Genomic DNA, 57,671 nt, shown 5'->3' with positions numbered 1-57,671 from the left:
CGCCTGCGCGGACTCAATTATAAAAGGGGTATAAGACGCGGATTTAGTATGAGTCCAGTCTTATAGACGGGTTTCCCACACTCTAGCGCCCTTTCGATCGCGGGGTTGTGGGGATCTTCAAGGATGAGATATTGTTAGCTGAACCGTATTGAACCTTACTCAGTCAGAAACTGAAGATGAAGCAAAGATAAGTAAAATTTGCTACTAAAAAGTACTTTTACCAAAGGATGGCGATCGCATATCCGTTGCATCTTTTTCAACCCGTTTCTGTGCAACCTAGAAAAATGGCACAAGTGAGTTACAGGCAAAATAATTTAACAATCGGGAAAAATCGATTTCAAAGTTTTTGAGGTATGCTCTAACTTGGGTATAATCATTACTGGCAGACGGTATCAGCAGCGTAGAATTTCTTTTGTTTAGATATGAATCATAAATATGTCCAATTATAACACCATAATAGATACCATCATTCAACGAACAAAAGCATTTGAAGATAACCTTCCAGTAAAAAATAATGCTTGCCGCTCAAAATTCTTTTTTCACCCACAGCCTACTTCTAAAGTTTGCCTTTTCTTTCATGGATTTACAGCTGGTCCTTACCAGTTTGAACCAATAGGAAAAATCTTATTTGAAGCTGGTTATAATGTTTTAGTTCCCTTACAGCCCGGTCATGGAGTTGCAGGAAATTGGGATGGTCATAATCCGCCTCCTCTTCCTACGGAAGCAGAAGTTTATCAAGAATTTGCTCTTTATTGGTTAGAGGTAGCACAAACTTTAGGGGAGAAAATTATAGTAGGAGGACTCTCTACTGGGGGGAATATATCTGCTTGGTTATCCCTAGAACGTCCCCAAGCAATTAACAAAGCAATACTGTTTGCTCCTTATATTAGTGGGACTAATTCACTAGTAGATTTATTTATAGAAGTTGTACCAATTTATGTGGAATGGTTAAATAAGGATAATCCTGGAAATTTTGGATATCAAGGATTTCGCGTTCCGGCTTTACGGCTTTTTTTAGATCTGGGTGAAGAAACCCTCGAAAAGGTAAAAAACCAACCAATAGCACCAATTTTTGTGATTGTTGCGGAAAGCGATCGCGCAATTGAGCGTCGTGAATTAGAAGATTTGTTCAGAAATTCACTTCAACATCAACCAAAGTCCTGGTATTTCTCCTTTGATAAAATTTTTGATATTCCTCACACCATGATGACTAAATCTGAGGGTAATCAATACCAAGATTTACTCATTACTATAGCTAAATCTTATATTGAAAGCGATATTACTTGGTTTGAATTCATGGAAATTGGTCATCAGATACTGCAAGGAAAAACATTTGAAACTGCTGCGAAAACCCTAAATTTAACTCAACGAGTGTCTTCAGATTTGTCTGTTATGTTCGCTGTCATCAATAAGAAAATAATTATTGATAACGAATAGAATTCGTCGCTATACAAACAAAACCCACCTACGTGGGTTTCTCAAAATATTTGCAATTTCGCTACAATGTTTAGTAATTGTACTTTTCAATTTTTTGGTGGATGCCAACCAGCTAATACCCAGTAACTGCGAACTTCTATTGCATCGGGATCGTCACTCAGATGTAATACTGCAACTGTTGCCCGACCAGTTGGTGTTTTCCCAACAATACGCAAACCATCTTCACTCCAGTTAAAATGCTCGGACCATACTTGAGTGCGTGGGTTAAAAAGTTTGATAGTGTCTCCCGTTTCCGGATCGACCCCTGTAGTTTTATCACTTTTATAGCCATTGCATAGAGGACAAGCTAACCACAAATTTGATTCATCATTACTGCCTCCTTTGGAAATTGGGGTAAGATGTTCAATTTCCAAACGAGCCATAACTAGATGCTGAGGACTTAAGCAATAACCACAACGGTTACGGGCATCTTTCCGAACACGACGTTCTATTTCAATAGGAATGTAACTTCGAGTCATCGCCGTTAGTTGAGAGGAGGTTTTAATCCCCGTTCAACAGCGACTTTCAAAGCTTTTGCTTTACGCACCAATCCTCGTCGGTAGATCTGCATTAGTTCATCTAATTGGCTCACATCTAACTCATTAAGTTGACCTTCCCGGTTACGTGCCAAGAGATCGCTCAAAGACTCTTGCTGTTGAGGAACCATCTGTAGATCGCACAAAGCCAAAAGCTGTTCATTCGGCAATGACTCTACAGGTAAGTCAGTAATGGCGCGGTCAATGAATTCTACTAATACATCTTCAAGTCGTCGATGGGTAAGGGCAGCAAATTCTTTGACCTGTTGTGCTAGCATCTCAGGAAGTTCTATAGTGACGATTTCAACCATCTCTTACCAGCTTTGTCTTTTAACTTCCATTATAAACAAGAGTTACACGAGTATATAAAAGGTTTAAACTCGCAGCTACTCGAGTTGTTAAATACTAGCAGTGCTTGGGAATACTGAATGAGACGCAAGGGTTAACGATTAGCCAATGCTAGCTAATAACCTAATTTAGCAACTAGGAGAACATTGTGATACCAGTAACAGCAACATTTTTACTTGCAGATTGGATTGTCAAGGGATTGGCAGATGGAACTTTGGAACGAGTTGGAGGTGTGATTCGGTATGTTGCAACAAAACAAGTTGCTGCTTGGTTAAGAGATGTTCAACTAAATTCTTCTTCCTCTTCAAATAATCTCCTGAACTTAATATTGTCTGGAACAAACGCAGTTGGTTCGGTAGCTAATGCAGCTATTACAGGCACAGGACTTTCAAATGTCAATCAAAAACTAATTGGAGTAGAACAAGCAAGTTTAAGTAATCTTGTTATTTCAGGAGGAAACTTATTAGCAACAGCTGTTGGTGCGGCTGTGACAGGAAAAGAACTAGCTGATGTCAATCAGCGATTGGGTGGCATTGAAAATCAGTTAGGTGCTGTAGAGCACAGTCTACAACTTACTCAAGGGATTTTGCAAGTAACTACTGCTGCCAGTATGCTTAATCTTGGTATCTCGGTAATGGGTTTTGCTGTCATAGCACAGCGTCTTAAAGAATTAGAACAACGTCTACACCAAGCAGAAGAACTTTTAAACAAAATTAATCGTAAAATCGACATTGGCTATTATGCTAATTTTCGTGCTGCCCTAGATTTAGCTGTTAACGCTTTTACAATGAGCAAACCTGAAAATCGCAGAAGCAGCGCTTTACAAGCTATCAACCGCTTTTTAGAAGCAGAACACATTTACACTGGCTATACAGATACAGAACTAGAGCAAAAGAGCCAAATTGCTGACGAATATCTGCTAACGTTGTCTTTAGCCTATCTCGCTGAAGCACGTTGCTATTTGGAATTAGAAGAACATGAAACGGCGCTTCACCGCTTTCAGGAAGGGGCAAATGTTTTGCGATCGCGGATTCAAAAATACGTGGAACTTTTGTTAACCTCCAATCCATCTGCATATCTACTTCCTAAGTTTAAAGGTCAAATTGATTTGCGGAGATTGACTCGAATTTATCAATGGCTGGATCCAAACTTGGATGAAAATGATGTATTTGATATGCAACGTGAAAACCTGATTAAGCTAGTGCAAGACCCCAATCAATGGATAGATTCTTTACCAGCCGCAATTTTAACTCAAGTTGAAGTTAAAGGAGGTTGGTTCGGTCCCAATAAAGATGATTTGAAGCAAGAGGCTTACAAACGACTTCCTCAAATTTTGGAAGTCATAGAATCAATGGTTGAAACAAATCGCCGTTTTGAGGCATATCAATTAGAAGTACAAGCGATCGCAAAATTAGGAATAAGTTTTCATGAATGGCTTAAGTTAACTCCCACTACAGAAGAAAAACCAGACAGAGCAAATTTAATGTTTATCATTCCAAACCAACCAATAGAAGTGAAATTAGCTCGCTAAAGGAAAAATCCGCAGTCATGGAAATTTCACTATTTGCTTCAGATGTCAAGCAGTAGCAGCAATACCTGCGATCGCTATTTAATACTTGATAATGATTTTGATGGACTGCAAGATTTTCAAGAATGGTGGACACTGCCCACCATTCACTTCTACTACAATGTAGCTCCACTTTTTATACTGACTTTCCCTAACCCCACCTAAAATGTAAATGTCTTTTTAGTATTTTTAGGTGGGGACTGCGAGAAAGCATTACTGTTCAAAAACTGGTGTCATTAATTAATCTTGAACACAGACTCAACAGTGGACTTAATAGAATCCCGTGCATCTTTCAAAGTCTGGGCTATGGGATGCTTTGTTTGCAAAAAGACTCGCGCACAATTGCGTCCCGGCATTCCTGAAATGGAACCACCTGGATGAGTCCCCGCACCTGTCAGGAACAGATTTTCAATTGGTGTTTTGTAGTTCGCTATTTCTGGCAAAGGACGGAAAAATACCATTTGATCTAAGGTCATATCAATGTGGTAGTAATTCCCCTTATACGCACCCAATCTTTCTCCCAACTCTGCCGGACTTTCTACACGACGGGCTATTATTGCATCTTTCACATTCGGTGCGTACTCTGCTAATTTATCAACGACTCTATCTGCAACTTTATTCTTAAGTTCATCTGTCCAACCAGTACCTTTTAATCCCGTACCATTTGCATTGGCAATTTGATATGGGGCAAAAAACTCAATCCATACAGTGTGTTTTCCTGGTGGTGCCATTGATGGATCTAGCATTGTTGGCACTACTACGTACATGGATGGGTCGGAATCTGGAATTTCTCCCAAAGTACATTTACTATGAGCCTGCTCTACATGGGCGATAGAATCAGCAATTAATACAGAGCCAATGAGATATTCATCTCTATGTTGGTAGCGTTCAAAACGTGGAGCTTCGTTTAAAGCTAAATCTATCTTGAGGATCGTTTCGTTGTTATTGACAATGCGGCGTTCTAATCTTTCTCTAAGATTGGGATCGGCTGCGTCTACATCGCTTGTATCCATTAATTGTAAAAAGAGTCGCTTGGCATCAATATTAGAGATAACTCCATATTTAGCACGATACTCCGTACCGTTTTCAACTTGTACGCCGACTGCACGACCATCATCTATCAAAATCTTCTTAACTTGTCGATCCGTTAAGATTGTACCGCCCTTACTTGTTACTAAATTAACGAGAGCTTGTACTAATGCCCCAGTACCACCACGAGGTCTTGCCATACCGGGGTCGTGACGCATTGCCATCATAATTGCACCAATAGCAATGGTTTTCTGTGAGGGTGGCGCACCTAATTCAGCAGCGAGTCTTGCAAGGGGTGCTTTCAAAAATTCTGAATCAAACCACTCATTGAGAAGATCTTCTGCGCTGGTCATCATGTTGCGAATAAAATCCAGCGTTTTGTTAGGAGAACCTATCACTGAAAATAAATCTTTTATCTTTGCAATATCGTAATTGCCTAGTATATCTAATACTGATTTTGGTGGTGCGTTAAACATGGGAATCATTGCACCAAGTGCTCGCTGCCAATAATTTGTAAATTCTGCGTATTTTTTGGCATCGCGATCGCTATAACGAGCGATTTCTGCACAAGTTTTTTCTAAAGATTTATGACCTAAGAAATACTTTCCATCAGGATGGGGACAGAAAACAACTGGATCGCACTCTAAATATTCTAAGCCGTACTTGTGAAGCTCTAATTCTTCTACAACTGGTCCTAAGTGAATAAATTCGTGGTCAATAGCACACAAGTTAAACTTAAATCCTGGTGCTTCCTTTGGCAAACATTCTTCTGTTGTTGCTGCACCACCGGGAACAGAACGCTTTTCCAATAGCAAGACGCTGTAACCCGCTTTTAACAAGTACGCAGCACAAACTAACCCGTTGTGTCCTGCTCCAATAATTACAACATCATACGTTTGCATAATTTATTTCAAGCCTCTCGATATACTTCAGATATTAGAAAATCCTCAGTCACCTTTCATCGCTCGTGAGTTAGAAAAATTAACCTTTAGGAAGATACCGCATTCAGATCCCCGACTTCTTAAAGAAGTCGGGGATCTGAATGCAGTCGAGATTAGTCAAGGTTAACCCTTAACATTACTAAACCTAAAAGCTACATTCAAAAATTCAATTTCCCAATTTTAAGCTTTCAGTTACTGCTTGCCGATCGCTCTACGAAGGTAGATGTTTTACATAAGCTTCTACCAAAAGTATTAAGCTTTCCTTTTGTACTTTCATCTCTTTCACTCTTATAGCCATATCCTCAAATACAAAATATGGTAGAGCAAGCAGTTCTTTTACCTTTTCCATTAAAGCAACAACTATATCTAGAGCTATCCCTTCTCCCTCCGTGCAGTTGAAATTTTCTAGCATCACGGGTTTATCCTGAGTCCGGGGACTAGCCATTGCTGCAAAACATACCGATTGAGTCTTACCTCGATCTTGTACCAGGATTTTTCCATTAAACGTCATCTTACCATTTCCTGGCAAGTAAATCTGTATTTCTTGTGGCTTAAGGGTGACAATTCTGTCATCTACATTCAAATAAAAATCTGGTATTTTGCTGCGAATGTAGTTTGACTTCAAAGCATTGTTTATATCTGCTTCTGCAAGCACAACACGAGCAGTTGCATTGACTGGTTTGTTAAGCTCAACTTGACCAAACAGAGCACTTAAAGGATTAACAGAAATACCATCTGTTTGCAGTACTAATTCCTGCAAGCGGATATCTTTTATAACTAGCCCTCGACCTGCAACCGAAACTCCATCAGCTTCTCCCTGAATTATCTTCAGCAGATCTGTTTGTACGTCTACTTCTATTTTGTCTGCACTATCCATCTGCTGAGATAGCGTCTTTTCTGCAACTTGTGACAGCATTTGTTCTTCAATTTTTTGCTGTTCCAACATAAATTCACTATCTCCTACCCTACATCTCTTATCGCCTAATTTAGACGTGGATAGTTAGGAAGTGTATCTGCATGAAGATATAGAAAATCTCATCCATCGCTAATACTTTTTATAACCATCTTAACGCCCCCTGAAGGAACAATGGTAATTCCCCTACGCACTGGATGTACTGGACGATTGTCAGCCAGTTCTAATTGAAAGCGCATCAAAATTGTTGCCAACACTAATTTTAGCTCGTACATGGAAAATGCTGTACCAATGCAACCGCGATAACCTCCACCAAAAGGCAAATATTCATAAGGCGAAAATTTCCGCTCTAAAAATCTCTCCGGGAGAAATTTTTTTGGTTCTGGATAAGTTTCAAGACGCTGATGTGCTAAGTAGATACAGGGAACTAAAACTGTTCCAAATTCATATTTCTGACCTGCAATCTCTACTTTATCTTTAACCATTCTTGGGGTGCAAATTAAGGCAATGGGATGCACTCTCAGAGTTTCTTGGCAAACAGCACTCAAATAGGGAAGTTGAGTTATGTCTTCAGGAGAGGCTTTACTGTCCAAACTATTTAGTTCTTTTAACAAATTATCTTTGACTTGTGGGTGAGAGTGAATTAAATAAAATACCCAAGTTAAAACAGCAGCTGTAGTTTCATATCCTAAAAGTAATAGTGAGACTAATTGGTCGCGTAACTCTATATCTGTCATTTTTTGCCCGTCTTCGTCACTCGCTGACATTAACAGGCTGAGAACATCTGTGCGAGAATTACTGTCTAAATTCTTATTTTCCACCCGGCGTTCGGAAATTTCTGCATAAATGAGTTTATCAATGTCCTCAATCCGTTTTTTGTAATTTCCCCAAGGACTCCACGTACCTAAATCTTTCTGGAGTGGTGGAAAGAAAAAGAAAGTAGAGTATAATGGTTTTGTAATATCTTCTAGTAATGAAGTTAATTTTTTTCTAAGTTGTTGATAGCGATCGCCTGGACGAAGACCAAAGACAACTTGCAGAATAATTTGCAAAGTGATATCTGGCATAATTTTTTGCATAGAAACTATTGTCCCTACTTGCCAGTTTTGTGTGGCTTCTTCTGTTATATTGCAAATAGCTTCACCGTAAGTTTTCATGCGATCGCCATGAAAAGGTGGCATTAATAACTGACGCTGTCGGTTGTGCGATCGTCCTTCTTGTAAAACTATAGAATTTGAGCCAAACAAAGGTTCAAACACATGAGTCGCTTTTTTAAAATCCAACTCTTTAGCTGGTACTGCGAAGCACTCTGCAATGGCTTGAGGATGACTAAAAAATACCACAGGTGGAGAATTCAGTCCTAATACTCGGACTGAGAAAGGGTCACCATATCGAGCAGCACTGTTTTCTAAGAACTTTATCGGGTTGATTATTAATTGGATTGTTTGTAATAACGGTAATTTCATAATAAATTTTTTGATTTTTACCCCGGCGAATAGAATTCGCGGCTATACAGGCGAAACCCACCTACGTGGGTTTCAAAATCTCCAACCGTTAGTCCGCGTATAGCCCTTACGGGCATAGCCTGCGGCATCGCGTAGCGTGCGCTTTGCGCTTAGGCGGACTTTGTTTGTATAATACCGGATTCTATTCGCCGAAAATTTTTCCTTTTGAACCGCACCAGGCGCAGAGTACGCAGAGGACAGAGGTGAGGGAGATAGAACACTTAACCGGAAATAGATTCCAAAAGTTGAGATTTAATGCTATGCGGACTTGCAACTGCCATTTCTATGGGACGATGAGGACCTGTGACTAATCCACGACGTTTTGGTTTAATATCATCTTTTGTAACTAACGCCAAGTCAAGTTGAGACAGAATTGTTGCTAACACCACTTTCATCTCAAATTGAGCAAATGCAGTACCAATGCAGCGCCTGACACCACCGCCAAAAGGTAAATATTCGTATGGCGAAAATTGCCTTTCTAAAAAACGTTCTGGTTTAAACTGCTTGGGTTCGGGATATAAGTCCTCGCGCTGATGTGTGAGGTAAATTGAGCCAAGTAGAATTGTACCGGGTTCGAGGTCGTAACCGCACATTGAGACAGGGGTTTTGACTACCCTTGGAAAGGTCAGCATTCCTACTGGATAAATCCGGAGAGTTTCACAGCACACAGCATTGAGGTAGGGTAGTTTCAACACGGTACTATAATCCAAGCGAGCGCTCAACGAATCGAGTTCTGCTTGCAGTTTTTCTTTGACTTCTGGTAGCTTGTGAATCCAGTATATTGCCCAAGTTAAGGCTGTTGCGGTTGTTTCGTGACCGGCTGTAAGTAAGGTCACTAACTCGTCGCGTAATTCTTCATCTGTCATCGGCTGACCATCTTCATCTGTAGCAGCCATAAGCAAGCTTAGGATATCAGTGCGGGATGCGTCTGGTTTTTCTCGTCGTTCTTGAATTTCCTCTTGTAGAAGTTGGTGAACTTTTGCTCGATTGCGAAGAAATCTTCCCCAAGGGCTTTGCGGTCCCAAATCTTTTTGTAAAGCAGGAAAATAGAGTTGAAGAACTCTTATAGGAGTATTTTCGCGTTCATCTAACAACAAACATAAAGTTTTTTCTATTTCTTCAGCGCGATCGCTATCATACAATCCAAATACGGCTTGCATGATAACGCGCAAAGCAATTGTTTGCATTGCATTTCTCAGAGAAAATGGCTTATCTATTTGCCATTGACTCATAACTTCTTCAGTAACTTTGCTCATCACTTGTCCGTAGACTTTCATTCTGTCACCGTGAAATGGAGGCATTAATAATTGCCGTTGTCTTCGGTGTGCTTCTCCGCTTAAAGTAATTACGGAATTCTTCCCAAGCATTGGTTCAAACACAGTATTCCAATCGCTAGGTGCTTCAAATTCTTTTGTATCACTAGTTAATATTTGTTGTAGCGCTTGAGGATTGCTAACAAAAACAACTGGTTGCATCAAGTTTAGTGTAAAAATGTCACCATAGCGTTTGGCACAGGCTTCCATTTGCGCCATAGGGCTGAGAATCCAATGTAGAATTTGGATAAGACCTGGAGTTCGGACAGTGTTTGGTAGTTTCATCATATCTTGTTATCTCACCGACTTTTTTACCAATGAAACTAACTTTAGATAAACATTTTTTTTGAAGTTGATAGATTGGCTACTTATCAGAATTCTATTTTATTTGTAAAATTTTTGAAGTTGGTGCAATTTCAACAGGTAATGAGTGTACCTTCGCTCCGGATTGAAAGGGAGAGAGGAATTAATGCTTGACTGAGTAAAATTATCAACTTAAGGTTGTTGTACTTCACAACTAGTTAATCCCTTAGCTCTTTTATATTAGTATCAACTGCCACCATGCCATGATTCCTCTATACCCTGACGAATAGCATCATCCATTTCTTCAACAGTTTTTGGTGTTCCTTGGTATTTTAAGCATCCAGCAACATCAGCCAGTGTTGTTTCTAAAAAAGGTTTTTTTGGTTTCAGAAGAATTCCGTCACCCATATCAATTGCTATCAGTTCCTGTTCTACTTCCCAGCCATGAGACTTTCGCAATGGTTCGGGAATTATTACTTGTCCTTCATTGGATATTTTTGTGATTTCCATAATTGAGATCGGGGAACATATAATTATCCTATTGAAATTATAGCAGTATAAGCGTCACCTAATAGCTTCCATTTATTACATGGCTCTATTTTATTTTTGAAATAAATGAACTGTAAATACGCAAAGGTTACAAAGAAAAATTACAGAGGTTTTTCTACCAATTCCAAGGAGGATGTGCTGGGGATTGGTTTAGTTTTATGTTGATTTTTAATTACTAATTCAATGGGACGATTGGGACCTGTTACTAAACCGCGACGTTTTGGTTTAACTTCATGATAATTGACTGAAGCTAAGTTATAAGTTGATAGAATTTTTGCCAGCACGAGTTTCATTTCAAATTGAGCAAAGGCTAAACCAATACAGCGCCTAATTCCACCACCAAATGGTAAAAATTCATAAGGTGAAAATTGCTTTTCTAGAAAACGTTCTGGCTTGAAATTTTCTGGTTCGGGGTATGTTTCTTGACGTCGGTGAGCAAGGTAAATCGATCCAATTACGTCTGTACCGGGTTCTATTGTGTGTCCCATGAGTGAAACTGATGTTTGAGCAACTCGTGCAAAGGTCAGCATTCCTACTGGGTAAATACGTAAGGTTTCACAGCAAACTGCATTGAGGTAGGGGAGTTTAAAAACAGTCATGGGATCTGGATTTTCGCCTAAGTTATCTAGTTCTTGCAGCAATTGTTCTCGAACTGCAGGCAATTTGTGAATCCAGTACAACGCCCAGGTTAAAGCTGTGGCTGTTGTCTCGTGTCCTGCTGTCAGTACAGTGATGAGCTCGTCGCGCAACTGTTCATCGGTCATTTGTTCTCCCATTTCATCTCTTGCAGCTACGAGCATACTGAGAATATCTGTACGCAAGCAGTTACCCTGCTTGCGACGCTCTTGAATTTCTGAGTAAATCAGTTCGTCTGCTTTTTGCTGACGGCGCATTCCTTTTTCCCAGAGCCACGAACCTGGATAACTCATTCTTAATGCTGGGAAAAACAGCAAAGTCATGGATAGCAGGGAACTCCCTCGATCTAAGATCGCAGCTAACAGTTGCTCTAATTGTTGGGCGCGGGAACTGTTGTACAGTCCAAACACGGCTTGTATGATTACGCGTAAGGTTATGGCTTGCATTGCAGAACGAGCACAAAAAGGTTTACCGATTTGCCATTGGCTCATTATCTGTTCTGTTACATCGTTAATGACTTGTCCGTAGCTTCGCATCCTATCACCATGAAAAGGAGGCATTAATAATTGCCTTTGACGCTGATGTGCTTCTCCACTTAAGGTGAAAACCGATTGTTTCCCAACTAGGGGTTCAAATTCTGTATTTAACTCTCCTGGAGATGTAAACTTTTCTGTATCGTTGGTTAAAATTTCTTGCAAGGCTTGGGGATGACTCGTGACTACCAAAGGTGGAGTGTTGCGACCTAACTGGAGAGTAAATATGTCGCCGTAGCGTTTGGCGCATTCTTCCATCTGTGACAAGGGAGTGAAAATCCACTCCAATAGCTGTACCGAAGGTGGCTTCTGCACCGGATTTGGTAGTATCATAAATTTTCTTATATAAAAATCTTTTTACTGAACCTACCATAAAGCCATTCAATTATGTGATGCACGACATTCAAGATTATTATCGTTGTATGACTAAATAGTAATTTATTCTGACAACATGAAAGTTGTAAAATTTTTGTTAAATTGAACAAGCATTTATTTTGCCTCTTCAGAACACTTCGATAAAGGTACTCAGCATGACAGCAACTACCCCAAAGGAAACTTCAACGGCTCCTAATTTTTGTGAAGGAATTCAATACTTTGGCGGAGCTATCCCAGGTTTTGAAACTTATGGCAAAATACCAGCAGTAGATTCGGGTGATTGTGCGATCGCCAATGCCTCAGATCCAGCAGCTGTCTTCCAAACCTTACTTGCTGCTGATGCTTTGCGCTATCTAACATTGCAAATTACTGGTAGTAAAGCCTCCGGACACCCTGGTGGGTTTGCCAGCCAAGCGGAAGCTTACGCATCGCTTGTCATGCTCGGTTACAAAAATATTATTACCGAAGTGGGACATCATGCCCCTGGCTTTTACAGTGCCATGTTCTTAGATCGTTCGTTAGAGGACATGGGAATTTACACGGTGCAGCAATTGCGCGATCGCTTCCGAGAAAAGCACGGGTTGTTAGGGCATCTCTCCGGCTACATTCCCGGTATTTTAGCACCTGCTGGTCCTTTAGGACAGGGGCAACATTTTGCAATGGCGGCTGCGCTGCTGCACAAAGACAAGCTTTTTCCCTTTACCATTGGCGATGGTGGGTTGGGCGAACCTTATGTCATGAGTTCAATGGCGCACTTCCACACCGCTTTTCCTGGCGTGACTAATTTCTTACCTGTGTTGGTATGGAACGGTTACAGTCAAGAACACCACAGCATGGTATCTCTCAAAACTAACCAACAGATGCTCGAATACTGGCGGGGTAACGGTTTTGAGGAAGTCGTGTTAGTTGATGCTAAAGATTTTGACGACACAAACCAATCGGGAGATTATGTTGACAGTACTGCTTTTTCCTTTGAGAAGAGGTTAGCGTTTACTCAAGCTGTACTCTCAGGGGTGGATAAAGCTGCGCGTTCGGCGTTGGGGGGTAAGCTGACTGTTTTTATTATCAAACAACTCAAAGGCGCGGGAGTTCACGCACGAGGTGCTAAGTCTCACAACCTCTATCCGAAAGATACTTTAGACGCACCCCACATTGTTAGTGCTTTGAAAGAACGAGCTTTACCTGTAGAAGCTTGGGAATTGGTAAGAACAAATTGCGAGCGTGCGGGTGGGGGTCCTGCAGCGAAGACTGTTGTGACAGAATTTGAATATCCTTTGCCAGATTTAGGCAAATTGCCTTTAGAAGAATACGCTGTTGGAGGGGAAGCAAAAGTTTCTACCACAGCCATGGGACAATTGGTAGCAAAAGTTGGACAGATAGACAGTCACTTCCTTGTCACCAATGCTGATGGTAACGAAGCATCTGGGATCGGTAATATTAACCAAGCACTGAAGATCATTCACCCCACCACTGACGATCTATACAACCAAACACCCAACGGACAAGTTTACGAACCTTTGAGTGAAGATGCTTGTGCGGGGTTAGCTGTTGGCTTGTCTTTAATGGGTGCGAGAACGTTATGGTGTTCTTATGAATCTTTTGCTATCAACGGGTTACCTATTTGGCAAACTGTGACCCAAGCAATGGCAGAATTGCGCCGTCTTACACCTTCGACTATTACGTTATTTACTGCTGGTGCGTTGGAGCAAGGGCGCAATGGTTGGACTCACCAACGTCCGGAAATTGAAGCTTATTTTGCTTCTATGATGCGGAACGGTAATGTGTTTCCTGTTTTTCCTCCGGATGCTAATAGCATTCAAGTTTGTTATGACTGGGCGCTAACAACTAAGAATAAGGGAATTGTCATTACTGCTAGTAAATCTCCTTTACCCATTCGCACGACTTTTGAACAAACTCGTCAGGGATTGCATGATGGTGCGATCGCATTGCATGAAACTTCTGGTAAGAAGAAAGTTGTTTTTGCTGTAATTGGCGATATGACTTTAATACCAGTGTTTGAAGCTGCTGCTTCCTTAGAACAAGAGGGTATTGGAGTTAAGATAGTTTCTGTTATTAACCCGCGTCGTTTGTATCGTCTTGGTGATACGGCTTGGGATACCTGTTCCGAACCTGATGGCGATTTTGTAAGCGATGAAAAATTTGCTGAATTGTTTGATGGTGATGCTTTGATTGGTGTAACTGGTGGTGCTAGTGCTATGCTTGAACCTATTATGTTGAGAAGTACTAGTAAGCGTGATACTTTCGCTTGGAAGCGTGGAGAAACAACTGCAAGTGCTGGCGAATTGATGGCGTTTAATGGTTTAACTGCTGCGGCTTTAAAGAAACGGGGGCTTGAGTTGGTAGGTTAAGTTTTGATTTTGAGCTACAGATGCACGCAGATGAACGCGGATAAATTAGCGTTTTATGCGTGTATCTGTAGTTTTATTAAGGACTTCCAAATTAAAAAATCTCTAAATTTTTCTTGTATCATAGGATTAGTGTCCGTCTTAAAAATAGGCAGGAAAAGACGCTCACTTCGCAATAGGGGATAATTTACTTCTTGGAAATTCCTTCGATTTAACTATATATTGCACCTGATGCTCAATTTGGTACAAATTATTTATGAAATTCAAGGTGATTTTTACATTTGATTCGGAATATGAAGGGTATGTTGCTGAAGTTCCTGAACTTCCTGGTTGTGTAAGTCAAGGTAAGACGTTGGATGAAGCGATTGAAAATATTAAGGATGCGATTAAAGGCTATCTTCACGTTGAAGCCAAGCACGGTAAGCCCTATGTTCCAAAAGAATCTCAAACCTTTATTGGGGAAGTCATAGTTTGAAGAAGGCAGAAGTACGAAGGCAGAGGGCAGAAGGTTCCATTTAGAAGGGGATTCAGACCCCTCCTAAATGGTAGCGACTGAACGGAGTTCAGTCGGGGTCTTAAACCCTTGTTCCCTTTGGTAACTCGCAGAGAGCGGAGCCAGTATTCCCTTCTGCCTCCAGCAAAGCTGCCCTCTGCCTTTCTTGATAAATGGGACGTTTATCAAATATTTCTGGTAAAGAAGCGGTAAAAATTTTTGAGAAGTTTGGTTACGTCTTAGATCATCAAACTGGGAGCCACATGATTCTTTCGCACATATTAAAACCAACTTTATCAGTTCCTAATCATCGGGAATTAGCGCCAGGTTTACTTAGAAGTTTGATTCGACAAGCAGGAATGACAGTAGATGAATTTTTAGAAAATCAATAAAAAACGCTACAAATATTTTATAGAAGGATAAAACTATCACTTCTATAAAAGAATAATTTACTTTAACCACTATGCATATTATAAACTTAATGAGAAGTTAGAAAAAGTTGCTCAAAAAATTGTGTAACGAATAGTGACATTTTATGTTAAGGAATTACTTTAGTAAAAATGATGGCAAAAGCTCGGAAAAAATGCAGAAATTAGGTAGGACTGAAGCAAATCGACTTACAGCTTCTGAAACAATTCTTCCCTTAGAAAATATACCCACAGAACATTCACTAGAAATATTTATGGAAAGTTTTGGTGCTTGAGAAGACGCTCGCACACTAGAGGAAATAACCAAAGATATGTACGATAGTCGCAATACCTCTAGCAAAGATTATAATTTGTGATGTGCTTAATTATATTAATACAAATTAGTTATCATTCTAGTTTAAAATGACTTTACGAGAGAAAAATCAACGCGTGCAAATCAGTTTAGATATCTCATTTGAACTTTATGAAACATTGAACCAATTAGCTCATAAGATTAATGGAGATAATGCTGAAGTTCTTCTAAAAGCTATTACCTTGATGGAGGTAGCAGTGGAAGCAAAGCAGAGGGGTAAATCTTTATGGATTGCAGACGAAAATAACAATATGGAAAGTAAAATTGTTGGCATTTAGCATTATGGAAAATTTCATAGATTTATCAGATATAATTGCTAACAAAAGCGAGCGGTCGCTAGTTGTGTTATCTGTAAATTTACCATCTCAAGAAGATGCAGTGCTTGAGCGAAAACTGCGAGAACTTAAAGCAAAACAGGAACTTAGGAAAGATTGGATTTTATTTATTGTGAGAGATGTTGTAATTTTTCCCACTACCATACTTTTTATCTTAGTTATCAGTGGCTATTCGCTATTCACTTTGATAAAAAAATAAAATTTTCTGGAAGCTCCTTATATACATCTCGTTAGAGGGTTCTCAATCATTAACATACTTTTCAATAGCTTTTGCCCATATCAAGTAACCTTGACCGTTTAAATGCAGTCCATCAGAAGTATATTTAATATCTAATTGATTCTTAGAATCTGCTAGATAAGAAAACAAATCTATATATTGATAGGAAAAATCTTTTGATAACTCTTGTAACTTTGAATTTAATTTTAAAATATTACTATTATCTTTATAGTAACGAGTTATTTGATTGTTTACAGGTAAAACACTTTGAATAAAAACTTTTGTTTTTGGTGTTTGTTTCTGGAGTTTTGTTAGAATAGCTTTATAATTTATTAGGACTTCTTCTAGAGATTTATTGTAATTAATAATATCGTTAATACCTATCATCAAAAAAATTTTCTTTGGTTGAGCTTCAACTATAGCGTCTAAACGATTGAGTACGAACTCGGTTGTATCAGAACTAATACCACGGTTTTGAACATCGCAATTTTTGAGTAACTCTACCCATTCACCTTCATCAGTTATGCTATCTCCTAGAAAAACAATTCCCAAGTTGGATTTAGGCAAAATTTCAAATTGGCTTTTTTTATGTAAGTGATACGTGCTGTAAACAGCAGTTGAGCTAGTTTTAGCTGAAACTTTTGTCCACAAATAGGGAAAACCACCTTTTTTGAGAACAAATATAATACCAATTACTATAAATAAAGTATTAAATAGTAAGGAAAGAAACAAAATTGAATTTCTACTGTTCATGATTTGATGAATTGCATTCTTCTATCAGTCTTGATTTTTTCATAAAAAGAAAAAGATCGACCTTTTGAAGCTCCTATTTTAATAAAAGGGATAACTGGTTACTACTTACCCAATCACCGCTCCCCGTTAAAAATAGGTTGACTTTCACTACTGAGGTTAACATATTTTATGTTAAAATATTTACAGAGTCATAAAGGCTTGCAAGCGTTGCCAAACATCTTCTAATAAATCAGGGCTCTCGGCATCGAACCATTCAATTTCAGGATATGCTCTAAACCAAGTCCGTTGACGTTTGGCAAATTGCCGTGTGTGCAAAACGGTGAGTTCTTTAGCTTTCTCTAAAGAAATTTCCCCCGCTAAATATTGCTTAATTTCTTGATATCCTAAAGTATTGAGTAAAGGTAAATCGGTACCGTACTTTTGACAAAGAAACTCTACCTCAGCTACCAAACCATCTGCAATCATTTTTTCAGTACGCCGTGCAATGCGATTTGTCAGATGTGCGGGATAGCAATCCAACCCAATTTGCAGAATGGGATAATCTGGAGGGTTTTCACCTTGCTGCTTGGAAATTGGACGACCAGTTACATAAAATACCTCTAACGCTCTTAAAGTCCGCACTGGATCGTTAGGATGAATTTTTTCTGTAGCAATTGGGTCAATTTGTTGCAACATGGCATACAATTGCCTTTGACCTAACGATTCGAGTTGCGATCGCAGTTCTTGGTGGGGTGCTACTCTAGGAATCTTCATTCCCCGCGTTATGGATTTAATGTATAGCCCTGTACCTCCAACTAATAGGAGGGGGGGATGGGGGGAGGGGGTAGACAAGGTAGAATTGTCCGCCTTGTCCTCTCGCTCTCCGTTGTCCCCTTGTCCCACAATTGGGGGAAAAGAGATCAGTGCTTGTGCTTGTGCTTGATAATCAGCAACTGTCAAAGTGTCTGTGGGGTTGCAGATATCGATTAAGTAATGAGGTAGCAACTTTTGTTCATCTGTTGTAGGCTTAGCTGTACCGATATCAAACTCCCTGTATACCTGACGGGAATCGGCACTGAGAATGATACTACCGAGTCGCAACGCCAAAGCCAATGCTAAACCTGACTTACCTGTTGCTGTTGCGCCACAAATCACAATTAATTTGGTCATCAGAAAAATTATGAATAATGGATTATAAATTATGAAACCAGAAGAAATGCCTAACTTTCATAATTCATCATTCATAATTCATAATTCCCAAAGGGTATATCCCCATATTAAATTTCTCTTCAGGTCGGCCCACAGTCGTCACTAAGGCTTTTGTGCTAGAATTCTGGAGTGTTTTTAACTTTTTCGCCTTTGGGCGACTTTTTCCCCCCCACTAATCAGGAGAATTTTCATGACGAGCAGTTACAGCGCCGCTCAGATTCAAGTTCTGGAAGGTCTGGAACCCGTCCGCAAACGACCGGGAATGTACATAGGGACTACCGGACCGCGAGGACTCCACCATCTAGTTTATGAAGTTGTGGACAACTCTATAGATGAAGCGTTGGCGGGTTACTGTACCCATGTGGAGGTGGATCTTAATGCCGATGGTTCAGTTACAGTTGTAGATAACGGAAGGGGTATTCCCACTGATATCCACCCGCAAACAGGAAAATCAGCCTTAGAAACAGTATTAACTGTACTACACGCTGGGGGTAAGTTTGGCAGTGGCGGTTACAAAGTTTCGGGAGGATTGCACGGGGTGGGTGTTTCCGTGGTCAACGCTTTGTCTGAATGGGTAGAAGTGACAGTTTGGCGAGATAAGAAGGTTCACAACCAACGCTACGAACGAGGTGTTCCCGTTACAGACCTGGTAGCAAAATCATATAAAGAAAGCCGAACTGGAACCGCTGTTAGTTTTAAACCGGATAGCCAAATTTTTACGACTACCACTGAGTTTGACTACACCACTTTAGCAAGCCGCTTGCGCGAACTCGCATATTTGAATGCAGGTGTCAAAATTACATTTACTGATAACCGTTTAGAACTCCTAAAAAGCGACCAACCTAAAGTAGAAACTTACGAATACAAGGGCGGGATTCGAGAGTACATCGCTTACATGAACAGCGACAAGCAGCCACTGCACGAGGAAATTGTTTACGTGCAGGGCGAACGCAATAACGTTCAAGTCGAAGTGGCTTTGCAGTGGTGTACAGATGCTTATACAGACAATGTTCTCGGTTTTGCCAATAATATTCGGACGGTGGACGGAGGGACTCACCTTGAAGGATTAAAGACAGTCCTGACTCGGACTCTCAATGCGATCGCCCGCAAGCGCAACAAAATAAAAGAAAACGAACCGAATTTGAGTGGGGAACATGTCCGAGAAGGTTTGACAGGTGTAATTTCTGTCAAAGTTCCAGACCCAGAATTTGAAGGACAAACTAAAACAAAATTAGGCAACACCGAAGTCAGGGGAATTGTCGATTCTTTGGTAGGAGAAGCTCTCAACGAGTACCTGGAATTTCGTCCCAGTATCGCTGATTCCATTTTAGATAAAGCCATCCAGGCTTTTAAAGCCGCAGAAGCCGCCCGCCACGCACGGGAACTCGTGCGGCGCAAATCGGTGCTCGAGTCTTCCCCTTTACCGGGAAAATTGGCAGATTGCAGTACCAGAGACCCTAAAGAGTCGGAAATCTTTATTGTGGAAGGAGATTCAGCCGGCGGGTGCTTTGATGGAGATACACTCGTAGCTCTGGCTGATGGGCGATCCCTCAGTTTCAAAGAAATTGTGGCTGAGCAAGCGATGGGGAAAGAGCATTTTTGCTATACCATCCGTAATGACGGTACTGTGGGTGTAGAGCGGATCGTTAACCCCCGAATGACCAAGGCAAATGCCAAGGTTATTAAGGTGACTTTGGATAATGGAGAAACCATTGTTTGCACGCCGGATCACCGTTTTATGTTACGCGACGGTAGCTATAAGCCAGCTGCATTGCTCACTCCACATGATTCCCTAATGCCTTTGTATCGTCAGTTATCAGATACGCGTCAACCAGGAATTACCATTAATGGTTATGAAATGGTTTGGAACCCTCGTTCTGATTCTTGGCTGTTTACTCACGTGTTGGCAGATTGGTATAATCGCTCGTTGGGAATTTATCGGTTGACAGATGGAGACCACTGCCATCACATTGATTTCAACAAGCGCAATAACAATCCTACTAACTTGCAACGTTTACCAGCCGCTCAACATCTAGCACTACATCGCGCTCATGTTGGACAGACATTGCACAGACAAGATGCGATCGCAAAAAGCCGGAAAACTCGTCAAAGCAAGGAATTCCGTGCCAAGATGAGCCAAAGAATGCAGCAAGGTCAAACGCGGCAAATGCTTTCACAGCAGGCGAGAGTACAGTGGCAAGACCAAGCCTACAAAGCTTACATGGTTAGTAAGTGGCGCGAGCACTACAATACCAACGACACGTACCGCCAACAAAATACCGAACGTCTTAACAAAGCGCAGCAGGACTATTGGAGCGACGAAGCAAACTGTATATCTCAGGCTGAAGGGGTTCGCAATTATTATGCCAATCATCCCCAAGCGCGTACCGTTAATTCTCAGCTGGCAAAGCAACAATGGCAGGATGAGAATCTGTTGAACTGGCGTCGGGAAAAGACTCAAGAACAATGGACACCAGAGTTTCGAGCGAAGCGCAAAGCAGCATTAGAACAAACATACTATTGCAAAACCCTTGCTGCTCTTAAGCAAATCGAAGTTGAGCAAGGCAAGTTAGATTTGGATGTATATCAAAGCTATCGCTTGCAAACAAAAGACAAATCTTTGCTGCGGTTTGATAGCTTTTGCAATCGCTACTTTCATGGAAATCAAGCTCTTGCCACTGAAGCAGTTACCAACTACAACCACCGTGTTGTTTCCATCGAAAGCTTAGAAGAAAGGGTGGACGTTTACGATATAGAAGTTCCCCATACGCATAACTTTGCTTTAGCCAGTGGTGTATTCGTCCATAACAGTGCCAAGCAAGGACGCGATCGCCGATTCCAAGCGATTCTTCCCCTACGCGGGAAAATCCTCAACATTGAGAAAACCGATGACGCCAAAATTTACAAAAACACGGAAATTCAATCCCTGATTACAGCGCTTGGTTTGGGAGTCAAGGGTGAAGAATTTGATGCGTCCCAACTCCGGTACCACCGAGTAGTGGTGATGACGGACGCTGACGTAGATGGCGCTCATATCCGTACTCTGTTGTTAACTTTCTTCTATCGGTATCAGAGGGCGCTGATCGAGCAGGGCTACGTCTACATTGCTTGTCCTCCACTTTATAAGGTGGAAAGGGGCAAAAATCATAGGTATCTTTACAGCGATCGCGAATTACAGGAGCACATAGCAAGCTTTCCCGAAAACGCTAACTACACCATCCAACGCTTCAAAGGTTTGGGTGAGATGATGCCCCAACAACTTTGGGATACGACTATGGACCCAGCGCAACGCACCCTCAAACAAGTGGAAATTGAAGACGCCGCTGAAGCCGATCGCATTTTCACAATTTTGATGGGCGATCGTGTAGCTCCCCGTCGCGAATTTATTGAAACTTACGGTTCTAAACTTAACCTCATGGACTTAGATATCTAAAACACGTGAGTTCAACAGACCTTACCCTCTCAAACCCCTCTCCTTGAAGGAGATAGCAACGTTCTCATTGAGGTTTGGGGTAAGGTCTGTTTTGAGTGGAGACTGTGGGATTTATACTTTAAGAAAAAATTTTGACAGTAAAGATTTTTAAAGATTTAGCTTATATTATTTAATATTTTTTAATAAAACATATAAAAAATATTTATAATTTTCTCCCATCAGACAGATTTATTTATTTTTTTGTAAAGGTATTAAAGATCACAGTATCTCAAGAAAATATATGTAAATTGTAATCATAAGCTTATCATCCCTTTATAGTTGGCAATCTGCACCTTCAACCAACAGCCCTATTGTCTGGCACACATGGAGAATAAAATACGTAGCATTACTCGTAGACTACCATGTTTCTGAGGTTGCACTACTATCTTGATGAGAGGGGAAATCATCCAAGCATAGAAAGTTACCTGTACTGACTTTCTAATCTAAGGGTCACTACGATTAGCATTAAGGTTAGCGTGTTAAATATATTTCTCCAAGCCGTGTTTTAAACTTGAGTATATTTTGCATTTAACCTATGCACTAATGTATTAAATCGGTTAATATCGATATTCTCAACTGTCAAATCCTTTTTAAATTGATTAGAATATCGTTGTATACAATAGGAACAGTTTGTCAAGTTTCAAAGGATGGAAATTTCAGCAGTACGCTAACCTGGGAGAAAGACCATTTGAGTTAAGTCTAGATCCCTTAAGTGTCAAGCTGATTCTGCCCAAGCCCTTAACTCCCTAGTTAAGACAGCAAGCGGAACACGGTTGAGTCAACTTCACAAAGCACTACGACTGTCATTTACCTATGAAATGCCTGTTAGAAGAAAATGTAAAACCTCCCTAAGTAACGTTAAGACGACAAACTTTTGCGCGAGTGAGCTTCTTTAAAGATTCTGCGATAACTTATGAAGGAAATGTAAAAATGGATGTAAGTGTCTTTCTAGTATGAGAAAGTGTGCGAGGGCACTATTTCTAAGTAATTGCTGTTTTGCTTAATACTTTGAACTAGAGATGAGCACCTGTACCTGTAAACTTTTACCTAAGAAAGTTTTGAAGAAAATTCAAAAATATGGGTACCGTTTTTAATTTCTTTTTGCTAGAACAGCCTTGAACCCATTTTAATAACTTCATGGTTACACTACAAAAAGAGTGCATTTTCTGTGAAACAGGCTACAATCGGTACAGTCTTTACAAAAGAATCCCCCAACAGTCATATTCATTTGTATGAACTAGTAAATTTTTTTAGCAAGACAGGTCTTTTTTAGACAAACCGACCGATTGTTGTGTTGCAAAACAACACATGCAATAGGGAATTGAAAAATATGTTGACCTTCAGGCAAACTGCCCCCTCTGGGCATACAGCTTGCTTGAAAGGCGCATAAAATTCTGAGAAATAGAGTGGCAAAATTGCCAAAAACCCTCTTTTATGTTGGCTAATTAGCTTACTGCAAAGAGCGGTAAACGTAATCTTGAGTAATTGATTCTGCAAGGAGCATGAGGAACGCGGCATGAACCAGGCTAATAACGTACTCGAACAAATAGCATATCAGCCTGACGAACTAGAAATCGAGATGAATCAGCCTGAACTCGAGTTGGAAGAACTCTTGATAGATGATGAAGAGGACTTGCTGATTGGCGATGACGGCGAACTTGATGAATTTTTAGAACCTCAGTCTGATGAGGACGACGCAAAGTCTGGGAAAGCCGCTAAATCGCGTCGTCGGTCTCAAACTAAGAAGAAGCATTATACCGAAGATTCTATTCGCCTTTATTTGCAAGAAATAGGAAGAATTCGCCTATTACGTGCAGACGAAGAAATTGAACTGGCGCGGAAAATTGCGGATTTGCTCGAATTGGAACGGATACGCGAAAAACTTTCACAACAGTTGGCTCGCGAACCTTACGATAGTGAATGGGCAGAAGCAGTACAATTACCACTGCCACAATTCCGCTACCGACTGCACGTTGGTCGTAGAGCGAAAGACAAAATGGTGCAATCCAACCTGCGTCTTGTCGTTTCAATTGCTAAGAAATACATGAATCGGGGTTTGTCTTTCCAGGATTTGATTCAGGAAGGCAGTCTCGGTTTGATTCGCGCTGCAGAAAAGTTTGACCACGAAAAAGGTTATAAGTTCTCTACTTACGCAACGTGGTGGATTCGTCAGGCAATCACAAGAGCGATCGCAGATCAATCCCGGACGATCCGTCTGCCAGTTCACCTCTATGAAACCATCTCTCGTATTAAGAAAACAACCAAGCTGCTTTCTCAAGAAATGGGACGCAAACCCACAGAGGAAGAAATTGCTACGAGAATGGAAATGACTATCGAAAAACTGCGGTTTATCGCTAAGTCTGCTCAGTTACCAATTTCACTAGAGACACCAATCGGTAAAGAAGAAGATTCTCGATTGGGCGATTTTATCGAGTCCGATGGCGAAACTCCAGAAGATCAAGTCTCCAAGAATCTGCTGAGAGAGGATTTGGAAAAAGTTCTTGATAGTCTCAGCCCTCGCGAACGAGATGTTCTTAGATTGCGCTACGGTTTAGATGATGGTCGCATGAAGACTCTAGAAGAAATCGGACAAATCTTTAATGTCACTCGCGAACGGATTCGCCAAATTGAGGCGAAGGCACTTCGCAAGTTACGTCACCCAAATCGCAACAGCGTTCTTAAAGAGTACATCCGCTAGAAGTCTTTTGCAAGATACTCTTGTCTCGTTCCCAGATTTTATCTGGGAATGTTGATTTCGAGGCTGTCTTTGTCTTAAAAAAGGCAGAGGGCAGAGAGTAAGAATACTTATTTCACGCTCGGGGTGAAAATTTTTTCATTGGAACTGCCTTGAAAATAGAAAGTAGGGTTAGTAATACCTGCCATTTCGATGTTGCTTGGCATTGCTAACCCCACTAGAACTGAGGAAAGGCGGTGAAATTTTTTCGTTAGAACTGCTTCAACTTCTCTTTTGAAGCAGAGCGTGAACAACAAAATAAGAAACCCGATTTCAAACAGAAATCGGGTTTCTTTTGCTTGGTCGGAAAATTAATCTAAGTTCATTTATTATAGAATGCCCCAGAAATGGAGGAAACCTTGACCGGAGAACAATTCAATTAAAGCGGCTGCAGCAAAACCAATCATTGCCAAACGACCGTTCCAAACTTCTGCTTGAGGAGTGAAACCCCAGCGCCACGCGTTGCGATCGTCGATGACTGGAGTAGTAGCTCTTGTTGTATCTTGCATAGTCAGTACCTTAACTTCCTTAACAGAATGTTACCTTATGTAAACAAGTATAATAAAATTTCTTAAGAAAAGTCAGTTCTTTTTACATTTTTTGTATTTATTTGGCTTATGAATCAATGAGTTAATAGTTAATGGTTGGTGGTTAGTCGGTACTAACTCCTTTAGGTAGGTTCCCTATCTCAGGAGCGGAGACACTACGCAAAAGCTACGCTCGCAAGGAATATACGCCAGTCCTCAGGGCTAGACGCACCACGAACCACTAACAATGACATAACAACAGCTAATGCAGTGGGACTACTGTAATAACTTTTTCATCTCGGTTAAGTTGGAGTACTTTGTCGCCCGTGCTATCTCTACCTAGAGTCGCTACCGTTTCTACGGCTAGGCGAACCACTCGTTGGTGATTGGTGATTAACGCGACCTCAGAAGACGCGATCGCTCTTACCATTGCTGCGAGTGTATCAGCTTTTTCGGCAAATTTAAAAACTTGAGTCCCGATATCTCCACGGTTAGCAGGTCGCAACCCGTTGATAGACAAACGTTTAGCATATCCTGTCTGAGTGACAAGTAATAAGTTTTCCTCGGTCTCACAAGTTACGCACCCCACCATGGTTTCCCGTTGACGCAAGCGCAAACTTTGCAAACCCATAGCGGTACGACCCATAATTGGGAGTTGTTCGTCATTCACCACAAACCTTAAAACTCGCCCTCCCGAACTTGCTACAAACAAGTGTTTCCCTGTCGTAGCAAACTGAGTGAACAACAATTCATCATCATCCTTTAGCTTCAAAACTGTAATTCCGCGACGAGAGAGGTTAGTCAATTCTGTCAGGGACAAACGCTTGATGCGTCCTTGCTTGGTCAGAAGAACGAGATCGGTATCTGGATTTTCAGGTACTACAAAGCGGTTAATAACAGTTTCTTGTGTACCTTGAGCGGTACTGGAGAGTAAGGTAATAAGCGGTGTTCCCCGTGCAGAACGTCCGTTGGTGGGAGGAATATCACCAACTTTAACCGGGTAAACTTTCCCACCACTCGAAAGTGCAAGCACTTCTTTTTCCGTGTCAGTAGAAACAGTTTGGATAATAAAGTCATTATCCGACGTACCATTTTCCGCTTTTGGCTTTTTAGCTGAAGGCTGAAGACGACGTACATATCCCCGGTGGCTAAACTCTAAAACCACATCTTCTGCTGGGACTGACAATTTTGGATTTGCTGCAAGACTCCCGTCTGAGAATGTGGCTGTTGATTTCTCCTGTGCTCCCTGACTCTTTTGCTCTGAAGCTTTTCTACCTCCCCGGTTTTCCTCTGTTGGTACTAAGATTCTTGTACGACGAGCATCACCGTACTTGCGTTTAAGAGTACGCAGGTCTTTTTTCAGTGACTTCAATAGCTCTTTGCGATCGCTCAGCAATTTCCCCAATAACTGAATTTGCTCGCTTAGTTGTTCGTACTCCTTTTGTAAATTTTGCTGTTCCATACCCGTTAAGCGTCGCATAGGCATCGACAAAAGCGCATCTGCTTGTACTTCACTTAAACTCAGTTGGGTTTGCAAGCTCATTTTTGCGGTAGTTCCATCAGCAGCACTTCTCAAAATCGCGATCGCTTCATCTAAATGAGAGAGCGCTGTGAGCAAACCTTCCACCAAATGTTGCCGACTTTCTGCCTTAACCAACTCATAGCTGTAGCGACGGTTGAGCGTTTGTTCGCGAAAGTTCAAAAACTCTTGCAACATCTGACGCAAACTCAACTGGCGGGGTTGTCCCTCAACCAACGCTAGGAGAATTGCTCCGAAGTTGCTTTGCAGCGCAGTTTGGTGATACAAGTTCTGCAGAATTTCGTGAGGGTTGGTATCGCGTTTGAGTTCAATGACCACACGTATTCCCTCGCGATCGCTTTCATCTCGAATGTCAGCAATTCCTTGCAAGCGACCCTGGTTGACCAGTTCTGCAACCTTTTCAATCCAACCTGCTTTATTCACTTGATAGGGCAATTCCGTCACAACAATTGCCGTGCGCCGCTTAGTTCCTTTACTACCGGGAACTTCCTCAATCCGGGCTACTCCTCGCAGAACGATACTCCCTTTCCCCGTAGTGTATGCCTCGCGGATTCCGGTATTTCCCACAATTTCGCCCCCTGTGGGAAAATCCGGTCCTGGTATCAGAGCGAACAATTTTTCGTCAGATAGATTGGGATCGTCAATTAACGCAATCAATCCATCAACAACCTCACTCAAGTTGTGGGGTGGAACGTTTGTTGCCATACCTACAGCAATGCCAGAACTACCGTTCAGTATCAGGAAGGGTAACTGTGCTGGCAATACCGTTGGTTCTTGTTGAGAGTTATCAAAATTTCCTATAAAGTCTACTGTCTCATCTCCAATTTCCGCCAACATACCTTCGTGGCTGATTGGCGCTAGACGCGTTTCTGTATAACGCATCGCAGCTGGAGGGTCATTATCCACACTACCGAAATTGCCATGTCCTGCTAGTAAGGGGTAGCGACTGGAAAAGTCTTGTATCAGTCTTACTAGGGCATCGTAAACAGCCTGATCTCCGTGGGGATGGTATTTACCCAATACATCTCCCACTACACGAGCGCACTTACGATAGGGTCGGTCAGGGACAAGACCTAATTCGTGCATAGCATATAAAATACGCCGGTGAACTGGTTTTAAACCATCTCGCACGTCTGGCAACGCCCGCCCAACTATGACACTCATGGCATATTCTAGATATGACCTTTGCATCTCAGTATGCAAGGCTGTGGTAATGACCTGTCCCTCCGAGAGGAGGTTTAACTGTTTCGCCATGAGTTTTGTTTCCCTAAAATTTCAACTACACAAAATTTGCCATTAATAAAGACCGCAGCAACCACAGCATAGCGGATGAACTGCTCTTCATTACAAAATCTTGATAGTCATACAATAGAAAGCAGTAGTATTATCCTTGTTGACGACAATTTATTATTCATTATTTCCACAGCAGGCAACACTCGTAGTTTTTACTGGTGGTAATCCCCCTGACAACTCTTGTGTGCCTTTAGTTAAGATGAGCTATCTGAATGTCAAATTCTCATGAAAACTGTTTTGATTGTTGAAGACGATTTGATTAATGCTCGCGTTTTTTCTAAGATTTTGACCAAGCGTGGCGGCTTGGACGTAAAACACACTGAAAACGTGGACGAAGTAATGAAATTTGCCCAAGGAGGGGAAGTTGACATTATTTTGATGGATGTTTCTCTGTCACGAAGTGTTTATCAAGGTAAATCTGTAGATGGGATCAAAATCACACAAATGCTGAAATCCGATCCACAAACAGCTTCTTTACCTATTATTCTCGTGACAGCACACGCTATGGAGGGCGATCGCGAGAATTTTCTCAAAGCTAGTGGTGCAGATGGTTATATCTCCAAACCCGTTGTGGATCACCAACAGTTTGTTGACCAAATCATAGCACTGCTGCCTAAGAACGATAACTAAGCCGACTTTCTGGAGAGGAATCAATTATGGAATCCACTCTGGTTGTCAGTCGCACCCTGAGAACTTTAATGGTAATGTTCTTGGCTTAAGAACACAAGTCTGAAATAGGGATTGGGCATTGGGCATTAGATCTTGGGTCTTGGAGATTGTTAAAAGTCATTCCCTAATTCGCCATTCACCAGTTCTCAATCCCCAGCCCCCATTTCATGACAACTATAAAATGTTCTCCTTTACTTAATATATATGTACTACTATAGGGCACATAGAGCAAGTATTTTTGGGGAGTCGGGGAGCTAATCGCTTCAACGGGAACCGAACCCCTTGAAGCGACAGGCGTACTGGGAATAACAATTTACTATAAAACACGCCACTCCCCATTCACCATATCCCCACTGCCTTCACTGTGGAGGCTGCTGCTGTGGGAGCTTAGCAGGAGATGACGAACCAGGTACTTCTTGTTGGAGAGCAGATTGAATGCTGGGTAATTCCAAAAATTTCTTTGTATCAGATAGTAAGCGATCGCCCCAAAGGTTTTGTTTGAGAAAATCTACATCAGCATAGCGATCGTCAATGCGGAGTGCAGCTTGCCCCATTATCAATCCTTGTTTTTGGTCACCTTTAGTATATAATGCTACAGCAAGAGCTAACAAAGGTTCAGCCGCCTGCTTATCGATAGCAACCGCATTCTGCCATTGTGCGATCGCACCTTGAATATTCCCTTGCTCGTACAAAATTAATCCGATGTTATTAATGGCTGGCCAGAATTTTTTGTCAAAGGAAACTGCTTTTTGAAACTGGCTGACTGCATCCGGAAATTTACGCAGCATAAAGTAAGCATTACCCAAATCAAAGAAACCTTCTGGATCGTTGGGTTTTAGCGCCAATCCCTTTTGATAGTAGTTGACAGCTTCTTGGTACTTTTGCTGTTGAAAATGAGCCGAACCCAGAGCAAATTGAACGTCCCCGTTTTTGGGGTTGAGGGTTTCTGCTTTTTTCAAGGCAGAAATTGCTGTATTTACATCCTTCGTTTGTAAATACAAACCACCCAAGAGGAACCAGACTTTATCATTGTTTGGAGCAAGTTGCGAAGCCAACCGTGCTCTTGGTAAAGCAAGTTCAAATTGTTGGAACTGAGCGAGTTGAGCTGCTTCCTTTGCCAAACCCAAACCTTGCTGCTCCAATTTGGCTGCGTCTAGTTGCAGTGTATGAGGTACTAATGCCTGTGCAGTTCCTGGTTGCGGTATGCTGCACAAACCAAAGATAATGAGAAGAGAAATTAAACTAATTCGTTTAGGCACACTACCGCCCCTTAGCCAAAAATTAAAGAATCTGTCAGCTAGCTTAAACGATTTCCCCTATGGACGGCAGCAAAATTTTACCCACGTTTAGATTTTGTGGTAGAAAGAGTGTTTTCGCACGATTGATTTTATGTAATTTATTATACTTAGAATATATACGATACTGAAATTGATACTCACATCCTATCCCTTCTCGCTCCCGTAGCTCCGCCTGTCAAAAATTTGATTTTTGCGATCGCTCGATCTAACTTCGCAAGTTAGAAATTGACTTGTGAACTACCTACATTGCAAGCGGCTGATACATCCCCTATCTTTAAACTGTGGTGGTGTACACAAGTCTTCTAAAGTGTATTCTTGCGGTTTCGATCCCTCCTAACCCCCCTTAAAAAGGGGGGAAAAAACTCTTAAAGTCCCCCTTAAACAGGGGAGGAAAACTCTTAAAGTTTCCCTTAAAAAGGGGGAAAAAAACTCTTAAAGTCCCCCTTTTTAAGGGGGATTTAGGGGGATCTACGACGATTTTGGCTTTGTTCCAGAGATGTGTACACCACCGTAGCCTTAAAAAAGGGGGGAACTTAATTCCAATTCTCCTTTTTCACAATGTTTCATCTCTTTTCTCGAGATCTTTGTATACCGTAGATCTTTAACAGGGCTGGAAACTGTAACTAAATATCTGGATATATATTGACATTGTTTTCGGACTGGGTTGAATAATTCTCCACTACTATAATTAGCTCTTTCACGACTGTTAACATTTTAGAGTGCAATCAATTTTGCGATCGGTAGAACGAGGTGAAAAAAACAAATTGTGTAAAGATAAGTAAATACATAAGTCAGTTGGCGCAAATAATCATCACTCGTTTGTAGTTGCGCTGTCTTCACTGTTTGCATAGCGTGGCATCAGCCTTACAGCAACTAAGAAGCCAATTTTAGAGATTTTACCAGAGCGTTATATAGTTGTGTTTTTTCTCGCCGACTGACTTATATTTCAAAAATCAAATAGAAGCCCTATAGAATTAAGTATAGGAATTAACAAATTCTCAAATACCAAACGGTGCAAGTAGTACCTTAGTCCTCGATCGAATTAGGACTTGGGACTCAAGTTTTTTATAAAAAATAGTTATAACATTGTGGTGTTAATTGCATATTTTTATCGGTACATGGAAGAACAATTTAAACACCAGTAAAAAAGCAGAAAACATTGAAATAAATGCTTAAGCTTCAAAAAACAGCATCAATATTGACTGTATAATGACCAGACTATAGTTATTTTAAATCTGGCAGCAGTGTCTTTTGGTAGCCCTTCTTTTTACACAAAACTAAAAATGACACTTGATACATCAAAACCAGTAAAATCTTCACACTTATTCCGAAAAAAACCATTTAAGAAACACAGCATCACGAGTTGGGTACCTTGGCTACTCATCCCTTTTCTTTTAGGTGGAATGAGCTATATTGTTTACCGCCAGTTAGTGATTGTTCCCCGTCAAGAAGCGCTTGAGAGGGTTTTAACGGCTCTTGTACAGAGACAAAGCTTACCAGTAACAGTCTCTGCAAATGGAACGATTAAACCAGAAAGATCGATTAATATCAGTCCAAAAAATGCAGGTGTACTGAAAACACTACTAGTGAAGGAGGGAGATGCTGTTAAAAAAGGGCAAGCGATCGCTTACATGGATGACTCAAACCTCCAAGGACAACTCATGCAAGCACGCGGACAATTAGCACAAGCGGAAGCGAATTTGCAAAAATTGATTGCAGGTAGCCGTCCTGAAGAAATTGCTCAAGCAAAGGCTCAACTGGATGAAGCGTTAGCCAATTTACAAAAAGTTGTTGTCGGTCACCGCCCTCAAGAAATTGCTCAAGCGGAAGCACGCTTAAAAAACGCTAGAGCGAGTTTAAGAAAAGCAGAGGACGATTTTCGGCGCAATCAAACTCTGTATAAAGCTGGTGCTATTTCCCTTCAGACTTTAAATCAAAAACGTGCAGATCGAGATAGCGCTCAGGCTCAAGTTATGGAGGTACAGCAAGCACTGGTATTGCAAAAAGAAGGGTCCCGTCAAGAAGATATCGAACAAGCACGGGCTGTCGCCAGACAAAAAAAGCACGCCCTGACACTGTTAGAAGCAGGGACACGCAAAGAAGACATTGATGCAGCACGGGCTCAAGTGATATCTGCTCGTGGTGCGTTAGAAAATGTTCAAACACAAATCAATGACACTATCATTCGCGTCCCTTTTGATGGCGTTGTCGCTAAAAAGTTTGCCGATCCTGGATCTGTTGTAACTCCTACAACCTCTGCAAGTTCCGTCTCTTCGGCACTATCTTCTTCCATCCTGTCTCTGGCTTCTACAAATCAGGTAGTTACAAATGTTGCAGAAACAAACATTGCTAAGATAAGTCTCGGTCAGAAAGTCACGATTACAGCAGATGCTTATCCAGGAAAAACTTTTGAAGGTCTGGTCAGCCAAATTGCTGTCCAAGCAACTGTAGAGCAGAATGTCACCAGTTTTGAAGTTAAAGTTACAATTATCTCTGACTCGGAAAATTTATTGAAATCTGGGATGAATGTGGAAGCACAGTTTCAAGTCGAGCGCTTGAAAGATGCTCTAGTCGTTCCTACTGCAGCAGTGGTGCGCCGGGAAAATTTAACGGGTGTATTAGTCGCAGGTAGGGATCGCAGACCTATATTCGTACCTGTTGAAATTGGCGTTACGGTAGAAAACTTGACTGAAATTCGAGCGGGTTTGAAAGGAAATGAGAAGGTATTGCTCAGTCTTCCAATGAATTATGAAATTGAACCCGCTCAGCAGTTACCATAACGTAGCAATTTTAGAAATCTTTTCAATCGCAGCAGAGGCATTATGGAGCAATAAATTACGCACGGGATTGACTATGCTTGGTGTCATTATTGGGATATCTTCAGTTATTTCTATTACTTCTGTTGGTCAGGGTGTACAAAAGGGAGTTGAAAGGGAAATACAAGCCTTGGGTACGAATGTTTTGCAAGTCTTTGCTGGTGCTGCTAGAAACGGAAATATCAGTCAAGGACAGGGATCGGCGAGCACGTTAACTTGGGAGGATTCTAAAGCGATCGCAAAGCAAGCACCTTCTGCAGAGGCTGTTTCTGCTTACTTACAATGGACAGCACAAGTAGTTTATGGAGGGCAAAATACTTCAACAACAATTTACGGTACGGATTTACATTATCCAGAATTAAGAAATACTTATCCCCAGCAAGGAAGATTTTTTAATCAAGAGGAATTGGAAACTGCAAAACAAGTTGTTGTTTTGGGTCCAACAGTTCAAAAAACTCTTTTTAAAGAAGGTGTCCGGGTGATAGGAGAAAGAATCCGAATTCAAGGAGATGCTTATAAGGTGATTGGGGTGATGGAAGCTAAGGGTGCTCTCGGACCAATGGATCGAGATGACCAAGTTTATATTCCTTTAAGCAGCATGTCAGCAAGATTGGTTGGGCGAAATGCTTTATCGAGTGTTTCTGTTGATGGGATTTTGATTAAAGCAAGCGATCGCGAAACGTTAGATGCAGCCGAGTTTCAGGTTACCAATCTTTTACGTTTGCGTCACAATATTCACCCACCCCAACCTGATGATTTTAAAATTACCAGTCAAGCAGATATTATCAATACTTTTAGCAGTATCGTGGGTTTGTGTACGGTTATGGTAGTTGCGATCGCGAGTATTTCGTTAATAGTTGGAGGGATTGGAATTGCTAATATTATGCTAGTTTCTGTTGTGGAAAGAACGCGAGAAATCGGGATTCGTAAAGCTGTAGGAGCGACTTATTCAGTCATTCTCAACCAATTTTTAATAGAAGCGATCGTGATTTCTACAGTAGGAGGTTGTATTGGTACTGGAACCGGGATTTGTATTGCTGCATTAGCAGCCGTTGTGTTTAAATTTCCGTTTATCGTTGCACCTTGGTCAATTATAGTTGGTTTTGGGCTTTCGTTTGTGGTGGGGCTATTGGCTGGGGTTATACCCGCACGCAATGCAGCAAAATTAGACCCAATTGCTGCTTTAAGAAGTGATTGAAGCAAAGATTTGGAATTGGTATGTGGTAACTCTACCAATCCTATTTGAGAGACGAAGAAGGGGGATAAGGGGGATAAGGGAGACAAGGGAGACAAGGTAGAGATCTTCTTAAGCCTGAAACGGACGGCTATAGAGTTACAAATTGCAATAAATGCTGAAAAAGTGGAGGGAAGAAACAGAAAATTTCAAAAACTAAACTGGATTTTTATAGAGAGTCTTACTTTCTATTTGAAACAAAAATCTAAAATCTAAAACTTGTATATGGCGCATTACTCATTCCTCATGTATTCTCTCGGGATTGCTGTAGGAGGGCTTGCTTGTGTTGCTGCTTTTCAAAAAGCGGGTGCAACAACTCCTGAGATAACTAAAATCGCACAAAGTTTGCAAAGCCCTAATGCTTTAAAGGTTCCTGATTATCTCAATCCCAATCCAAATCCTTTACAGTTTCCCACGAAACCAGAAGAAGTCAGGATTCAAGGAATACAACCTATTACTTTGGCACAGGCTTTAGAGTTAGCATTTAGAAATAATCGTGACTTACAAGTAGCGGTGTTAGAACTAAAACGCAGTCAGGCTTCATTGCGGCAATCTCAAGCTGCTTTGCTACCAACCGTTAGCTTAAACAGTAGCCTGACTCGCAGTCAATCTGCTAGCAATCAACTCTCTGCGGAACTTTCTGGCGATTCCAGTGCAGATCGAGCCAGTACTTCTTTTAGTAGTGAAGCACAGCTCAGTTACAATCTCTATACTTCGGGAAGGAGGAAGGCGAGTATCCGAGAGGCTGAAGAGCAGGTTAGGGTAGATGAATTTGATGTGGAGCGTATCACTGAGGAGCTTCGTCTCAATGTTTCAACTGAGTACTACGATCTGCAACAAGCAGATGAACAAGTACGAATTTATCAGTCATCTGTAGAGAACGCCCAAGCTAGTTTGCGAGATGCACAAGCTTTAGAACGGGCTGGAGTAAGTACAAGGTTTGATGTGTTGCGATCGCAAGTTAACTTAGCAAATAACCAACAAAATTTGACCAATGCTCTTTCACAGCAAAGGATTGCGCGTCGTCGTTTGGCACAAAGGTTAAATTTGGCACAGTCAGTTGATATTAGTGCAGCCGATTCTGTAAAACTAGCCGGTCTTTGGAACCGGACGTTAGAAGAGACTATCGTACAGGCTTTTCAAAACCGTCCGGAACTGCGACAGTATTTAGCACAACGTAATGTCTACGAGCAACAGCGACGTCAAGCAATTTCGCAATTAGGTCCTCAAGTCAGTTTAGCTGCTAGTTACGAATTGCAAGACCAATTTAACGACGGTGCAAGTGTGACTGATGGCTATTCTGTGGCACTCCAAGCAAGTTTAAATTTATTTGATGGTGGAGCTGCAAAAGCCCAGGCTGCTCAAGCAAAATTGAATATAGCCATTTCTGAAACTCAATTTGCCAGCCAACGCAATCAAATCCGTTTTGATGTGGAACAATATTATTCTCAACTGCAATCTAATTTGGAAAATGTTCAAACTGCTACTACATCTGTAGACCAGGCGAAGGAGGCTTTGCGATTGGCTCGTTTGCGATTTCAAGCGGGTGTGGGAACTCAAACAGAAGTTATAGATGCGGAAAATGACCTCACCACTGCTGAAGGTAATCGCGTTACAGCGATTTTGGATTACAACAAAGCTTTAGCTAATTTACAACGTGCTGTGACAACAAGAAACAGCTAGGGTATATTATTAAACTACTCGTTTTAAAGCCTGCGTAGGCAGGCTTTGTTTGTATAGCCCCAGAATTCTATTCTGAGGGCAATTGGCACTCTTTGGGATGCTCCCGTTGTAAACCATCAAGCTGTACCGGCTCCCTGACTGGCTTTAATAACTTTTGCAGGGACTCCAACTGCTATAGAAAAGGGAGGGATATCTTTAGTAACAACTGCTCCAGCACCAATGACACTTCCTTTCCCAATAGTCACTCCGTCTAAAATCCTGACTCCAGAACCTATCCAAACATTGTCCTGAATTTCAATTCCTTCACGGCTCAATCCATACTCTCTGTGATTGTTGGCGTAAATGCTTGTATGAGATGCAATTAGGCATTCCTTCCCAATTTTGATGTGACCGGGTCCAGCCATGCAGACATAAGGTCCTAAATAGGAGCCATCACCGATTTCAATGACGCAATCAGAAACAGTAGCTTTAACATCAACACCGCGATCGATACAAACTTTGTTCCCAAGACGTAATAAGCTGTTTGGTGCTCTCATGTCAAAGCGTGCATCTCTCATGATTTTCACATCATCGCCAATCTCAACTGAAGAGGCTCCAAGGAACTCAACTCCCATCTGAATATAAATTTTCCGACCCACACGAGCAAGGATGGAACGGTAAGCCAGTCGGCGCAGCAGAATACCAAGTGGACGAGGAATCCATCCGATTAGATTGGTGAGTGTCAACTCTAATACTCGTGATAAAGCTGTAGGTGAGGTAGATGGTAGCTGGTTAATGTTGAGTTCTTGAACTGTCATAATTGTTTACTTTTGATAGGGTAGATCGACAAAATCTCAATTAGGGTCAGTTTCTTAATGGAGCACTTAACCCAGATTTCTTAAGCCTGTTTGAAAAAAGAGAGAGCGAAAATTGCTAAAAAATATAGTGCGATCGCCTAAGGTGCTTGGAATAAACGCAGTAACGAAGGTAGCTGTTTGCGTTTAAACGATGATTTGGTGCAATAAATAGACAGACAAGCAGCAACAAGAAAAAAACTCTGGCTGCTCTGTGTATGGTGTATGTGCTATTCCAGTTTTGCCATTTAATTACAAAGGAAGAAAAATTTGAACAGATACTTAGATATCTTTACAAACTCACTTTGCATTGTCTAAAATCCTTATAGAGACGAGCTATGGCGCGTCTTAACATTGTTTTTTGGATCTGTCTATTCAAACTCTCGTAAAATTTCCAAGCCGATATTAAGTCCATCCCATCAAGGAGGAGTGTCTCCAACTTCAGCCATCACGTTGAAATCAATCATTGGAGCGAATAAGTAAATACTTCCACGACTGCTATAGCGGCTTTTTCGCAGCCTGTTTTCACCTTTTGCTGATGTTGTAATCATCACGTACCACGATAATTTACATATTTACTAAAGCGCCTTTTTATCGACACAGGGATTTTACATTTAGTATATTAAAATATTTGACAAGTTCTCTGTAAAGAAACGGTAAAGATTTTATGAAGTGTGGGAAGCATTTAGTAGTTTACCACAGTGATTTTGAGAGGTGATAAAAAACCGCAAAGACGAGCCAGTGCGTTGCGGAGAGCAGCGCCGTGCGGGGGTTCCCCCCGTTGAGGCGACTGCTCTGGGTTCCCCCCGTTGAAGCACCTGGCGTCGCAAAGAGCGCAAAGGAATAGGATCGGACGATGAGTATGAACATCATTTTACTCATCAGAATTTAGCTCAATCCAAAACAAGCCTCACAGCTGATACCTTCGTAGGAGTGTGATAGCAAATCCGATTTTCTAACCCCTTTTAGCCCAACGATTGGAAATCGTGGCTATACAAACAAAGTCCGCCTACGCGGACTAGATTATGAAGGGGGTGCAAGATGCAGATTTAGTATGAGATGAATTTTGAGGCAATCGGGCTGCGTTTCCCGACTCGACTGGAATTCTCCCAATCTACCAATACGTTTCAATTCCGCAAGCGGAAGTCATTAATATGAAACGCAGCGCCGACGATCGCGCAAGAAGTCTGAAAACTTTGCTATGAGGTTTTCAGCTTGAGAAATTTAATACTTTTCAACTTACTACAAATAAAAGAAATATTAACTTTGATTTCTACTGCTTTCAACTGCTGATAATTTTTCCCATATCTTCTGATACTCTTTTTTGATCTCATCAGCCAGCTTTTGCGGGCTGATAATTTGAACACTTTCCCCATATTTCAAAAGACGCTGACGAAACCAAAACCAATAATCTATCGTGGCTTCGATGTCGCGAAATTTTCCTTCTGGGTCACTGCAAACAATGACTTCATCCTTGCGTCGGGGTTTATAATTGGCTAATTGTCCGCTCGTGCGATAACGCACTTTCAAGACGCCACAGTCAATCGTTCCCCGTCTTTCAAACAGATGGAATCCTGAATACTGCACGCACGCAAGCAGGTTTAGGTCATACAGATGAAAGCAAAAAACAAATTAGCCGTTTAGTGATGTTTAAGCGCAAACAAACCACACCTGAAAGACTGGCTGGACGAGAATTACTCCGTGGTTTAAGTTTGACGAGTGCGGATGAAGCAAATAAGGATAAACACTGTGAATACAATGGTGAAAAATCCTGCAAAAAATGCCCGGATTGTATTATTTATGGATTTGCGATCGGTGATAGTGGTTCCGAACGTTCTAAAGTCTATTCCGATTCGGCTTTTTCCCTAAGTGCTTACGAACAGTCCCATCGCAGTTTTACATTCAATGCGCCTTTTGAAGGTGGAACGATGAGTGAAGGTGGGGAAATGAGAAGCAGTATCAATGAATTGGATCGCGTGATTCCAGAGGTGACATTCCCTACCGTAGAAACGCTGCGCGACTCTACCTACGAAGGCTTTATTTACGTGTTGGGTAACTTGTTGCGGACTAAAAGATACGGTGCTCAAGAATCGCGCACGGGAACAATGCGAAATTACATTGCTGGAATTGTCTTTAGCGACGGTGAAATCTTTAGCAATTTACATTTCACTCAAGCACTGTACGATGCTTTAAAAGGAGATATCGATACTCCTATTAGTGAGGTTTTACAGCAGGTAGAAATAGTGGCAAAGAATTTACTGAATGACGAACCTGTACGCAATACTAAGTTGATTTTTGGTTCGCAATTAGATGATTTAGTCGGTGAAATTAATTCCTTATACCAAGATGAGGCTCGCTTGGTAGAAACTATGACTGCATTGCATGAGCAAACTAAAGCTTACGCAGAGTCTTTTGGAGCATTGAAAAAGAAGGGTAAGTAAGTAATTCAACTCTCTATCTTTTCTCTGCGCTCTCTGCGCCTCTGTGGTTAAATAAATAATTTTTGAACCACAGAGGCGCAGAGTAGACAGAGGTAAGAGAGTAGACAAAGCTTTTCCAATCCAAAATCCAAAATATAAAATCTAAAATGGCGCTATACCACTGCACGTTGACGCTACACGATAACGTTTTCTTCGCTACAAGAGAAATGGGAATTCTCTATGAAACTGAAAAATATTTGCATAATTGGGGGCTAAGTTTTGCACTTTTTTCAATTCATTACATTCCCCAACCCTATCGCCTTCAAGGAGAACTGGCACAAAAACCGACATACTTAGTGGAGCGATCGCTTACTTATCAATGGCATTATCGATGCAGTGGAGGAAAAAGACAACCAGTTAGTCCCTTTGGAATTTAAGAAAGGACGCATGGCAAACCACTTGAACGACCATTTTCAACTCTGTGGTGCGGCTATGTGTCTGGAAGAACGGATAGGAAGTTCTATTCCTTACGGAGAAATTTTTTACTACGCCAACCGCCGTCGCGAGCGTATCAATTTTACACCCGCATTGCGGCTGGCGACAGAACAAGCAATTCAAGCAGCGCGATCGGCAATTGGAGGGGTAATGCCACCACCAATTGACAATCCGAAAAAGTGTCGGGATTGTAGCTTGCAGAAAATTTGTTTACCAAAAGAAATCAAAAAACTACGTATTGAGGTATAAATTATGTCTGTTCTCTACGTCACTCAACCGGATGCAGTTTTAAGCAAAGCTGCAGAAGCTTTTAAAGTTGCTCTCAAACAAGAAGATGGCAACTGGGAGAAAAAATCGGTTCCCGCCCAAACTGTCGAACAAGTGGTGTTGATGGGAAATCCCCAGATTACAGGTGATGCACTAGTGTATGCTTTAGAACTGGGAATGCCCGTACATTACCTTTCCGGTTTTGGTAAATACTTGGGTTCCGCGCTTCCTGCATACTCTCGTAACGGTCAGTTGCGACTGGCGCAGTATGCTGCTTATTGTGATGCAGCCCATCGTTTGGAAATTGTCAAAACAATTGTGACTGGCAAAATCCACAATCAACACGCTGTTTTATACCGCCACGACCAAAAAGACAATCCCCTGAAAGCTCGCAAACAGCTTGTTAAAGAACAAACAACCCTCAATGAGTTGCGCGGTGTTGAAGGATTGGCTGCGCGAGAATATTTTGCCGCTTGGTCAAAGATGCTTGAGGAAGAATGGTCATTTCACGGTAGAAATCGTCGCCCTCCCACGGATGCAATCAATGCATTATTGGGTTTTGCCTACGGGCTTTTGCAAGTTCAGGTAACGGCTGCAGTACATATGGCTGGTTTAGACCCCTACGTTGGTTACCTGCATGAAGCCACAAGAGGACAGCCAGCTATGGTTCTCGATTTGATGGAAGAATTTCGCCCGTTGATTGCTGATAATTTGATTCTTTCGGTCATCAGCCATAAAGAAATTAAGCCCGATGATTTTACCGATAATCTTAGTGCATATCGGCTGTGCGAAAGCGGACGCAAACAGTTTTTGCAAGCGTGGGAACGAAAAATGAACGATGAGTTTAAGCATCCCACCTTTGGATATCATTGCAGCTACCGACGAGCGATCGAATTGCAAGCACGATTGTTCAGTCGGCATTTACAAGAAGGAATTCCTTACAAAGCTCTGACACTGCGATGAGTACTCTGTTTTGCCTCGTAATTTACGACTTGCCAGACAATAAAGCAGCAAATAAACGGCGAACAAAGCTCCACAAAATGCTTTCTGGCTATGGGACATGGACGCAGTACAGCGTATTTGAATGTTTTTTGACCGCCACGCAGTTTGCTAAACTGACAGTGCAAGTTGAGAACTTGATTAAACCTGTCGAAGATTCAGTACGGATCTATGTTTTAGATGCGGGCTCGGTACGCAAGACCATTACCTACGGTTCCGAGCAACCTCGACAGCAAGATACAATAATATTATGATGTTAGGGTCATCTTGCAAGTTTTTTGGCAGGGCAAAGCACGGGCAAAAACCCCCCACCTCCCGCCAAATCGTCAGAACCTTGACAAATCAATACTTTCAGGGCTTGCGGTACGCGCAAGAGCCTTTTAATCAAAGCCTGAAATGGACTTTTAAAACAGTCCCGCCAAAAATGGTCTTGGAAATGGCTCTACATTTAGCTTCTGTTGGGCTGCCCTTTCAAATAAATGAAACCCGCTTGCGGGATTGAAACCTCTGAGATAGGGAATTTAATGTATGAATTTTCCCCACTTTCAAATAAATGAAACCCGCTTGCGGGATTGAAACGACCACTTGCGAATGCTGGGTGCGGAACAAGCCCCGCTTTCAAATAAATGAAACCCGCTTGCGGGATTGAAACCGGGTCTCATGCGATCGCGAGTCAATTATCAAGTAACTTTCAAATAAATGAAACCCGCTTGCGGGATTGAAACATCTTCAATACATTTATGAATATCAGCATATTTTCAGCTTTCAAATAAATGAAACCCGCTTGCGGGATTGAAACGAGGCACGGAACATATAAAGCCCCATCTCCCAACTTTCAAATAAATGAAACCCGCTTGCGGGATTGAAACACTTCCCATTCTAGAGTTTCTATCATATAACGATGAACTTTCAAATAAATGAAACCCGCTTGCGGGATTGAAACAACCCATATTGTTGAGTTCGTCCAAGTCTTCCTTGCTTTCAAATAAATGAAACCCGCTTGCGGGATTGAAACACTACTATTATCCTCAGGATATGGAACCCTGTCCGGCTTTCAAATAAATGAAACCCGCTTGCGGGATTGAAACGGAACACCAAAAAACGATGGCGGAAGCGCTGGCGACTTTCAAATAAATGAAACCCGCTTGCGGGATTGAAACATTTTAGCTGTTTTTATTTCGATAAAGTGGATCTTTCAAATAAATGAAACCCGCTTGCGGGATTGAAACAAGCTAGCTACTATAGATACAGATAGGCAGAGGTGCTTTCAGTAAATGAAACCTGCTTCGTTATGAAACTTTTATTGTCTATTTAAGTAAGTTGACGGATTAAAGAATGAATACTACTCAATTAATAATGAATGGAGATACACAAACGGTTATATTACCTAAAGAATTTCAATTACAAGGTAATGAAGTTTATATTAAAAAAGTAGGTAATGCTGTGGTACTGATTTCTAAGGAAAATCCTTGGCAAACATTATTTGATAGTCTAGATATTTTCTCTGAAGACTTTATGGAAAATAGAGAACAGCTTTATTTAGAAGACAGAGAAGATTTGGAATGAGATTTTTGTTAGATACAAATACTTGCATCTACATTATTAAACGTAAACCAAAGAAAGTACTAGATAAATTTCAAGCGTTAGATATATCTGACGTGGGAATTTCATCAATTACAATTGCAGAACTTGAATACGGCGTATACAAAAGTCAACGTCAAGAGCAAAATCGGATAGCGCTGACTCAATTTTTAATTCCTTTACAGGTTGTACCTTTTGATGAACAAGCAACACAAACCTATGGAAACATTCGAGCAGAGTTAGAGAACCAAGGAATTGTAATTGGGTCTATGGATATGCTCATTGTATCTCAAGCAATTTGTCTGGGGTTAATTTTAGTCACTAATAACGTGAGAGAATTATCACGAATCCCCGCACTGATGTTAGAAAATTGGGTGGATTAGTCCACCAAGTGAGAGAGTGCATACCATTTTGGCAAATTGCCCTCAGAATAAAATTCTTGGGCTATACGTAATGAAGAGGGCGCTACGCAGGCTTTAATTAAGTCCGCGTTGGCAGACTTAGCCTGTTCGGTACGCAAGATCATTACCTACGGTTCCGAACAACCTCGACAGCAAGATACAATAATATTATGATGCTATCCGCACCTACATTTGAATTATTCAAAGCATTAAGGGTATACCTCGACAGCAAGATACAATAATATTATGATGCTAGGGTAATCTTGCAAGTTTTTTGGCAGGGCAAAGCACGGGCAAAAACCCCCACCTCCCGCCAAATCGTCAGAACCTTGACAAATCAATACTTTCAGCGATTGAGGTATGAGCAAGAGCCTTTTGATGAAAGCCTGAAATGGACTTTTCAAACAGTCCTGCCAAAAATGGTCTTGGAAATGGCTTTACACTTAGCTTCGGTTGGGCTGCCCTTTCAAATGAATGAAACCCGCTCGCGGGATTGAAACCTTTCAAGACCTTCTTAACCCAAGATATTTGAAAGGCTTTCAAATGAATGAAACCCGCTCGCGGGATTGAAACCAGCATCTTGCGATTCAGTGCGTGGGTACACACCTCTACTTTCAAATGAATGAAACCCGCTCGCGGGATTGAAACACGGTGCGGGGAGTGGGAGGAAATCACTCTCCGAACCTTTCAAATGAATGAAACCCGCTCGCGGGATTGAAACAATTCAATCGAGATTGACTATGGAAACATCCCCTTTTCTTTCAAATGAATGAAACCCGCTCGCGGGATTGAAACCTGACAGTTTGAATAGCGATCGCTTTGATATCTTTTAAACTTTCAAATGAATGAAACCCGCTCGCGGGATTGAAACGATCCAAGATGACCTCGTTGTGCCGCGTGTCGCAACTTTCAAATGAATGAAACCCGCTCGCGGGATTGAAACATAATGAAATTGAATGCGTCTGTCCCAACTGCGGTCACTTTCAAATGAATGAAACCCGCTCGCGGGATTGAAACCGTTCCCTTTCATGTCTTTAATGTATTACATATAACTTTCAAATGAATGAAACCCGCTCGCGGGATTGAAACATTTCAAACGCTGACATTCAGCAAATTAAGACAGAACTTTCAAATGAATGAAACCCGCTCGCGGGATTGAAACTGAATTACACGCAGCAACAGATACAAGCGGCAAACTTTCAAATGAATGAAACCCGCTCGCGGGATTGAAACTGACAAAATTTTATTAGGAGATATTCAAATGGCGTTCTTTCAAATGAATGAAACCCGCTCGCGGGATTGAAACTTTCAGCCCAATAATCAACTTTAATCTCATTACTAACTTTCAAATGAATGAAACCCGCTCGCGGGATTGAAACAATAAAAGTTTGGTCAGATATTAAATTATTCTCCTCTTTCAAATGAATGAAACCCGCTCGCGGGATTGAAACTTCAACCACAATTCAAAAGCTTCTTGAGCCACTTTACTTTCAAATAAATGAAACCCGTTCGCGGGATTGAAACAGAAATGCCTGTAAAGCTAAAAATTGATTTTGAACTTTCAAATAAATGAAACCCGTTCGCGGGATTGAAACAGCCCTTGCGGAAACAGTTTCTTGCCGACTCGCGAGTCTTTCAAATAAATGAAACCCGTTCGCGGGATTGAAACGAAAAGACAATTGCTTCTACGTCATCGATTTGGTTCTTTCAAATAAATGAAACCTGCCTGCGGGACTGGACTCACCGCCTACGTAGACTAATAAATCACAGCCAGCGAAGGCAGGCTTTGTTTGTGTAGCCCCAGAATTCTATTCTGAGGGGTACTCCCACAGATTAGGTGTCACATCTGTACTTTAAGCAGAGATAAATCAAACTGGAATTTCGATAATCAACTCTGTACCTTTGCCGACAACTGAATTACAACTTAACTTACCACTGTGAATTTCTTCGACAATTTGCCGAGAAATAGCCAAACCCAATCCCGTACCTTTACCAACTTTTTTTGTACTAAATAAATTATCAAATATTTTTTGTTTAACTTCTTCCGTCATTCCTTTACCATTATCAGCAATAGTAATCTTAACTTTTTTATCTTGCATTGAAGTTGTAATTGTAATTCGGTTGGTGTCTGCCTGAATTTCTACAAAACTGCGTCCGTTATTTGATTCATCTAATGCATCGATCGCATTTGCCAGAATATTCATAAACACTTGGTTTAACTGTCCCGGAAAACACTGTATGGGAGGTATATTTCCATAGTTTGTGATAACTTGAATTTCCGGACGTTGTTCGTTAGCCTTGAGGCGATGTTTGAGAATTAGAATTGTACTGTCAATACCCTCATGAATGTCAAATGCTACTTTATAATCTTTATCGGCACGGGAGAAAGTTCTTAAACTGGTACTAATATTTTTTAACCGATCGCAAGCCATAATCATTATATCAATCATTTTAGGTAAGTCTTCTAAGCTATAATCCAAGTCAACTTCTTCGGCATGTTTAATAATTTCTTCTCCAGGATTCGGGAAATATTTTTGATACAACTCCAAGTGTTCCTTAATATCAGAAATCATGGGTTGAGTTTGTTGGAGGGTAGCAGCAATAAAACCGAGAGGATTATTCATTTCATGAGCAACTCCAGCAACTAAATTCCCCAGTGCTGACATTTTTTCACTTTGGACAATTTGTAATTGTGCTTGTTGAGCTTGTTGGTAAAGCCTTGCATTTTCTAAAGCAATGGCAGCTTGAGCGCATAATATTTGAATAACTTCTAAGCGATCGCGTGTAAATACGCCAATCGTCAATTGATTTTCTAGATACAGCAACCCAATTAACTGACCTTGATTCAAAATCGGCGTACACAGCAGACTTTTGGGTTGTGACTGAACTAAGTACGGATCGGCAATAAAATCGTTTTGGTCTGTAGCATCATCTAATACAATAGTTTTTAAGCTTCGTTTGACGTAATTTATGAACGTAGTAGGAATGTCAACACTGGTTTCATAAGGTACACAGGGTAGATTGACCCCTTCATTTGCAGTTGCTATTGCCTCAAGCATGAGAGTATTATTTTTGAGGATGAGCAAAGCAGCTTTTTTCGCTCCAGCATTTTCCATCACCACTTGCATTAAGGTAGAAAGTAATTTATCTAGTTGAATTTCACTAGATAAAGCTTGAGTGGCTTTGAGGATGGTAGCAAAATCCAACGCCGAGTAGAGTGTTTTACTACTATGGCTAGATGTTTGGTTCGAGAAATGAATTGTGCGCTTAACGATAGTGTCTGAGGAATTAGAAGTGAGTTCTTTGTGTTGTAGGATAGGTTTTAGTAATTGCAAATAGCGTTTTTCTAAATCGTCGATTTTGGCTTTTGCTCCCCAACGAGCATAGCAGTAGTAGGCTTCTTGCATGTAAATTTGAGCTACTTTTTCTTTACCCCAGCCGAGGTAAAATTTAGCTGCTAGCTCGTTGCTAAGTGCTTCTTCTTGGGTATACCCATTTTCTTTGGCTCCAGAGATAGCTAACTCGTACATCTCTATTGCTTTGTAAGTTTGCCCCAATACGCGATTTTGCTCTGCTTCCACCAGGTAGTATTTATGTCTGAAGTTTTGGGGTGCATGGTCAGCCCAATTCCGCATCTTCTCCTGATTTGCTTGTATTTGCTGTAAATATTGTTGTTGCTCTAAATCGACATTAGGATATTGAGCTACTAAAGCAAGAGAACTGTAGAAGTTGTAGGCTGGGAGAGTCGTCATATTAGCAGAAGCAACAATGTACTCCCCAGCCAAGGAATTGTAAGTCACTGAGTTTTCATAATCTTCTAATAAATAAAGCAAGATTCCCTTTATTAAATAAAAGTTAAACAGTAAGGTTTGATTGCCGCACTCCTGTAGTATGGGCAACAGTTTAACCTCATCGCAACCTTCACCAATTAGACAATATGGATTTGCTGAAAGACCTCTAAGATTTAGAACAAGTTGCTGCCACATACCAGCATAGTAAATAGAATATTGCTGTTTTAATTTTTGCAATAATTCTAGAGACTCAATTTGCTCTTGCTGGACATAATCCAATGGTTCGCCCATTAAGAACAAATTAGTGCATCTGTCTTTTGAGCAAAGAGAGGCATAATAAAAATCCCCGCTTTCTAGCCCGATATTCATAGCCTCTCTAAGTGGCTGAACTGTCTCTCCGATTGGCTCTTTCCAGTGTCTCAAAACTAAATTGAACATTGTATGAACGATACAGTAGTAGGAGCGTGAATTGAATTTAGATAACAAACTAACTGCTAATTCTCCAAATTGATATCCAGAATTAATATCTTCACTATTTACCAATACCGATCCATAAAAAACATAACTGACAGCAGCAATTACAGAATTGCCAAATTCCAGGCAGAGTTTAACTGCTGTAAATGCAAGTTTGGCCAATAAATTTGGCTCTGCCATAATTGCTGAAGTATAAGCATTAGACAGAATACGCATTGCTGCTAATGTATTGGGATTGGCCATAACTGGCAAATTGATTAAGTTTTTAACAACTAAATCTTTTGGCGGTTCTGTCTCCAAAGGAATATCAAGCAAATTTAAAGCATTTAGAGTTATTTCAATAGCTTTCAAAGCATGATTTTGAGAGGAGTAAGATAGAATTGCAAGATCGTATACTTTGATTTTATCCAATAATGCTTTTGCATACTTTAAAGTTACATCAGCCAGTTGCTTTGCTCGTTCTAAGTCTGTATTTAGGAAACAAATCTCTATCATTTCTAAGTGGAGATTAAGAGTCAAGTCATACTCAGATATCCAGCTTTCTTCAACTAGGAGATTTAATCCTATATTCAAATAATCGAGGGCGATTTTATAAGCAGCGGATGTTTTTGCTTTTTGTCCGGCAAGCAAATTCAGACGGACTAATTCTGTTTTCTCTTTAACAGACTCGATGAGGAGAATACCTTTATTTAAGTGATTGACAAGTTCAAATATATTGGCTGTTAATGCATCGTGTGGAGTGCTTTGTAGTAGCAGTTGTCCAATTTTCAGATGTGTTCTCTGTTTCCACTCTACAGGAATGAGTCCATAAGCGGCTTGTTGAACGCGATCGTGCAGAAACTTATAAGTTAATGCTGTCTGTCCGTGTAGTATCCTAGCAGAAGAGTTGTTAAATGCTGAGTTATTTTCTGGCTGAGTTTGCCCGATATAAAACTTATAAACGTCACTCCCCGGTAGAACAAATCCTTCTTGCAATGCTTGCCATAAAACATCTGCTGTTTCTGCTTGCGAACGCTCTGATACAATCGCTAACGTCTCTAAATCAAAATTATTTCCAATACAAGCTGCTAGTTTGAGAACCTCCTGTGTAGCTGGTGGTAACTTTTGCAATTGTAAGGTCATAAATTGAACTACATCATCTGTTAAAGCCAAAGTTTTAACGCGAGCAATATCCCACTGCCAGCTTCTAGCATCCAAATCAAATACAATTAGCCCATCTTCATATAATGCTCGAAGGAATTGGGTACTAAAAAATGGATTGCCCTTAGTTTTTTGATAAATTAATTTAGTTAGTGGCTGAGCGATTTCAGGTGGGCAGGTCAGTGTATCCGCAACGAGTTGATTTAAACTTTCTTGGGAGAGAGCGTCTAATATAATTGTATTAATTTCTGTATTTGCCATACTCATTTTCTTCAATGTTAATATCAAAGGATGACTGGCAAAAACTTCATTTTTTCGATAAGCTCCAATTAACAAAAAATGCCCGTTTTCTGATTCACTCATTAATACTTGCATTAATTTTAGAGATGCCGAATCTGCCCATTGTAAATCATCCAAAAAGATAACCAATGGATGTTCTTTTCTAGTAAATACTTTAATAAATTTCTGAAAGAATAAATTAAAGCGATTTTGTACCGCATCTCCCGAAAGTTCCGTTACTGTTGGCTGTTTGCCGATAATACTTTCTAATTCGGGTATGACTTCAATAATGACTTGTCCGTTATCCCCCAGAGCTTGTAAAATTTTATTTTTCCAAATGGACAATTGAGCATCATCTTCACTCAACAATTGTCCCATTAAATCGCGAAAGGCTTGCACAAAAGCTGAAAAAGGAATATTACAATTAAATTGGTCAAATTTGCCTTTAATAAAATAGCCATGCTGGCGCACAATAGGTTTGTGAACTTCGTTGATAATTGCCGTTTTCCCAGTCCCGGAAAAACCTGCTACCAGCATTAATTCTGCCTTCCGCTTCTCCTCAACACGAGCAAAGGCTGCTAGTAATTTTGCAACTTCCTTCTCCCGACCGTAGAGTTTTTCAGGAATAATAAAGCGATCGCATAAATCCCGTTGTGCTATCTGAAAACTCTCAATTTTGCCTGAATCTCTTAATTGCTGCAAACAAGTTTCTAAATCGTATTTCAATCCTAACGCGCTCTGATAACGGTTTTCAGCATTTTTCGCCATCAATTTCATCACGATGTTATCAAGGACTTGGGGAATCTCTTTTCCTTTTGACCTTAAAGCAGGTGGTTGTTGGGCAATATGACAATACACCAACTCCATCGCATCATCCGATTGAAATGGTAATTCTCCCGTCAGTAACTCGTAAAACGTAACACCCAAAGAATAAAAATCAGTTCGGTAATCAATCCCGCGATTCATCCTCCCTGTTTGTTCCGGCGATAAATAGCTCAAGGTTCCTTCCAGAACATTAGGGCTAATCAGTGTTTGAGTCTCTCTTGGCAGCAAAGATGCAATACTAAAGTCAATTAACTTAACTTGTTTTGTTTCTGGATTAATTAAAATGTTTGCGGATTTAATATCTTTATGAACGATCCTGTTGCGGATGAGAATATCTAATGTATCGCATAGAGAAATAGCTATTTGTAAAAACTCAATCAGGGTTTCGGGGCTTTCCCCCATCCCCCTCTCTCCCACTCTCTCCCGCCATTCTTTCAGGGAAATTCCTCCAAAATCTTCCATGACTAAAGCATAGCGATTTTGGTAAGCTTCCAAGCTATATGTTTGAATAATTCCTGGCAAGCTAAGATGTTTGGTAATAGTATATTGATTGCGAAACTGTACCAATTCACTAAAGCTAGGATAAGGATTTTTTTGCAGCTTAATGACTACAGGTTTGCCATCGACTTCTCGATATCCTCGATAAACAACGGTTCTGGAACCATCATAAAGTTTTTCATTAACTTTATATTCAGGGATGCTAACCTGAGTGGCAATCATACTGCGTTCATCCTCAATGCTTCTGGATTTATTATTCCCAAAGAGCAAGAAGCAATTTACGAGTTTAAGCCAAGGCAATCCCCGTAGAAATTTTACTTTTCATGACACAATTTGGTTTGCGATCGCTGGCTTACTAAGTCTGCAAAAAATCAACAAATACTGTGCCACTACTGCAACTGGCTCTCACCTAAATATCTAGTAAAAGTCATCCATTCAGGTGAAGCCATATACAAGCAGAGAAAATAGTATAAAGGAAAGTTAAGCAGTATAACTCCGTTTGCTGACACACGCTCTCGATGTATTAATACTTATATTCCCCCTGAAGTTTTTATAACTTCTACTCTTTTATCAAAGCTTGTTAAGTAAAAAAACATACATTATTAGTAACATGACTACATATTTAGAAATTCCTGTCATTGGTAAAAAAGTGAAACACCCATTGCGTTGGGCGATCGCTTTAGTAGCCACTGGTGCCTTAGTTGCAGGGACTGCCACAACGTATAATGCAGTTATCGAACAAGCAGCAAGAAAACAAGATATTACAGCCCTTACCATTCCAGTGGGAGCAAAAGATGTTGTCTTAAGAATTTCTGCAAGCGGTAAGGTTACACCAATCCAAAGTGTAAATATTAGCCCGAAAAACTCTGGAACTCTTGTAGAGTTGTACGTCGAGCAAGGCGATAAAGTGCGCCAGGGGCAAATTATTGCCAAAATGGATAGCGCAGATATTCAAGCTCGCATCCTTCAAGCCCGTGCTAACTTAGCACAATCCCAAGCTCAGTTAGACCAAGCCCTTGCAGGAAATCGCCCTCAAGAAATTTCTCAATCCAGAGCGCGTTTGGAACAAGCAGAGGCGCAACTTGCTGAAGCAAAAGCAGGTAATCGCCCCCAAGAAATTTCTCAAGCCCAAGCTCAAGTAGATGCAGCTAAAGCAAAAGCTGATTACACGAGCGAACAGGTGAAGCGTTATCGATACCTGTACGAACAAGGCGCGGAGAAAAAACAATTACTAGACCAAGCTGTCAGCGAAGATAACTCTGCCAAGGCAAATTTGCGAGAAGCTGAAAAACGTCTAGCTCTCCAACAAAGTGGAACTCGTTCTGAAGAAATCTCTCGTAGAGAAGCTGCTGTTTCCGAAGCACGCGCCTCCTTACAGCTTTTGGAAAGTGGAACTCGTACTGAGGAAATAGCTCAACGCAGGGCGGCTGTTGCGGCTTCTCAAGCTCAAATCAAAATAGAGCAAGTGAATTTAGATAATACAATCATCCGCGCTCCCTTAACAGGAGTTGTCACCCAAAAGTATGCCAACATTGGTGCGTATGTCACACCAACGACTTCTGCATCTTCGAGTGCATCAGCTACTTCGAGTTCGATTGTGGCTGTCGCACGTGGCTTAGAAGTTTTGGCTAGTATCCCGGAAGCAGATATAGGCAGAATCAAACAGGGTCAGCAGGTTGAAATCACGTCTGATGCTTATCCCGACCAAGTTTTTAAAGGTCATGTACGCTTGATTGCTCCTGAAGCCGTGAAGGAAGAAGGTGTCACCTTGTTCCAAGTGAAAGTTACCATTGATACTGGTATAGATAAGTTACGTTCTGGCTTGAATGTGGATATGACTTTCTTGGGAGACAAGGTACAAGGTGCTTTGTTGGTACCAACAGTCGCAATTGTAACGGAGAAGGGCGAAACGGGTGTTTTGGTACCTGATGAGAAAAATCAGCCTAAGTTCCGCTCGGTGACTGTTGGAGCGCAAGTTCAAGACCAAACTCAAATTTTAGAGGGTGTAAAACAGGGCGATCGCGTCTTCCTCAACCCACCACCTAACTACAAAATTCAGAAGATGCAACAACAGCAGAACAAATGAACATCTTAGAAAGCGTTAAAATGGCAGGAAAAACCCTGCTGTCAAATAAGTTACGTAGTGCCCTCACCATGTTAGGTATTGTAATTGGTAATGCCTCAGTTATTGGCATGATTGGTGTTGGTGAAGGCGGTCAAAAATACGTTAACAAGCAGTTGGAATCTTTAGGACCAAACGTGCTGTTTGTCATTCCTGGGAATCGAGAAACCCAACGCATCTCCAACGAAGTTCCGAAAAACTTGGTGTTGGAAGATGCAGAAGCGATCGCATCTCAAGTCCCAACCGTCGCCGGAGTGGCTCCAGAGTTAAACGGGAGATACGTTATTACAAGTCGTAATAAAAATACCAACGTCAATATTATTGGCACAACAGCCAGCTTTCCATTAGTACGAGATTTTAACACTGCTAAAGGGCGGTTTTTTACTGAAATCGACCTAAAGCGGAACAATCAAGTCACTGTACTTGGTGCTGAGTTGGCAAAAAGGCTTTTTGGCAATACTAACCCTGTCGGTCAGCAGTTGCGGATTAAAAATTCTAGCTTTCAAGTTATCGGTATATTGGAAGCAAAAGGCTCAAGCCTTGGTGCAAACTACGACGAAGCAGCCCTAGTCCCAATCACGACTTCAGCAAACAGACTTGTAGGCAAAAATTCTCCCTATGGTATCGCTTTAGATTATATCGTTGCTTCTGCACGCGATAGCAACAGTGTTGATGCAGCAGAATTTCAGATTACCAATTTGCTACGTCTGCGGCACAAAATTACTACCGAAGATGACTTTAGTATCCAAAGTCAAAAAGACGCCCTACAAACTATCGGTCAAATTACAGGTGCTTTGACCATTATGCTAGCTGCAATAGCAGGAATTTCTCTATTCGTTGGTGGTATCGGCATTATGAATATTATGCTCGTCTCCGTTACCGAACGAACTCATGAAATTGGTTTGCGAAAAGCTATTGGTGCAACTCCACAAGATATTTTGCTGCAATTTACAATTGAAGCAGTGATTCTTTCAGCAGCAGGCGGTTTAATTGGGACTGCAGTTGGTGTCAGTGGTATCGTACTGGTAGCTGCTGTGACTCCCTTAGAAGCAGCGATTTCTCCTTTTGCGATCGCAACGGCTGTTGGTGTTTCAGGTGCTATTGGTTTGTTCTTTGGTATTGTTCCCGCACGTCGCGCTGCTAAACTCGATCCCATCGTAGCTTTAAGAAGCGCGTAAGAATTATGAATTATGAATTATGAATTATGAATTATGAATTATGAATTATGAATTATGAATTATGAAAATAACATTGAAAATTAGTACTATATGAATTATGAATTATGAAAATAAACTAAAAAATTAGCATTACATGATTGGCTCACAAATGAATTATGAATTATGACTAATGACCAATGACAAATAATCAACTAAAAACTCAAACCTCAGAACTAGTAACTGTTTCCCAACCTGCTATTATTCGCTTAGAAAGTATTTTTAAAGTTTATGGCACTGGTGAAACTGAAGTGCGAGCGCTCAATGATGTTAACCTTACCGTAGAAGAAGGGGAGTATTGTTCTATTATGGGACCTTCTGGTTCTGGCAAATCTACAGCCATGAACATCATTGGTTGTTTAGATCGCCCGACATCAGGACATTATTATTTAGATAATATCGATGTCGCCCAGATGAACGATACAGACTTGGCACATATTCGCAATAAAAAATTGGGGTTTGTTTTCCAACAGTTTCACCTGTTACCTCAACTTTCTGCAATGGAAAATGTGATGTTACCCATGGTATACGCTGGAGTCAAATCCAGCGAACGTCGCGATCGCGCAGCTGAAGCACTCAAAAAAGTTGGTTTGGAAAAACGTTTTAACAACAAACCAAACCAACTTTCTGGAGGACAACAACAAAGGGTAGCAATTGCAAGGGCGATCGTCACACGTCCGGTTGTCCTTCTTGCTGATGAACCTACAGGCGCTCTTGACTCCCGCACTACGCAAGAAGTTCTCGATATTTTTAGCGAACTCAATGCAAGCGGTATTACCGTCGTCATGGTCACTCACGAACCAGACGTTGCGCGTCAAACAAGGCGCATTGTGTGGTTTCGTGATGGTCAAGTCGTTCACTCTAACTTAACTCCATCTGATTTGGCTCATATGGCTAATGGTTAGTAGTTAGTAGTTAGTAGTTAGTTGTCATTAGCCATTAGCCATTAGCTATTTACAAACTTGCCGTTTTACCAGTTTGCGCTTGTGTTTCAATGGGCTTAACAGCGGTATAACCCATTTGTCCGACAATTGTCCGCAGTACAGACATTTGCTCTTCAAAATCTAATCCTTCTATTTGAGAAAGCACATTATTAATTGCATCAGTTGCTTTGTAGTTTCCTGGTATATCAACAACGTTCTTACCCATAGCAACCGCCCATGCATACCAAACAAAAAGCTGGTTATTTTCTTTTATAGCACCGTATGCACGAGAATGTTCTGTGTCCTCACGATTCACAATTTGTCGCATAATCGCTAATTGTTCGTCATCAGACAGTTGAAGATATTCATCACCTATAAGTCTTGGTGCTAGTTCTGGTTCGGCTGCAGCTGGTGCAGCTGGAGTAATAGAATCACCCATTTTTTTATAGGCATAATACAACCAAGCAAGTTTAGCATCAGTATCTAAACGATTAAATGCATCAACTACTTTTTGAGTTTGCTCGCTTAAGGCTTGAGGGGCTTGTTTATTGTAACTTGCAGTCATAATGTATCTCCAAAATTATTTAAATTGTTAGTGCTTAGTAGTAAGTGGTTAGTTGTTTTTGTTGACTCACAACTAACCACTCATTACTAACTCTTACTTATTATTAAGGCGTATCAAAGTTTTATAATCTAATTCCACCACCAAGAGAAAGAGATTAAAAAAAAATGTTTTCTCTGTCTTTTAATAGAGGTAACAATCTACCTTAGGATGCCAAGGAAAAAGTAGATAGCTTTGATACAATCGCTACATTGACAAAATTACCTATGAGGTGACCTATGCCTGACGAAATCAAACCTGATGCATCTCAAGCACCTACTCATGATGCACAACTAGCAGCGGAAAACATGGTAAGTGGCGAAGAAAAAACACCAAAAGTTGATTTTGAAGCCGATTACCAAGCAGCGCAGAAAATGAGTGTAAGTGATATCGATCGCACTGGTGAAGGAGCAAAAGCTGCTGCTGAAGCAACCGCACCAGAGCATGAATTACGCTCATCGGGAGAAACAAACACGGTTGCAAAGGAAACTGGTAATCCCGACGATTATATAGATATGGCAAAGGATGTGAACTCTTCTAAAACGGAAGCTGTCACAGAAGTGAGCGACGATCTCGTGAAACAAGCTTTGGAAAAAGGGCAATCTAAATAGTTAATGGTTAGTTGTTAGTTGTTGTTTGCTACTGTCTGTAGGATTTCTAATTTAATTTTTGAAATATATGTAGGGTGGGCTAAAGCTTATCGCATTTACGATCTAAGTTTTGGCAATCGGTCCGCCCTACTAACAACTAACAACTCTTTACAACATCTAACAGCTGACTGGGATGGTGAATGAGAAAATCTGGATTTTGCTGTGCAAGAACTTCTTGCGAATTGAATCCCCAAGTGACGGCTACAACTTTGATATTTGCTTTTTTAGATGCTTCAATATCTCTAGTTTCATCTCCAACATAAATAGCTTCTTGAAGCTTGATTTGCTTTTGTTTTAAAACATTGTTAATTATTGTAGTTTTTCCAAATATAGTGACTCCTGAATAGATAAATTCAAACAGATCATCTAATTCGTTTACTTTCAGAAAAGCTGTTACATTCTCTTGGGAATTAGAAGTAATAATTCCCAAACGATGTCCTTCACTCTTAAGTTCTATCAGCGCTTCTTTAATTCCTAAAATAGGTTTTAATTCTTTGATTTTATTTTTTAACGCTGCTTTCACCCTTTTCACTAGAAATGGTATTCTAAAAACTGAAATACCTGAATACTTAATCACTTCCCTAGAACTAAGGTTTCTTAAAAGAGCAAGCTCTTCAGGTGCAATTGGTATGTAGCCAAACTCTTCAGCAAGCCGATTGGCAATAACTACAAGAGCATCAAGTGTGTCAGCAACAGTACCATCAAAATCAAAAATAATGACTTTCTGAATCATCTGAAGTATAAAGTATGAAGTATAAAGTATGAAAGGAAGGTGAAAGTAAAAAGTATGAGATCTGTTTATAAAGTTATGCAACACAATTTATATTGCATTTTTCATCCTTCATAAGACCTCCTAAATCCTTCATCCTTTATCCTTTACCCTTCATCCTTGTTTTTTAATGCGTCTAGATTAACACGAGAATTTCGACGTAACATTTCCGGCTTAATCCGACGCAAAGCTGATGCTGGAAATCGTTGATCCCAGTCTCGATCTGATATTTCCGCCAATTCTACCAGCTTTGGTGCAACATTCCCAGGGTATGGCTGAAACTCTGACACATCTGTTTCTTTGGCAAAACGCTGATTCCAAGGACAAACGTCTTGGCAAATATCGCAACCTGCAACCCAGCCATGGAAATTAGATTTTACTTCCTCAGGTAATTCTTCATTCCGATTTTCAATCGTATGGTAAGCGATGCATAGGTTAGCGTCGAGCACAAATGGCTTTGTAATAGCACTTGTGGGACAGGCGTCGATACAACGAGTGCAATTTCCGCAGTGTTGGGTGTGGGGGCGATCGCATTCCAACTCTAGATTTGTCAGTACCTCTCCCAAAAAAACCCAAGAACCGTATTCGCGAGTAATAACGTTACCATTTTTAGCAATCCAACCTATTCCAGCTTGTTGCGCCCATACTTTATCTTGAATCGGACCAGTATCTGCATAATAACGGGCTTGCACTGTCTCCGAGCCTTCTTGCAGCCACATTGTTAAAGCTTTCAGTTTTTTATGCATGACCTTGTGGTAGTCCCTTCCCCAAGCGTACCGGGAAATTTTGGCATACTCTTGTCCCTCAGGGCGCTGGTATGGAGTGTAGTAGTTGAGAGCAACACAAATTACGGAACGGACTTCTGGCATAACACTAAAAATATCCTGACGCTTGGGGTTAGTCATCCATTCCATGTCCGCGTGATAACCCAACGCCAGCCATGCTCTTAACCTCTGAATTTCCGTACTTTCAACCCCGGTTACAGCAGCAATACCCACTTTATGAAATCCCAAACTCAGGGCTTTCTCCTTAATCGAACTGCTACTTGTTCCTGGGGATCGATTCATTTATCTTATCTAGAGATTGCCACAGGCTTTGCTTCTCTAGCATACATGAGACAGGCAATACCCCTATTTATTTTTTCTACCGATCGTATATGTAAATTTTATTTGCAGATTGTAAAGAAATAATGCATGATGTAAATCAAGAGGCAACACAACAGATATAAGCCTCACACACAACAGCAGCTTACTAACTCAATCGACTGTGGTGCCATTATGACATTCTCTACAGATTCAGCAAAAAGCAGCTTCTATAGCGATTTGAACTACAGCACTCAAACTAGTGATGCTGTTTCCTCCTCCATTGTTGTATTCAAGAGCTTAAATATAGATGACCAGCTAGCAGTACTTTGGTATGCTTACGTCGAAATGGGTCGTTCCATCACACCAGCAGCCACTGGTGTAGCGCGTTTACAGTTAGCAGAAGGTTTATTAGAGCAAATTAAGCAAATGTCTCATACCGAACAGTTGCAGGTAATGCGTGACCTGGCTGGAAAAAGAGACACACAAGTTTCCCGCTCTTACGGTATTTTAAGCAATAACACTAAGTTAGCTTTCTGGTACGAGCTATCAGAATTGATGGTAAAAGGTTTTGTAGTGCCCATGCCTCCAGGTTACCAGCTTTCTCGAGATGGTGCAAAGGTATTAGAAGCTCTCAAGCAACTAGACTTCGGTCAGCAAATTACAGTTTTCCGTAAAGTTGTAGCAGACATGGGCGTAGATCCCCTAGCTGACTAATTCAGAAACATACTCCCAACCTTCCTGTTTCGTTCCCTATAACCACTTTGGGGAACGATTTTTTAGGAGTCAATGGCTAATGGCTAGTAGTGAGCCATTAGCCATTAGCCACTAGCCATTAGCCATTAGCCACTAGCCATTAGCCATTAGCCACTAGCCATTAGCCAT

The 57,671-nt window shown here is 41.0% G+C and carries 46 protein-coding genes, 1 pseudogene and 2 CRISPR repeat arrays; of the genes and pseudogenes, 27 read left to right on the top strand and 20 right to left on the bottom strand.

Annotated features, from left to right (window positions below; genetic code table 11):
- Positions 1 to 435: 435 nt before the first annotated feature.
- The gene (locus AB0756_RS38855) at positions 436 to 1,437 is read left to right on the top strand and encodes an alpha/beta hydrolase (protein ID WP_038078760.1); all 1,002 of its coding nucleotides are present in this window, start codon (positions 436 to 438) and stop codon (positions 1,435 to 1,437) included.
- Between the two features lie 86 nt (positions 1,438 to 1,523).
- Here the strand turns inward: AB0756_RS38855 and AB0756_RS38850 are convergent, their stop codons facing one another.
- On the bottom strand, positions 1,524 to 1,955 hold the full coding sequence (locus AB0756_RS38850; protein ID WP_038078759.1) for an HNH endonuclease: 432 nt from the start codon (positions 1,953 to 1,955) through the stop codon (positions 1,524 to 1,526).
- Between the two features lie 5 nt (positions 1,956 to 1,960).
- The gene (locus AB0756_RS38845) at positions 1,961 to 2,323 is read right to left on the bottom strand and encodes a hypothetical protein (protein ID WP_038078758.1); all 363 of its coding nucleotides are present in this window, start codon (positions 2,321 to 2,323) and stop codon (positions 1,961 to 1,963) included.
- A gap of 185 nt (positions 2,324 to 2,508) precedes the next feature.
- Here AB0756_RS38845 and AB0756_RS38840 point away from each other — a divergent pair, with 185 nt between their 5' ends.
- Together AB0756_RS38840 and AB0756_RS38835 are read left to right on the top strand one after the other, a co-directional pair.
- Positions 2,509 to 3,891, top strand: a complete 1,383-nt coding sequence (locus AB0756_RS38840; protein WP_237265873.1) for a collagen-like triple helix repeat-containing protein — start codon at positions 2,509 to 2,511, stop codon at positions 3,889 to 3,891.
- A 42-nt stretch (positions 3,892 to 3,933) separates the two neighbouring features.
- Positions 3,934 to 4,092, top strand: a complete 159-nt coding sequence (locus AB0756_RS38835) for a hypothetical protein (RefSeq protein ID WP_153021457.1) — start codon at positions 3,934 to 3,936, stop codon at positions 4,090 to 4,092.
- A 71-nt stretch (positions 4,093 to 4,163) separates the two neighbouring features.
- Here AB0756_RS38835 and crtO read toward each other — a convergent pair whose 3' ends face one another.
- From crtO to AB0756_RS38805, 6 genes are all read right to left on the bottom strand, one after another.
- Positions 4,164 to 5,858, bottom strand: a complete 1,695-nt coding sequence (gene crtO / locus AB0756_RS38830) for a beta-carotene ketolase CrtO (protein WP_038078756.1) — start codon at positions 5,856 to 5,858, stop codon at positions 4,164 to 4,166.
- A gap of 250 nt (positions 5,859 to 6,108) precedes the next feature.
- Positions 6,109 to 6,843 (bottom strand): LmeA family phospholipid-binding protein, encoded by a 735-nt coding sequence (locus AB0756_RS38825; RefSeq protein WP_038078755.1) that lies wholly within the window; start codon positions 6,841 to 6,843, stop codon positions 6,109 to 6,111.
- An 89-nt stretch (positions 6,844 to 6,932) separates the two neighbouring features.
- Positions 6,933 to 8,276, bottom strand: a complete 1,344-nt coding sequence (locus AB0756_RS38820; protein WP_038078754.1) for a cytochrome P450 — start codon at positions 8,274 to 8,276, stop codon at positions 6,933 to 6,935.
- Positions 8,277 to 8,536: 260 nt separating this feature from the next.
- Complete coding sequence (locus tag AB0756_RS38815) at positions 8,537 to 9,913, bottom strand: cytochrome P450 (protein WP_038078753.1); 1,377 nt, start codon at positions 9,911 to 9,913, stop codon at positions 8,537 to 8,539.
- A 264-nt stretch (positions 9,914 to 10,177) separates the two neighbouring features.
- Positions 10,178 to 10,441 carry an AbrB/MazE/SpoVT family DNA-binding domain-containing protein gene (locus tag AB0756_RS38810; protein ID WP_038078752.1) on the bottom strand — a complete coding sequence of 88 codons (264 nt, stop codon included), beginning with the start codon at positions 10,439 to 10,441 and terminating at the stop codon, positions 10,178 to 10,180.
- Positions 10,442 to 10,581: 140 nt separating this feature from the next.
- The gene (locus AB0756_RS38805; RefSeq protein ID WP_038078751.1) at positions 10,582 to 11,982 is read right to left on the bottom strand and encodes a cytochrome P450; all 1,401 of its coding nucleotides are present in this window, start codon (positions 11,980 to 11,982) and stop codon (positions 10,582 to 10,584) included.
- A gap of 197 nt (positions 11,983 to 12,179) precedes the next feature.
- On the opposite strand from AB0756_RS38805, the gene AB0756_RS38800 reads away from it, so the two are divergent.
- The 6 genes from AB0756_RS38800 to AB0756_RS38775 all read left to right on the top strand — a co-directional run bounded on the left by AB0756_RS38800 (position 12,180) and on the right by AB0756_RS38775 (position 16,197).
- Positions 12,180 to 14,393 carry a phosphoketolase family protein gene (locus tag AB0756_RS38800; protein WP_038078750.1) on the top strand — a complete coding sequence of 738 codons (2,214 nt, stop codon included), beginning with the start codon at positions 12,180 to 12,182 and terminating at the stop codon, positions 14,391 to 14,393.
- Positions 14,394 to 14,646: 253 nt separating this feature from the next.
- Positions 14,647 to 14,865, top strand: a complete 219-nt coding sequence (locus tag AB0756_RS38795) for a type II toxin-antitoxin system HicB family antitoxin (protein WP_038078748.1) — start codon at positions 14,647 to 14,649, stop codon at positions 14,863 to 14,865.
- A gap of 191 nt (positions 14,866 to 15,056) precedes the next feature.
- A complete protein-coding gene (locus AB0756_RS38790; RefSeq protein ID WP_038078746.1) occupies positions 15,057 to 15,275 on the top strand; it encodes a type II toxin-antitoxin system HicA family toxin in 219 nt (72 codons plus the stop codon).
- A 143-nt stretch (positions 15,276 to 15,418) separates the two neighbouring features.
- Positions 15,419 to 15,586 (top strand): hypothetical protein, encoded by a 168-nt coding sequence (locus AB0756_RS38785; protein WP_153021458.1) that lies wholly within the window; start codon positions 15,419 to 15,421, stop codon positions 15,584 to 15,586.
- 127 nt (positions 15,587 to 15,713) lie between these two features.
- Positions 15,714 to 15,941 carry a hypothetical protein gene (locus AB0756_RS38780; RefSeq protein ID WP_038078744.1) on the top strand — a complete coding sequence of 76 codons (228 nt, stop codon included), beginning with the start codon at positions 15,714 to 15,716 and terminating at the stop codon, positions 15,939 to 15,941.
- Positions 15,942 to 15,945: 4 nt separating this feature from the next.
- Positions 15,946 to 16,197 carry a hypothetical protein gene (locus AB0756_RS38775; RefSeq protein WP_050045731.1) on the top strand — a complete coding sequence of 84 codons (252 nt, stop codon included), beginning with the start codon at positions 15,946 to 15,948 and terminating at the stop codon, positions 16,195 to 16,197.
- Between the two features lie 42 nt (positions 16,198 to 16,239).
- Here the strand turns inward: AB0756_RS38775 and AB0756_RS38770 are convergent, their stop codons facing one another.
- Both AB0756_RS38770 and miaA read right to left on the bottom strand, forming a co-directional pair.
- Positions 16,240 to 16,968: a GDSL-type esterase/lipase family protein gene (locus tag AB0756_RS38770; RefSeq protein ID WP_038078742.1), complete on the bottom strand. Its 729-nt coding sequence runs from the start codon at positions 16,966 to 16,968 to the stop codon at positions 16,240 to 16,242.
- Positions 16,969 to 17,148: 180 nt separating this feature from the next.
- Positions 17,149 to 18,117: a tRNA (adenosine(37)-N6)-dimethylallyltransferase MiaA gene (gene miaA, locus AB0756_RS38765; RefSeq protein ID WP_050045732.1), complete on the bottom strand. Its 969-nt coding sequence runs from the start codon at positions 18,115 to 18,117 to the stop codon at positions 17,149 to 17,151.
- Positions 18,118 to 18,346: 229 nt separating this feature from the next.
- Between miaA and gyrB the strand changes: the two genes are divergently transcribed.
- Together gyrB and rpoD are read left to right on the top strand one after the other, a co-directional pair.
- The gene (gene gyrB, locus AB0756_RS38760; RefSeq protein WP_038078740.1) at positions 18,347 to 21,589 is read left to right on the top strand and encodes a DNA topoisomerase (ATP-hydrolyzing) subunit B; all 3,243 of its coding nucleotides are present in this window, start codon (positions 18,347 to 18,349) and stop codon (positions 21,587 to 21,589) included.
- Positions 21,590 to 23,144: 1,555 nt separating this feature from the next.
- A complete protein-coding gene (gene rpoD, locus AB0756_RS38755; protein ID WP_038078738.1) occupies positions 23,145 to 24,326 on the top strand; it encodes an RNA polymerase sigma factor RpoD in 1,182 nt (393 codons plus the stop codon).
- Positions 24,327 to 24,691: 365 nt separating this feature from the next.
- On the opposite strand, the gene AB0756_RS38750 is transcribed toward rpoD, so the two are convergent.
- Positions 24,692 to 24,871 carry a chlorophyll a/b-binding protein gene (locus AB0756_RS38750; RefSeq protein WP_038078735.1) on the bottom strand — a complete coding sequence of 60 codons (180 nt, stop codon included), beginning with the start codon at positions 24,869 to 24,871 and terminating at the stop codon, positions 24,692 to 24,694.
- Positions 24,872 to 25,151: 280 nt separating this feature from the next.
- The gene (locus AB0756_RS38745) at positions 25,152 to 27,683 is read right to left on the bottom strand and encodes a DNA gyrase/topoisomerase IV subunit A (protein ID WP_038078733.1); all 2,532 of its coding nucleotides are present in this window, start codon (positions 27,681 to 27,683) and stop codon (positions 25,152 to 25,154) included.
- Positions 27,684 to 27,947: 264 nt separating this feature from the next.
- On the opposite strand from AB0756_RS38745, the gene AB0756_RS38740 reads away from it, so the two are divergent.
- Positions 27,948 to 28,352, top strand: a complete 405-nt coding sequence (locus AB0756_RS38740) for a response regulator (protein WP_038078730.1) — start codon at positions 27,948 to 27,950, stop codon at positions 28,350 to 28,352.
- A gap of 398 nt (positions 28,353 to 28,750) precedes the next feature.
- Here the strand turns inward: AB0756_RS38740 and AB0756_RS38735 are convergent, their stop codons facing one another.
- Positions 28,751 to 29,650: a tetratricopeptide repeat protein gene (locus AB0756_RS38735; protein ID WP_038078729.1), complete on the bottom strand. Its 900-nt coding sequence runs from the start codon at positions 29,648 to 29,650 to the stop codon at positions 28,751 to 28,753.
- A 1,322-nt stretch (positions 29,651 to 30,972) separates the two neighbouring features.
- On the opposite strand from AB0756_RS38735, the gene AB0756_RS38730 reads away from it, so the two are divergent.
- The 3 genes and pseudogenes from AB0756_RS38730 to AB0756_RS38720 all read left to right on the top strand — a co-directional run.
- Positions 30,973 to 32,469: an efflux RND transporter periplasmic adaptor subunit gene (locus tag AB0756_RS38730; RefSeq protein ID WP_038078727.1), complete on the top strand. Its 1,497-nt coding sequence runs from the start codon at positions 30,973 to 30,975 to the stop codon at positions 32,467 to 32,469.
- Complete coding sequence (locus AB0756_RS38725) at positions 32,438 to 33,703, top strand: ABC transporter permease (protein ID WP_038078725.1); 1,266 nt, start codon at positions 32,438 to 32,440, stop codon at positions 33,701 to 33,703. Before AB0756_RS38730 ends, AB0756_RS38725 begins: the two co-directional genes overlap by 32 nt.
- Positions 33,704 to 34,105: 402 nt before the next feature.
- Positions 34,106 to 35,422, top strand: a pseudogene (locus AB0756_RS38720) (TolC family protein); the annotation flags it as partial.
- A 116-nt stretch (positions 35,423 to 35,538) separates the two neighbouring features.
- Here the strand turns inward: AB0756_RS38720 and AB0756_RS38715 are convergent.
- The 3 genes from AB0756_RS38715 to AB0756_RS38705 all read right to left on the bottom strand — a co-directional run bounded on the left by AB0756_RS38715 (position 35,539) and on the right by AB0756_RS38705 (position 37,842).
- The gene (locus AB0756_RS38715) at positions 35,539 to 36,219 is read right to left on the bottom strand and encodes an acyltransferase (RefSeq protein ID WP_050045735.1); all 681 of its coding nucleotides are present in this window, start codon (positions 36,217 to 36,219) and stop codon (positions 35,539 to 35,541) included.
- Positions 36,220 to 36,674: 455 nt separating this feature from the next.
- Complete coding sequence (locus AB0756_RS38710) at positions 36,675 to 36,806, bottom strand: hypothetical protein (RefSeq protein ID WP_272899738.1); 132 nt, start codon at positions 36,804 to 36,806, stop codon at positions 36,675 to 36,677.
- A gap of 709 nt (positions 36,807 to 37,515) precedes the next feature.
- Positions 37,516 to 37,842, bottom strand: coding sequence for a WCX domain-containing protein (locus AB0756_RS38705; protein WP_038109677.1), 327 nt, complete (start codon positions 37,840 to 37,842; stop codon positions 37,516 to 37,518).
- Here AB0756_RS38705 and cas7d point away from each other — a divergent pair.
- From cas7d to vapC, 7 genes are all read left to right on the top strand, one after another.
- On the top strand, positions 37,755 to 38,696 hold the full coding sequence (gene cas7d, locus AB0756_RS38700; RefSeq protein ID WP_050045737.1) for a type I-D CRISPR-associated protein Cas7/Csc2: 942 nt from the start codon (positions 37,755 to 37,757) through the stop codon (positions 38,694 to 38,696). The two genes, AB0756_RS38705 and cas7d, sit on opposite strands and share 88 nt — an antisense overlap.
- Before the next feature lie 146 nt (positions 38,697 to 38,842).
- The gene (gene cas5d / locus AB0756_RS38695; protein WP_237265874.1) at positions 38,843 to 39,112 is read left to right on the top strand and encodes a type I-D CRISPR-associated protein Cas5/Csc1; all 270 of its coding nucleotides are present in this window, start codon (positions 38,843 to 38,845) and stop codon (positions 39,110 to 39,112) included.
- Positions 39,072 to 39,419: a CRISPR-associated protein Cas4 gene (gene cas4, locus AB0756_RS38690; RefSeq protein WP_237265875.1), complete on the top strand. Its 348-nt coding sequence runs from the start codon at positions 39,072 to 39,074 to the stop codon at positions 39,417 to 39,419. The genes cas5d and cas4 overlap by 41 nt, the downstream gene beginning before the upstream one ends.
- A 3-nt stretch (positions 39,420 to 39,422) precedes the next feature.
- Positions 39,423 to 40,400, top strand: coding sequence for a type I-D CRISPR-associated endonuclease Cas1d (cas1d, locus tag AB0756_RS38685; protein ID WP_038109674.1), 978 nt, complete (start codon positions 39,423 to 39,425; stop codon positions 40,398 to 40,400).
- Positions 40,397 to 40,690: a CRISPR-associated endonuclease Cas2 gene (gene cas2 / locus AB0756_RS38680; protein WP_038109673.1), complete on the top strand. Its 294-nt coding sequence runs from the start codon at positions 40,397 to 40,399 to the stop codon at positions 40,688 to 40,690. Before cas1d ends, cas2 begins: the two co-directional genes overlap by 4 nt.
- 214 nt (positions 40,691 to 40,904) lie before the next feature.
- Positions 40,905 to 41,665: a CRISPR direct-repeat array (repeat unit 37 nt; unit sequence CTTTCAAATAAATGAAACCCGCTTGCGGGATTGAAAC).
- Between the two features lie 106 nt (positions 41,666 to 41,771).
- Positions 41,772 to 42,002, top strand: a complete 231-nt coding sequence (locus AB0756_RS38675) for an antitoxin (RefSeq protein WP_038113323.1) — start codon at positions 41,772 to 41,774, stop codon at positions 42,000 to 42,002.
- Positions 41,999 to 42,400, top strand: a complete 402-nt coding sequence (gene vapC / locus AB0756_RS38670) for a type II toxin-antitoxin system tRNA(fMet)-specific endonuclease VapC (RefSeq protein WP_038113324.1) — start codon at positions 41,999 to 42,001, stop codon at positions 42,398 to 42,400. Before AB0756_RS38675 ends, vapC begins: the two co-directional genes overlap by 4 nt.
- Positions 42,401 to 42,880: 480 nt before the next feature.
- Positions 42,881 to 44,159: direct repeats of the CRISPR family, unit length 37 nt.
- 127 nt (positions 44,160 to 44,286) lie between these two features.
- Here vapC and AB0756_RS38665 read toward each other — a convergent pair.
- On the bottom strand, positions 44,287 to 49,647 hold the full coding sequence (locus AB0756_RS38665) for a trifunctional serine/threonine-protein kinase/ATP-binding protein/sensor histidine kinase (protein ID WP_038074938.1): 5,361 nt from the start codon (positions 49,645 to 49,647) through the stop codon (positions 44,287 to 44,289).
- Between the two features lie 388 nt (positions 49,648 to 50,035).
- On the opposite strand from AB0756_RS38665, the gene AB0756_RS38660 reads away from it, so the two are divergent.
- The 3 genes from AB0756_RS38660 to AB0756_RS38650 all read left to right on the top strand — a co-directional run bounded on the left by AB0756_RS38660 (position 50,036) and on the right by AB0756_RS38650 (position 53,666).
- The gene (locus AB0756_RS38660; protein ID WP_038074936.1) at positions 50,036 to 51,511 is read left to right on the top strand and encodes an efflux RND transporter periplasmic adaptor subunit; all 1,476 of its coding nucleotides are present in this window, start codon (positions 50,036 to 50,038) and stop codon (positions 51,509 to 51,511) included.
- Positions 51,508 to 52,725 (top strand): ABC transporter permease, encoded by a 1,218-nt coding sequence (locus AB0756_RS38655; protein WP_038074935.1) that lies wholly within the window; start codon positions 51,508 to 51,510, stop codon positions 52,723 to 52,725. Before AB0756_RS38660 ends, AB0756_RS38655 begins: the two co-directional genes overlap by 4 nt.
- A gap of 176 nt (positions 52,726 to 52,901) precedes the next feature.
- Complete coding sequence (locus tag AB0756_RS38650; RefSeq protein ID WP_038079708.1) at positions 52,902 to 53,666, top strand: ABC transporter ATP-binding protein; 765 nt, start codon at positions 52,902 to 52,904, stop codon at positions 53,664 to 53,666.
- 49 nt (positions 53,667 to 53,715) lie between these two features.
- Here the strand turns inward: AB0756_RS38650 and AB0756_RS38645 are convergent, their stop codons facing one another.
- A complete protein-coding gene (locus tag AB0756_RS38645; protein ID WP_038079706.1) occupies positions 53,716 to 54,249 on the bottom strand; it encodes an orange carotenoid protein N-terminal domain-containing protein in 534 nt (177 codons plus the stop codon).
- A 275-nt stretch (positions 54,250 to 54,524) separates the two neighbouring features.
- Here AB0756_RS38645 and AB0756_RS38640 point away from each other — a divergent pair, with 275 nt between their 5' ends.
- A complete protein-coding gene (locus AB0756_RS38640) occupies positions 54,525 to 54,896 on the top strand; it encodes a hypothetical protein (protein ID WP_038079704.1) in 372 nt (123 codons plus the stop codon).
- 136 nt (positions 54,897 to 55,032) lie between these two features.
- Here the strand turns inward: AB0756_RS38640 and AB0756_RS38635 are convergent, their stop codons facing one another.
- Positions 55,033 to 55,668, bottom strand: a complete 636-nt coding sequence (locus AB0756_RS38635) for an HAD-IA family hydrolase (RefSeq protein ID WP_038079702.1) — start codon at positions 55,666 to 55,668, stop codon at positions 55,033 to 55,035.
- Positions 55,669 to 55,811: 143 nt separating this feature from the next.
- Positions 55,812 to 56,771: a tRNA epoxyqueuosine(34) reductase QueG gene (gene queG / locus AB0756_RS38630; protein WP_038079700.1), complete on the bottom strand. Its 960-nt coding sequence runs from the start codon at positions 56,769 to 56,771 to the stop codon at positions 55,812 to 55,814.
- A 210-nt stretch (positions 56,772 to 56,981) separates the two neighbouring features.
- Between queG and AB0756_RS38625 the strand changes: the two genes are divergently transcribed.
- Complete coding sequence (locus tag AB0756_RS38625; RefSeq protein ID WP_038079698.1) at positions 56,982 to 57,503, top strand: orange carotenoid protein N-terminal domain-containing protein; 522 nt, start codon at positions 56,982 to 56,984, stop codon at positions 57,501 to 57,503.
- Positions 57,504 to 57,671: the final 168 nt, after the last annotated feature.

Source organism: Tolypothrix campylonemoides VB511288_2 (assembly GCF_045999855.1).
GTDB classification, from domain to species: domain Bacteria; phylum Cyanobacteriota; class Cyanobacteriia; order Cyanobacteriales; family Nostocaceae; genus Scytonema; species Scytonema bouteillei_A.
Note: the sequence above shows the minus strand (reverse complement) of the source record. Positions and strands in the feature narration are given on the sequence as shown.

What these genes read in the sequence shown, in the direction of transcription:
- AB0756_RS38855 (WP_038078760.1), top strand. Translation starts at nt 436, where the DNA reads ATGTCCAATTATAACACCATAATAGATACCATCATTCAACGAACAAAA.
- AB0756_RS38850 (WP_038078759.1), bottom strand. Translation starts at nt 1,955, where the DNA reads ATGACTCGAAGTTACATTCCTATTGAAATAGAACGTCGTGTTCGGAAA.
- AB0756_RS38845 (WP_038078758.1), bottom strand. Translation starts at nt 2,323, where the DNA reads ATGGTTGAAATCGTCACTATAGAACTTCCTGAGATGCTAGCACAACAG.
- AB0756_RS38835 (WP_153021457.1), top strand. Translation starts at nt 3,934, where the DNA reads ATGTCAAGCAGTAGCAGCAATACCTGCGATCGCTATTTAATACTTGAT.
- crtO (WP_038078756.1), bottom strand. Translation starts at nt 5,858, where the DNA reads ATGCAAACGTATGATGTTGTAATTATTGGAGCAGGACACAACGGGTTA.
- AB0756_RS38825 (WP_038078755.1), bottom strand. Translation starts at nt 6,843, where the DNA reads ATGTTGGAACAGCAAAAAATTGAAGAACAAATGCTGTCACAAGTTGCA.
- AB0756_RS38820 (WP_038078754.1), bottom strand. Translation starts at nt 8,276, where the DNA reads ATGAAATTACCGTTATTACAAACAATCCAATTAATAATCAACCCGATA.
- AB0756_RS38815 (WP_038078753.1), bottom strand. Translation starts at nt 9,913, where the DNA reads ATGAAACTACCAAACACTGTCCGAACTCCAGGTCTTATCCAAATTCTA.
- AB0756_RS38810 (WP_038078752.1), bottom strand. Translation starts at nt 10,441, where the DNA reads ATGGAAATCACAAAAATATCCAATGAAGGACAAGTAATAATTCCCGAA.
- AB0756_RS38805 (WP_038078751.1), bottom strand. Translation starts at nt 11,982, where the DNA reads ATGATACTACCAAATCCGGTGCAGAAGCCACCTTCGGTACAGCTATTG.
- AB0756_RS38800 (WP_038078750.1), top strand. Translation starts at nt 12,180, where the DNA reads ATGACAGCAACTACCCCAAAGGAAACTTCAACGGCTCCTAATTTTTGT.
- AB0756_RS38795 (WP_038078748.1), top strand. Translation starts at nt 14,647, where the DNA reads ATGAAATTCAAGGTGATTTTTACATTTGATTCGGAATATGAAGGGTAT.
- AB0756_RS38790 (WP_038078746.1), top strand. Translation starts at nt 15,057, where the DNA reads ATGGGACGTTTATCAAATATTTCTGGTAAAGAAGCGGTAAAAATTTTT.
- AB0756_RS38785 (WP_153021458.1), top strand. Translation starts at nt 15,419, where the DNA reads ATGTTAAGGAATTACTTTAGTAAAAATGATGGCAAAAGCTCGGAAAAA.
- AB0756_RS38780 (WP_038078744.1), top strand. Translation starts at nt 15,714, where the DNA reads ATGACTTTACGAGAGAAAAATCAACGCGTGCAAATCAGTTTAGATATC.
- AB0756_RS38775 (WP_050045731.1), top strand. Translation starts at nt 15,946, where the DNA reads ATGGAAAATTTCATAGATTTATCAGATATAATTGCTAACAAAAGCGAG.
- AB0756_RS38770 (WP_038078742.1), bottom strand. Translation starts at nt 16,968, where the DNA reads ATGAACAGTAGAAATTCAATTTTGTTTCTTTCCTTACTATTTAATACT.
- miaA (WP_050045732.1), bottom strand. Translation starts at nt 18,117, where the DNA reads ATGACCAAATTAATTGTGATTTGTGGCGCAACAGCAACAGGTAAGTCA.
- gyrB (WP_038078740.1), top strand. Translation starts at nt 18,347, where the DNA reads ATGACGAGCAGTTACAGCGCCGCTCAGATTCAAGTTCTGGAAGGTCTG.
- rpoD (WP_038078738.1), top strand. Translation starts at nt 23,145, where the DNA reads ATGAACCAGGCTAATAACGTACTCGAACAAATAGCATATCAGCCTGAC.
- AB0756_RS38750 (WP_038078735.1), bottom strand. Translation starts at nt 24,871, where the DNA reads ATGCAAGATACAACAAGAGCTACTACTCCAGTCATCGACGATCGCAAC.
- AB0756_RS38745 (WP_038078733.1), bottom strand. Translation starts at nt 27,683, where the DNA reads ATGGCGAAACAGTTAAACCTCCTCTCGGAGGGACAGGTCATTACCACA.
- AB0756_RS38740 (WP_038078730.1), top strand. Translation starts at nt 27,948, where the DNA reads ATGAAAACTGTTTTGATTGTTGAAGACGATTTGATTAATGCTCGCGTT.
- AB0756_RS38730 (WP_038078727.1), top strand. Translation starts at nt 30,973, where the DNA reads ATGACACTTGATACATCAAAACCAGTAAAATCTTCACACTTATTCCGA.
- AB0756_RS38725 (WP_038078725.1), top strand. Translation starts at nt 32,438, where the DNA reads ATGAAATTGAACCCGCTCAGCAGTTACCATAACGTAGCAATTTTAGAA.
- AB0756_RS38715 (WP_050045735.1), bottom strand. Translation starts at nt 36,219, where the DNA reads ATGACAGTTCAAGAACTCAACATTAACCAGCTACCATCTACCTCACCT.
- AB0756_RS38710 (WP_272899738.1), bottom strand. Translation starts at nt 36,806, where the DNA reads ATGATTACAACATCAGCAAAAGGTGAAAACAGGCTGCGAAAAAGCCGC.
- cas5d (WP_237265874.1), top strand. Translation starts at nt 38,843, where the DNA reads ATGGCGCTATACCACTGCACGTTGACGCTACACGATAACGTTTTCTTC.
- cas1d (WP_038109674.1), top strand. Translation starts at nt 39,423, where the DNA reads ATGTCTGTTCTCTACGTCACTCAACCGGATGCAGTTTTAAGCAAAGCT.
- cas2 (WP_038109673.1), top strand. Translation starts at nt 40,397, where the DNA reads ATGAGTACTCTGTTTTGCCTCGTAATTTACGACTTGCCAGACAATAAA.
- AB0756_RS38675 (WP_038113323.1), top strand. Translation starts at nt 41,772, where the DNA reads ATGAATACTACTCAATTAATAATGAATGGAGATACACAAACGGTTATA.
- vapC (WP_038113324.1), top strand. Translation starts at nt 41,999, where the DNA reads ATGAGATTTTTGTTAGATACAAATACTTGCATCTACATTATTAAACGT.
- AB0756_RS38665 (WP_038074938.1), bottom strand. Translation starts at nt 49,647, where the DNA reads ATGATTGCCACTCAGGTTAGCATCCCTGAATATAAAGTTAATGAAAAA.
- AB0756_RS38660 (WP_038074936.1), top strand. Translation starts at nt 50,036, where the DNA reads ATGACTACATATTTAGAAATTCCTGTCATTGGTAAAAAAGTGAAACAC.
- AB0756_RS38655 (WP_038074935.1), top strand. Translation starts at nt 51,508, where the DNA reads ATGAACATCTTAGAAAGCGTTAAAATGGCAGGAAAAACCCTGCTGTCA.
- AB0756_RS38650 (WP_038079708.1), top strand. Translation starts at nt 52,902, where the DNA reads ATGACAAATAATCAACTAAAAACTCAAACCTCAGAACTAGTAACTGTT.
- AB0756_RS38645 (WP_038079706.1), bottom strand. Translation starts at nt 54,249, where the DNA reads ATGACTGCAAGTTACAATAAACAAGCCCCTCAAGCCTTAAGCGAGCAA.
- AB0756_RS38640 (WP_038079704.1), top strand. Translation starts at nt 54,525, where the DNA reads ATGCCTGACGAAATCAAACCTGATGCATCTCAAGCACCTACTCATGAT.
- AB0756_RS38635 (WP_038079702.1), bottom strand. Translation starts at nt 55,668, where the DNA reads ATGATTCAGAAAGTCATTATTTTTGATTTTGATGGTACTGTTGCTGAC.
- queG (WP_038079700.1), bottom strand. Translation starts at nt 56,771, where the DNA reads ATGAATCGATCCCCAGGAACAAGTAGCAGTTCGATTAAGGAGAAAGCC.
- AB0756_RS38625 (WP_038079698.1), top strand. Translation starts at nt 56,982, where the DNA reads ATGACATTCTCTACAGATTCAGCAAAAAGCAGCTTCTATAGCGATTTG.